General features: G+C 70.6%; 46 protein-coding genes (1 of these 46 only partly in view). 17 read left to right on the forward strand and 29 right to left on the reverse strand.

The genetic code is table 11. The features are described 5' to 3' along the window. The first annotated feature begins 288 nt into the window (after positions 1–288). Together ACIA5D_RS42425 and ACIA5D_RS42430 are read left to right on the forward strand one after the other, a co-directional pair. The gene (locus ACIA5D_RS42425; RefSeq protein ID WP_396036305.1) at positions 289–1,194 is read left to right on the forward strand and encodes a family 16 glycosylhydrolase; all 906 of its coding nucleotides are present in this window, start codon (positions 289–291) and stop codon (positions 1,192–1,194) included. 48 nt (positions 1,195–1,242) lie between these two features. Beyond that, complete coding sequence (locus ACIA5D_RS42430) at positions 1,243–2,061, forward strand: hypothetical protein (RefSeq protein ID WP_396036306.1); 819 nt, start codon at positions 1,243–1,245, stop codon at positions 2,059–2,061. A gap of 53 nt (positions 2,062–2,114) precedes the next feature. On the opposite strand, the gene ACIA5D_RS42435 is transcribed toward ACIA5D_RS42430, so the two are convergent. Beyond that, a complete protein-coding gene (locus ACIA5D_RS42435) occupies positions 2,115–2,768 on the reverse strand; it encodes a hypothetical protein (RefSeq protein WP_396036307.1) in 654 nt (217 codons plus the stop codon). Between the two features lie 111 nt (positions 2,769–2,879). On the opposite strand from ACIA5D_RS42435, the gene ACIA5D_RS42440 reads away from it, so the two are divergent. After that, on the forward strand, positions 2,880–3,041 hold the full coding sequence (locus ACIA5D_RS42440) for a hypothetical protein (RefSeq protein WP_396036308.1): 162 nt from the start codon (positions 2,880–2,882) through the stop codon (positions 3,039–3,041). Positions 3,042–3,052: 11 nt separating this feature from the next. Here ACIA5D_RS42440 and ACIA5D_RS42445 read toward each other — a convergent pair whose 3' ends face one another. From ACIA5D_RS42445 to ACIA5D_RS42455, 3 genes are all read right to left on the reverse strand, one after another. After that, on the reverse strand, positions 3,053–7,894 hold the full coding sequence (locus ACIA5D_RS42445) for a DUF4011 domain-containing protein (protein ID WP_396036309.1): 4,842 nt from the start codon (positions 7,892–7,894) through the stop codon (positions 3,053–3,055). A 94-nt stretch (positions 7,895–7,988) separates the two neighbouring features. Beyond that, the gene (locus tag ACIA5D_RS42450; RefSeq protein WP_396036310.1) at positions 7,989–10,145 is read right to left on the reverse strand and encodes an MMPL family transporter; all 2,157 of its coding nucleotides are present in this window, start codon (positions 10,143–10,145) and stop codon (positions 7,989–7,991) included. Between the two features lie 41 nt (positions 10,146–10,186). Beyond that, positions 10,187–10,747, reverse strand: coding sequence for a TetR/AcrR family transcriptional regulator (locus ACIA5D_RS42455; protein ID WP_396036311.1), 561 nt, complete (start codon positions 10,745–10,747; stop codon positions 10,187–10,189). A gap of 272 nt (positions 10,748–11,019) precedes the next feature. On the opposite strand from ACIA5D_RS42455, the gene ACIA5D_RS42460 reads away from it, so the two are divergent. After that, positions 11,020–13,230 carry an MMPL family transporter gene (locus ACIA5D_RS42460; protein ID WP_396036312.1) on the forward strand — a complete coding sequence of 737 codons (2,211 nt, stop codon included), beginning with the start codon at positions 11,020–11,022 and terminating at the stop codon, positions 13,228–13,230. A 49-nt stretch (positions 13,231–13,279) separates the two neighbouring features. Here the strand turns inward: ACIA5D_RS42460 and ACIA5D_RS42465 are convergent, their stop codons facing one another. After that, complete coding sequence (locus tag ACIA5D_RS42465; protein WP_396036313.1) at positions 13,280–14,503, reverse strand: YncE family protein; 1,224 nt, start codon at positions 14,501–14,503, stop codon at positions 13,280–13,282. A gap of 137 nt (positions 14,504–14,640) precedes the next feature. Here ACIA5D_RS42465 and ACIA5D_RS42470 point away from each other — a divergent pair, with 137 nt between their 5' ends. After that, positions 14,641–15,792: a PucR family transcriptional regulator gene (locus tag ACIA5D_RS42470; RefSeq protein ID WP_396036314.1), complete on the forward strand. Its 1,152-nt coding sequence runs from the start codon at positions 14,641–14,643 to the stop codon at positions 15,790–15,792. On the opposite strand, the gene ACIA5D_RS42475 is transcribed toward ACIA5D_RS42470, so the two are convergent. Next, positions 15,769–16,701 carry a LysR family transcriptional regulator gene (locus ACIA5D_RS42475; protein WP_396036315.1) on the reverse strand — a complete coding sequence of 311 codons (933 nt, stop codon included), beginning with the start codon at positions 16,699–16,701 and terminating at the stop codon, positions 15,769–15,771. The genes ACIA5D_RS42470 and ACIA5D_RS42475 overlap by 24 nt on opposite strands. Before the next feature lie 93 nt (positions 16,702–16,794). On the opposite strand from ACIA5D_RS42475, the gene ACIA5D_RS42480 reads away from it, so the two are divergent. Beyond that, positions 16,795–18,063 carry an MFS transporter gene (locus tag ACIA5D_RS42480; RefSeq protein WP_396036316.1) on the forward strand — a complete coding sequence of 423 codons (1,269 nt, stop codon included), beginning with the start codon at positions 16,795–16,797 and terminating at the stop codon, positions 18,061–18,063. A 33-nt stretch (positions 18,064–18,096) separates the two neighbouring features. On the opposite strand, the gene ACIA5D_RS42485 is transcribed toward ACIA5D_RS42480, so the two are convergent. From ACIA5D_RS42485 to ACIA5D_RS42505, 5 genes are all read right to left on the reverse strand, one after another. Continuing rightward, complete coding sequence (locus ACIA5D_RS42485; protein WP_396036317.1) at positions 18,097–19,290, reverse strand: alanine--tRNA ligase-related protein; 1,194 nt, start codon at positions 19,288–19,290, stop codon at positions 18,097–18,099. Between the two features lie 366 nt (positions 19,291–19,656). Next, a complete protein-coding gene (locus tag ACIA5D_RS42490) occupies positions 19,657–21,225 on the reverse strand; it encodes a polysaccharide lyase family 1 protein (protein ID WP_396036318.1) in 1,569 nt (522 codons plus the stop codon). Positions 21,226–21,935: 710 nt separating this feature from the next. Next, positions 21,936–22,754 (reverse strand): alpha/beta fold hydrolase, encoded by an 819-nt coding sequence (locus ACIA5D_RS42495; protein WP_396036319.1) that lies wholly within the window; start codon positions 22,752–22,754, stop codon positions 21,936–21,938. Then, entirely contained in the window at positions 22,751–23,335 is a 585-nt protein-coding gene (locus ACIA5D_RS42500; protein ID WP_396036320.1) for a TetR/AcrR family transcriptional regulator, read from the reverse strand. Before ACIA5D_RS42500 ends, ACIA5D_RS42495 begins: the two co-directional genes overlap by 4 nt. A gap of 37 nt (positions 23,336–23,372) precedes the next feature. Beyond that, positions 23,373–23,528, reverse strand: coding sequence for a hypothetical protein (locus tag ACIA5D_RS42505; protein ID WP_396036321.1), 156 nt, complete (start codon positions 23,526–23,528; stop codon positions 23,373–23,375). 72 nt (positions 23,529–23,600) lie between these two features. On the opposite strand from ACIA5D_RS42505, the gene ACIA5D_RS42510 reads away from it, so the two are divergent. Then, on the forward strand, positions 23,601–23,816 hold the full coding sequence (locus tag ACIA5D_RS42510; RefSeq protein WP_396036322.1) for a hypothetical protein: 216 nt from the start codon (positions 23,601–23,603) through the stop codon (positions 23,814–23,816). A 178-nt stretch (positions 23,817–23,994) separates the two neighbouring features. Here the strand turns inward: ACIA5D_RS42510 and ACIA5D_RS42515 are convergent, their stop codons facing one another. The 6 genes from ACIA5D_RS42515 to ACIA5D_RS42540 form a co-directional block, all read right to left on the reverse strand. After that, positions 23,995–25,371 carry an NAD(P)/FAD-dependent oxidoreductase gene (locus tag ACIA5D_RS42515; RefSeq protein WP_396036323.1) on the reverse strand — a complete coding sequence of 459 codons (1,377 nt, stop codon included), beginning with the start codon at positions 25,369–25,371 and terminating at the stop codon, positions 23,995–23,997. 163 nt (positions 25,372–25,534) lie between these two features. Continuing rightward, a complete protein-coding gene (locus tag ACIA5D_RS42520) occupies positions 25,535–26,638 on the reverse strand; it encodes an arabinogalactan endo-beta-1,4-galactanase (protein WP_396036324.1) in 1,104 nt (367 codons plus the stop codon). A gap of 186 nt (positions 26,639–26,824) precedes the next feature. Next, the gene (locus tag ACIA5D_RS42525; RefSeq protein ID WP_396036325.1) at positions 26,825–27,865 is read right to left on the reverse strand and encodes a LacI family DNA-binding transcriptional regulator; all 1,041 of its coding nucleotides are present in this window, start codon (positions 27,863–27,865) and stop codon (positions 26,825–26,827) included. A 20-nt stretch (positions 27,866–27,885) separates the two neighbouring features. Beyond that, positions 27,886–28,791, reverse strand: a complete 906-nt coding sequence (locus ACIA5D_RS42530) for a carbohydrate ABC transporter permease (protein ID WP_396036326.1) — start codon at positions 28,789–28,791, stop codon at positions 27,886–27,888. A 2-nt stretch (positions 28,792–28,793) separates the two neighbouring features. Further along, the gene (locus ACIA5D_RS42535) at positions 28,794–29,732 is read right to left on the reverse strand and encodes a carbohydrate ABC transporter permease (protein ID WP_396036327.1); all 939 of its coding nucleotides are present in this window, start codon (positions 29,730–29,732) and stop codon (positions 28,794–28,796) included. A 63-nt stretch (positions 29,733–29,795) separates the two neighbouring features. Continuing rightward, positions 29,796–31,115, reverse strand: a complete 1,320-nt coding sequence (locus ACIA5D_RS42540; RefSeq protein ID WP_396036328.1) for an ABC transporter substrate-binding protein — start codon at positions 31,113–31,115, stop codon at positions 29,796–29,798. Between the two features lie 215 nt (positions 31,116–31,330). Here ACIA5D_RS42540 and galT point away from each other — a divergent pair, with 215 nt between their 5' ends. Together galT and ACIA5D_RS42550 are read left to right on the forward strand one after the other, a co-directional pair. Then, entirely contained in the window at positions 31,331–34,690 is a 3,360-nt protein-coding gene (gene galT / locus ACIA5D_RS42545) for a galactose-1-phosphate uridylyltransferase (protein ID WP_396036329.1), read from the forward strand. 377 nt (positions 34,691–35,067) lie between these two features. Then, the gene (locus ACIA5D_RS42550) at positions 35,068–36,081 is read left to right on the forward strand and encodes a hypothetical protein (RefSeq protein ID WP_396036330.1); all 1,014 of its coding nucleotides are present in this window, start codon (positions 35,068–35,070) and stop codon (positions 36,079–36,081) included. Positions 36,082–36,431: 350 nt separating this feature from the next. Here the strand turns inward: ACIA5D_RS42550 and ACIA5D_RS42555 are convergent, their stop codons facing one another. Beyond that, positions 36,432–37,445: a LacI family DNA-binding transcriptional regulator gene (locus ACIA5D_RS42555; protein ID WP_396036331.1), complete on the reverse strand. Its 1,014-nt coding sequence runs from the start codon at positions 37,443–37,445 to the stop codon at positions 36,432–36,434. 72 nt (positions 37,446–37,517) lie between these two features. On the opposite strand from ACIA5D_RS42555, the gene ACIA5D_RS42560 reads away from it, so the two are divergent. Both ACIA5D_RS42560 and ACIA5D_RS42565 read left to right on the forward strand, forming a co-directional pair. Next, positions 37,518–38,618 carry a phytanoyl-CoA dioxygenase family protein gene (locus ACIA5D_RS42560; RefSeq protein ID WP_396036332.1) on the forward strand — a complete coding sequence of 367 codons (1,101 nt, stop codon included), beginning with the start codon at positions 37,518–37,520 and terminating at the stop codon, positions 38,616–38,618. Positions 38,619–38,653: 35 nt separating this feature from the next. Then, positions 38,654–39,247, forward strand: coding sequence for a gamma carbonic anhydrase family protein (locus ACIA5D_RS42565; RefSeq protein WP_396036333.1), 594 nt, complete (start codon positions 38,654–38,656; stop codon positions 39,245–39,247). Here the strand turns inward: ACIA5D_RS42565 and ACIA5D_RS42570 are convergent. From ACIA5D_RS42570 to ACIA5D_RS42585, 4 genes are all read right to left on the reverse strand, one after another. After that, on the reverse strand, positions 39,192–39,668 hold the full coding sequence (locus tag ACIA5D_RS42570) for a GGDEF domain-containing protein (RefSeq protein WP_396036334.1): 477 nt from the start codon (positions 39,666–39,668) through the stop codon (positions 39,192–39,194). The two genes, ACIA5D_RS42565 and ACIA5D_RS42570, sit on opposite strands and share 56 nt — an antisense overlap. 3 nt (positions 39,669–39,671) lie before the next feature. Next, positions 39,672–40,715 carry a hypothetical protein gene (locus tag ACIA5D_RS42575; protein ID WP_396036335.1) on the reverse strand — a complete coding sequence of 348 codons (1,044 nt, stop codon included), beginning with the start codon at positions 40,713–40,715 and terminating at the stop codon, positions 39,672–39,674. A gap of 68 nt (positions 40,716–40,783) precedes the next feature. After that, entirely contained in the window at positions 40,784–42,493 is a 1,710-nt protein-coding gene (locus ACIA5D_RS42580; protein ID WP_396036336.1) for a VWA domain-containing protein, read from the reverse strand. Positions 42,494–42,698: 205 nt separating this feature from the next. Continuing rightward, complete coding sequence (locus ACIA5D_RS42585; RefSeq protein ID WP_396036337.1) at positions 42,699–44,624, reverse strand: Xaa-Pro dipeptidyl-peptidase; 1,926 nt, start codon at positions 44,622–44,624, stop codon at positions 42,699–42,701. Between the two features lie 181 nt (positions 44,625–44,805). Between ACIA5D_RS42585 and ACIA5D_RS42590 the strand changes: the two genes are divergently transcribed. Beyond that, positions 44,806–46,413, forward strand: coding sequence for a GMC family oxidoreductase (locus ACIA5D_RS42590; RefSeq protein WP_396036338.1), 1,608 nt, complete (start codon positions 44,806–44,808; stop codon positions 46,411–46,413). Here ACIA5D_RS42590 and ACIA5D_RS42595 read toward each other — a convergent pair. Next, positions 46,379–47,353, reverse strand: coding sequence for a helix-turn-helix domain-containing protein (locus ACIA5D_RS42595; RefSeq protein ID WP_396036339.1), 975 nt, complete (start codon positions 47,351–47,353; stop codon positions 46,379–46,381). The two genes, ACIA5D_RS42590 and ACIA5D_RS42595, sit on opposite strands and share 35 nt — an antisense overlap. A 181-nt stretch (positions 47,354–47,534) precedes the next feature. On the opposite strand from ACIA5D_RS42595, the gene ACIA5D_RS42600 reads away from it, so the two are divergent. Then, the gene (locus tag ACIA5D_RS42600) at positions 47,535–47,969 is read left to right on the forward strand and encodes a cupin domain-containing protein (RefSeq protein WP_396036341.1); all 435 of its coding nucleotides are present in this window, start codon (positions 47,535–47,537) and stop codon (positions 47,967–47,969) included. A gap of 25 nt (positions 47,970–47,994) precedes the next feature. Then, positions 47,995–48,501, forward strand: coding sequence for a cupin domain-containing protein (locus tag ACIA5D_RS42605; RefSeq protein WP_396036342.1), 507 nt, complete (start codon positions 47,995–47,997; stop codon positions 48,499–48,501). A gap of 51 nt (positions 48,502–48,552) precedes the next feature. Here ACIA5D_RS42605 and ACIA5D_RS42610 read toward each other — a convergent pair whose 3' ends face one another. Beyond that, the gene (locus tag ACIA5D_RS42610) at positions 48,553–49,083 is read right to left on the reverse strand and encodes a helix-turn-helix transcriptional regulator (protein ID WP_396036343.1); all 531 of its coding nucleotides are present in this window, start codon (positions 49,081–49,083) and stop codon (positions 48,553–48,555) included. Between the two features lie 362 nt (positions 49,084–49,445). Here ACIA5D_RS42610 and ACIA5D_RS42615 point away from each other — a divergent pair, with 362 nt between their 5' ends. From ACIA5D_RS42615 to ACIA5D_RS42625, 3 genes are all read left to right on the forward strand, one after another. Further along, on the forward strand, positions 49,446–49,712 hold the full coding sequence (locus ACIA5D_RS42615; protein WP_396036344.1) for a hypothetical protein: 267 nt from the start codon (positions 49,446–49,448) through the stop codon (positions 49,710–49,712). A 100-nt stretch (positions 49,713–49,812) separates the two neighbouring features. Beyond that, a complete protein-coding gene (locus tag ACIA5D_RS42620) occupies positions 49,813–50,664 on the forward strand; it encodes an oxidoreductase (RefSeq protein ID WP_396036345.1) in 852 nt (283 codons plus the stop codon). A 224-nt stretch (positions 50,665–50,888) separates the two neighbouring features. Further along, positions 50,889–52,472: a DUF6345 domain-containing protein gene (locus ACIA5D_RS42625; protein ID WP_396036346.1), complete on the forward strand. Its 1,584-nt coding sequence runs from the start codon at positions 50,889–50,891 to the stop codon at positions 52,470–52,472. Between the two features lie 10 nt (positions 52,473–52,482). Here ACIA5D_RS42625 and ACIA5D_RS42630 read toward each other — a convergent pair whose 3' ends face one another. The 5 genes from ACIA5D_RS42630 to ACIA5D_RS42650 all read right to left on the reverse strand — a co-directional run. Next, a complete protein-coding gene (locus ACIA5D_RS42630) occupies positions 52,483–53,181 on the reverse strand; it encodes a BTAD domain-containing putative transcriptional regulator (protein WP_396036347.1) in 699 nt (232 codons plus the stop codon). Between the two features lie 96 nt (positions 53,182–53,277). Next, complete coding sequence (locus tag ACIA5D_RS42635) at positions 53,278–53,466, reverse strand: hypothetical protein (RefSeq protein WP_396036348.1); 189 nt, start codon at positions 53,464–53,466, stop codon at positions 53,278–53,280. Next, a complete protein-coding gene (locus ACIA5D_RS42640) occupies positions 53,456–56,011 on the reverse strand; it encodes a phage tail tip lysozyme (RefSeq protein ID WP_396036349.1) in 2,556 nt (851 codons plus the stop codon). The genes ACIA5D_RS42635 and ACIA5D_RS42640 overlap by 11 nt, the downstream gene beginning before the upstream one ends. A gap of 58 nt (positions 56,012–56,069) precedes the next feature. Continuing rightward, positions 56,070–57,251: a hypothetical protein gene (locus tag ACIA5D_RS42645; protein ID WP_396036350.1), complete on the reverse strand. Its 1,182-nt coding sequence runs from the start codon at positions 57,249–57,251 to the stop codon at positions 56,070–56,072. Next, positions 57,248–57,671, reverse strand: partial view of a hypothetical protein gene (locus ACIA5D_RS42650; RefSeq protein ID WP_396036351.1) — the 3' end only. It continues 1,106 nt past the right edge of the window; only the last 424 of its 1,530 coding nucleotides appear in the window; its start codon lies off the right edge, out of view; the stop codon is at positions 57,248–57,250. Before ACIA5D_RS42650 ends, ACIA5D_RS42645 begins: the two co-directional genes overlap by 4 nt.

Here is a 57,671-nt window from a genome sequence, read left to right on the forward strand (position 1 = left end):
CACCCCCGCGGTGCCGCCATTCCCCCACACCACACCGCCGGCGCCCCCCGCCTGACCCGTTCGCCGGCCCGAGGGGGCGCCGGCCCACTCTGAGTGGGCAGGCGCCCACTTCGCCCCCTCTGAGTGGGCGCTTGCCCACTTGAAGTGGGCAGGCGCCCACTCGGTCCCGTCCGCCTAGCGCGGACGGGAGACTTCTGTCACCCAACGTGACAGTCCTGGCCGGAGGGACGGAAGTTGCGGCCGTTCCACCGTCGCGGCCCGGGCCGGGAGTCGGCAGACTGGTCTCCCGTGAATCCCCTGCGTGTGTCGCTGCCCCGCCGTCTCGCCACGGCCGGGGTCGCGCTGACTCTCCTGGCGGCGTGCGGGACGGCGCGATCCGCCCCGGAAGCGGTCGTCACGCCGAGTGACGCCCCGCCGCCGGTGGCCTCGGGAGAGGGCGCGGGTGTGCCGGAGGCGAGCCCCTCCCCGTACGCGTCGGGCTTGTCGTTGTCGTCGCCCGCCGCGACGCGATCGCCGAGCAGTAAGCCCACGCGGACCTCGTTCTGGGGTGAGCCGGTGGTGGAGAACTTCGACGGGCCGCTCTCCGACGAATGGGGTGAATACGACACGCCCGACGGGACGCCGCCTCGCAGCGGCGATCAGGTCTCGGTGTCGGGCGGCATGCTGCACATCGCGGGCGGCGTGAACGAGCGGGTGGGCAAGGACGTCGGCGGGGGCGTGATGTTTTTGCGCGATCTCAAGTACGGCCGCTGGGAGGTGCGCTTCCGCGTGCAGGCCGGCGCCGGCTACTCCGCGGTGGTGTTGCTGTGGCCCAAGGAGAACGCCGACTGGCCGGCGGCCGGCGAGATCGACCTCGCCGAGATCACCAACCCGGCGCGGGCGTCGTTCGGCAGCTTTCTGCACCACGGGAAGGACAACCACAAGGTCGGCACCGACACCAAGGCCGACTTCACCAAGTTCCACACCATCGCCGTGGACTGGCTGCCGAACCGGGTCACCTATTACCTCGACGGCAAGAAGTTCTTCAACGTGACGCCCGGTCAGATCGAGACCGGGCTGCCCACCGAGTCGGTGATGCATCTGGCGCTGCAGCTCGACCAGGGCTGCGACGACTTCATCCCCTGCCGCACCGCCGAGACACCGAAGACCGTCATGATGGACGTCGACTGGGTGAAGGTGTATCGGGCGCCTTAGGTATGCATGCTCAGGCGTCGATGCTGCCCGCCGACAAGAGTGAGCCGCATGAGCATGCTTCGGTGGTGGGCGGTGGTCGTCGGGGGCGCCGCGGTCGCGTTGTTGCTGGCCTGGCTCGGACGGCTCGCCGGTGTGCCGCTCGCGGCGCTGCTGGCCGTGGGTGGCGGGGTCGCGGCTCTGATGTGGACGGTCGTGCTGGTCACGCTGCCCTGGAACCTGTACTTCGACGCGCGGCAGGTGTTGCGGCGCAACGCGATGTCGCGGGAGCGCGGTATCTCCGTCCCGGACGGCAGCGACCGGGAAGCCTGGCTGATCGCCCGGCGGACGCTGGTCATCGCCCTCGCCGGTCATGTCGGCACGGCCGTCGCGACCGTGGTGTTCGCCGTGGTCACCGGCAACCTCGCCGGGTACTGGCTGTCCGCGTTCTACCTGGTCTCCACGGCGGTGCGGCCGGCGCAGGCGTTCCTCGTGCACCTGCGGACGCGGCTCGTGGTGCTGCGCCGGGAAGGGCTGTTCCCGATCGACGACGTCGCCACGTTGAAGGGGAGAGTCGTCCAGCTCGCGGGCGATCTCGAGGCGCTGCGGACGGCCTTCGACCAATCCCGGGCGACGGCCGCCGAGGAGCTGCGGCGCACCGGGAAGGCGCTCGCGGACGACCACGCGCAGTTGCGGGTTCAGCTCGGGCGGCTGGAGAGCGCCCAGGCGACCGACCGGGCCGACTACCGCGCCCTCAACGACCGCACCCGCAACCGGATCGACGAGATGGCTCGGCGGATCGAGTCCACGTTGGACGGGATCGGCGATCATCAGGAGCTGTTGACCGGGATCCGGGCGCTGGTCCGCATGATCAGAACCGAGCCCGCCTGATCGCGCTTGCACGAATCAACGCCGCATCGCTTGCCCAGCTCGGCAGGCGGGTCTCAGTTGTCGCTATGGACGTTGAGGAAGCGCATCAATTCGCTGGGGGAGGCGGTGTATCTGACATTGTCGGCCCGCTCCAATTCCTCCCGGACAGAGGACAGGCCGCCCGGTGAGCTGTAGAAGACGATGGGAGTATCGCTTCCCGCGTTCCTTACTTGTTCGAGAAGATCAAGACCGGCGTAAATATTGAGCCGGCCGTTCTCCTCGCGACTCATATCGGAGACGATCACTCCGTACGGCCCGCCGTCGCGGAGACGTTCCATCGCCGATCTCGTGGAATCCGCCTGCACGATGCGGCGGCCCGCCTCTGCCAGGCGGGCACGCTCGTACAGATTGTTCTCCAGGTGATCGTCGACCCACAACACGGTGTTGGACGGAACCGAGGGATCAGGCACGACCGGTGGGTCCGCTGCGCCGATGTTCTGAGTCGCCTCGAGTTCGTTGACCCGATCCTGGAGATCGTTGATCTGCTTGCGCAACTCCTCCGAGGCTCTCTGCATCGAGATCCTTGCCCCGACGACCTCAACGTCGATCGAGTCACTCTGGCTGAGGAATCGCTTGAAGACGGGCAGCAGGAAAATAAGTACGACCACGACGACCAGTGGCCACAAAAGCGATGCGACGGCGGTCATTATCTCGGCCAACAGGCTCACCCCGCGGGTCTGACGGGAACGACGTGGCCCGCACCCTAGCAAGGGGCCGAGTCCACTATCGAGTTTCGAGAGCACATTTTCGTTTATCGCAGGCAGCCCGGCCACGGTGGCATGTTCATCGTCGGCCACCCGCGCGGGAACCGTGCGCTGATCGGCGCGCGCGTCGGCAGCAGCGTGACGTTGCTGCTCGTGCTGATCGGTTCGCTCACGCCCGAGGGCTCGCGGTCAGCGGCTGGCTGCTCGACTGAAGGCTCGCCGAGCCGGGGCGGCTGAGCCGACCGTGGCTACTCCTCGCCCTCGATGACGACGGTCGGCGGGGAACCGAAGATGCCCGTGGACGCGGCCGCCCCGAACGGCATGTCCGTGGTCAGCGACCGGCTGACCGGGCGGTAGGGCGGATTCCACCCGCGTGACGGCAGCCGGTCGAAGCCGGGCGCCGGGTCGGCCAGGGCCCGCTGGATCGCGGCGAGCAGGCGGCCCGCCTCCTCGGCCTGGTTGGTGTACCAGGACGACGACCAGACGCGGTGCAGGTGCCAGCCGAGCTCGCGCAGCTCCTGCTCGCGCAGCCGGTCGCGGTCGCGGGCCGACGGCACCGCGCGGTAGCCGGGGCCGTCCAGCTCGATGCCGAGCGCGTACACCTCGTCGGGGTGGTCGGGGTGCAGCACGCCGACGTCGATCCAGTGGCCGGCGGCGCCGATGCGGCGGCGGACGGCGAAGTTACAGCCGTGGATGGTCTCCAGCACCGATTCCTCGAATGCCGACATGTCTGAAGTGTCGGTGACGTCCGTGCCCAGCGTGGCCGCGTCCCGCTCGGCGTACTCGAGGAAGGCCTTCAGGTGCCGGATGCTCTCGTTGCCCATGTCCTGTACATCCGTGGCGTGGATCGACGAGACCACCTCGATGCGCCGGCGGGCGCGGGTGATGGCCACGTTGAGGCGGCGCCAGCCGCGGGCGCGGTTGAGCACGCCGAAGTTGGTGCTGATCTTGTCGTTCTCGTCGTAGCCGTAGCCGACCGACAGGATGATCACGTCGCGGACGTCGCCCTGGACGGCCTCGAGGCTCTTCACGAAGAAACCGTCCAGCCGGTCCGACTCGTCGAGCAAAGGCGCCAGTGAAGGGTGCTCGGCGACCATGTCCTCGACCGCCGACGAGATCGCGTCGGCCTGGGCCACCGACAGCGTCACCACGCCCAGCGTCTGGCCGGGCCGGTGGGTGAGGTGGTGCAGCACCCGCTCGGCCACCGCGGCCGCCTCGATCGGGTTGTCCGAGGTGGTCATGCGGTGGTAGACGCCGTCGACGTGGTAGAGCTGCACGCCGTGGTCGGGCTCCCGGGCGTAGGCGCGTGGCAGCGAAACCAGGCGGCCGTTGTAGTACGCAAGATTCGCGAAAGCGAAAAGCGCCTCGTGCCGGCTGCGGTGGTGCCAGCCCAGCTCCAGAACCGGGAAAGTTTCGTGCGCGAGGTCGTAGATCGACGGAAAGTCGACCACGTCGTCCTCGACCTTGTCGTAGAAAGTTGTCGGCGGCAGCTGGTTCGCGTCGCCGACGGTGATCAGCGCGTCGCCGCGGTAGACGCAGTTGATCGCATCGGCCGTGGTCACCTGGGACGCCTCGTCGATGATCACCACGTCGAACTCGATCTCCGGCGGGAGCAGGCGGCTCACCGCGAGCGGTGACATCAGCAGGCAGGGTTTCAGCGCCTGCACCGCGTGCCGGGCCTGGGCGATGAGATCGCGTACGGCGAGATGCCCCGTCCTCTTGCTGCCCTCCCGCCGGATGAGCGAGGGTTCGCCGGTGGTGGCCGCCGAGGGTCGCCGGGACTCGACCGCGTACACGATGTCGGCCAGCGCCGCCGCGTTGAGCTCGTTGTCGAGCAGCTTGAACACCTCGACGAGGTGCACCCGGTCCTCGGCGGCGATCGGCTGCAGGCCGTGGTCGGTGCGCAGGATCTGGTCGACCCAGCCCCGGTACAGCGCGCGCTCGAGCACGGGCCAGATCCGCTCGGCGGGGACCTCCTGATCGGCGCAGAACTCGAGGGCCTCGCCCAGGCCGTACGAAAGAATGGCGTCTTTTGCGTCTTGGTGGACGAACCATTCCTGCTGTCCCGTGGCGTCGTGCAACAGCTCGACCAGCAGGTCGCGGGCGGTGTCGTAGTCGCCGAGATGGGTGGTCAGCTCGATCCGCCGGGGCGGGGCGAACGCGCCCAGCACCTGCTCGCGGGCGTGCTCCCAACCGGCCACCGCGGCGGCCAGGTCGTCGCTGGACTCGGCCTCGCCGAGCGCGTGCGCCTGCTCCGCGGTGAGCTGCCGGTCGTGCCCGGTGTGCAGGCGGCGAGCCTCGGCGGTCCAGGCGACGATCTCGTTCATCAGGTCGTCGTTGGTCTTGGTGCCACGGTAGATCGAGCCGAGAACGGCGGCGTGCGGCCCGGCGGCGGCCCAGATCGCGGCCTCGGCGTCGACGGCGGCCTGCCGTTGCTGCGCGATCTCGACCGCCTCCGCGAGGGTGAGGTCACCGCGACCGGTCGGTCCGCCGTACGCGCGCAGCATCTCGGCCGCGGCCCGCAGCGGCGCGATGTGCGCGCGCAGCCAGTTGACGGCGTCCTGGATGGCGCCCTCGGCAAGCTCGGGCCGGGGCGCGCGGGCCGGGGCCTCGCGCAGCGTGGTACGGAACCGGTCGAACTCCTCGCGGGCCTCGCCGACGATGCGCAGCAGCGCGCTGTTGGGCCGGGGCGCGGTCACGTGCACGACGACCGCGGCGAGCGCCTCGGCGGGCGTCTCGCGGACGACCTCGTCGGCGGTGTGCAGCGCCTCCTGGACGGCGGCGAAGTCGGTGTCCATGCCGTCCCAGTGCCGGCCGAGGATGCCGGCGTGCTCGTCGGCCAGCTCCTCCAGCTCGTCGAGCGCCGCCTTCCAGGCCGCCGCGTCCTCGACATTGGCGACCGCTTCCTCGGGGGTGACCTCGGGCAGCGCCGACTCGATCGCGGTCTTCTTGGCCTTGCGGGTGGAGCGCAGCAACTTGCGGGGACCGCGCCGGTTGGTGAGCCGCTCGGCCATCTCCTCGATCGGCTCGGAGAGCACGCCCTCGTCGAAGTGGCGGCGGGCCTGCTCCTCGGCGGTGTTGACGGCCTCGACGGCCTTGCGCAGCGCGCGCACGGCGGCGTGCGCGGCGGCCATCCCGCCCTCGGCGAACCAGGCCGCCTCGGGCTTCGTGTCCCGGGCGATAAGGGCGGCGACGGTGATGACCCGGGCCGAGTCGGGGAAGCTGACCACGTGCGGCAGGCCGAGCCGGGCGGTGACCCGGTCGAGGCTCTCCTGCCGGGTCTCGAGCCGGTCGGCCTCCTCGGCGAACTTGTTGGCCAGGTGCTCGGCCTGCGCGGCGTTCAGCGGCTTCAGGTCGACGGGGTCGGGACGCAGGTGGGCCAGGTCGGGGACGCTGGTGAGATCGGCCGCGGACGGCAGTTCGGCCCACGGGATTCCGCCGTAGCGCAGCGCGGCCAGATGCCGGGTGAGATCGGCGGCGGCCTGCTGGATGGGCTGCAGGCTGGACGCGGTCAGCCACTCCTCGATGATCTTGCCAGGCTTCCGGCCGGCGTGCGCCGCGAGGGCCGCGAGCGCGCTCGCCCCGGCCGGCTCGTGCAGATCGAACGCGTCGGCCAGGGTCGAGTTGGCGATCACCATCTCGGCGAGCTTGCCGAGCGCCTTGAGGGCCTGCTTGAGCGGGATCTCCATGGGCTCGCGCTCGACCGCTTCCCGCCACAGGTAGCTCTCGCTGCGCAGCCGTCCGAGCCGTCCCACCGCGTCCCGGATCTGGTCGAGCCCTTCCGCGGTCAGTTCCGACGGGATCTCGCCGGGCACCGGCGCGGCCGGCACGTGCTGCAGCATCGCGCAGATGCCGATCACCTCGTGCAGGCTTCGCCCGAGCGGTTGCCGAATGCAATTCATGGCTTCCGCGTACGCCGAGAGCCGTTCCCGCCGTTCCCGGACCGCGCGCCGGTCGATGGGGTCCATGGTCGCGAGCGGCGCCGGATCGGTGTCCAGCGCCGCGGTCAGCGCGGTCGCCACCTCGCGCCGCCCGGTCAGGTCGCTGTGCAGCGGCAGCAGATAGTTGCCGAGCCCCGCTTCGGTGAGGCGCCGCTGCACCGTGTCGAGCGCGGCGGCCTTCTCCGAGACGACCAGCACCCGCTTGCCGGCGTGCAGCAGGCAGCCGACCATGTTCGCGATCGTCTGCGACTTGCCGCTGCCGGGCGGCCCGTCGAGCACGAAGCTGCGCCCGGCCACCGCGGCGGCGACCGCGGCGCGCTGGCCGGCGTCGGCGTCGAGCAGCAGCGGGATGTCCTCGGCGGGCGCGATCTCGTCGATCCGGGCCGGGTCGGGCGGGTCGAAGGCGAACGCGTGCGCCGCGTCCCGGGTGGCCAGGGCCCGCACGAGCGGGTGCTCGACGATGTGCGGCTCGCTCTCCATCAGGTCGGCGTGGATCGACTCGCGGTGCACGCCGAAGCTGGACAGCACCACGGTTTCGTCGGCGTACCAGCCGGGCCGCTCGCCGATCGCCACGTCGATGTGCGCCCAGAGCACGGTCACATCGAGGTCGGCTAGCGCGCTCACCTCGGGCAGCGCGATGTCGAGCGGACGCATGCGCAACGCCAGGGCCGGGTTCACGATCGGGTCGTCGTGCCGCGCGCGCAGCAGCGGCCCGGCCGGGTCGATCTCGACCGGAACAAGCAAGATCGGGCTCTCGTACGGGGTGTTGCGGTCGTCCGTCCAGTGCATCATCCCGATCGCGAGGTACAGCGAGCACACCCCGCGGTCGAGCATCTCCTGGCGCGACCGGCGGTAGAGGCGGTGCAGCAGCGCGCCCAGCTCCTCCTCGGGCAGTGGGGTGCGCAGCACCTGCTGCTCCGGGCCGCTGTCGCCGCCGGGGAAGCCGAAGACGCCGTCCTCCTGGAGGACCTTGAGCAGCGACTTCGGCGACGGCCCGGTGATCGGGACGGCGTCCGACGGGGTGCGGCCGAAGTTGAGCAGTCGGTTGGCGTCGGTGAGGTCGACGAGGCCTTCGCGCCACGTTTCGAGCGCAGCCCTGACCTCGCCGTCGGGTTGCTCGCTCTGTTCCGCTGCATGATCCGGCCGCATGCCTCAATTGCAGCAAGACGGACGGCCGTTATGTTGGGGATTCGCCCGCTTCCGTCGGTCTTTTATGAAGGAAGCGGGCGAATCGCTCGTATCATCAGGCGACGGGCACCGGCTCCGGCGCCTCACGCTCCAGGGCGGCGCCTTCGACGTCCAGCTCCGGCAGCCGGCGCAGCCAGCGCGGCAGCCACCAGGCGGCCTTGCCCATCAGCGCGATCGCGGCCGGGATGGCGATCATCCGGACCACCAGGGCGTCGAAGAGGATGCCGATGGCCAGTGCGAAGGCGATCGGCTTGATCGTGTCGTTGCCCTGCGGCACGAAGCCGGCGAACACCGAGAACATGATCGTAGCCGCGGCGACCACCACCGGGGCGGCCTGCCGGAAGCCGGTGACCACCGCGTCGCGCGGCGTCGCGCCGTGGGCGTGCGCCTCGTGCATCCGCGACACCAGGAACACCATGTAGTCCATGGCCAGGCCGAACAGGATGCCGACGATGATGATCGGCGACAGGCTCAGCAGCGGGCCGGTGACCTTGGCGTTCACCACCTCCTGCAGCCAGCCCCATTGGAAGACCGCGACCGTGGCGCCGAATGCCGCGCCGATCGTCAGCAGGAAGCCGAGCACGCCGGCGACCGGCACGAGGATCGAGCGGAAAACCAGGACCAGCAGCACGAACGCGAGGCCGACGACGAGCGCCAGGTAGATCGGCAGGGCGTCGCTGAGCTTCTGCGACACGTCGATGCTGATCGCGGTCTGGCCGGTGACGTAGACCTTGGCGTCCGGGCCGTCGGAGACCTTGTCGCGTACGGCGTGGACCAGGTCGACCGTGTCCTGGGAATCCGGTCCGCTGGCCGGGATGACCGTGATCAGCGCGGCGTCGCCGGCCTGGCCGGGACGCGGGGCGGTGGCCACGGCGACGCCGGGCAGGGCGCCGATCTGTTCCCGTACGGTCGCCGCGTAGGAAGCGGAACCGGCCCCGTCCACCAGGACCAGCAGTGGCCCGGCGAAGCCCGGGCCGAAACGCTCGGAGATGATCGCGTCGGCCTTGGCCTGGGTGCTGCCGGGCACCTCCTGCTGGATCAGCGAGGTCTGCATCTTCGTGACCGGGATGGCGATCACGCCGAGCGCGGCGACCGCGACGATCAGGCTGAACCAGCGGCGCCTCGTGACGATGTCGCCCCAGCCCTTGAAGAAGCCGCGGCCCTCATCGCTGCTCTCTTGTTGTGATCGCTTCTTACGCGGGAGTGCCTTCAGGCCGATGATGCCGAGCACGGCCGGCACGAGGGTGATCGCGACCAGCACGGCGATGACGACGGTGGCGGCCGCGGCCAGGCCCATCTCGGTGAGGAACGGTATGCCCGCCACGCTCAGGCCGGCCAGGGCGATCACGACGGTCAGGCCCGCGGTCACCACGGCGGAACCGGCCGTGCCGACCGCCATGGCCGCCGCCTCGGGCACGGGCAGGCCGCGCAGCAGCTCCTGCCGGAAGCGGGTGAAGATGAACAGCGCGTAGTCGATGCCGACCGCGAGGCCCAGCATCACCGCCAGGATCGAGGTGGTCGACTGCAGCTCGACGAAGCCGGTCAGCGTGACGATGCCGAGCGCGCCGATGCCGACGCCGACGATCGCGGTCAGCAGGTTCATCCCGGCGGCGACCAGCGACCGGTAGGTCAGCGCGAGCACCAGCAGCGCCACCACGACGCCGAGGCCCTCGGCCGGGCCGCCCACGTCGGCGCCCGACTCCTTGGACGCCTCGCCGCGCACCTCGACCGTGAGACCGCCGGCGCGGGCCTGGCCGACCGCGCTCTGCAGCGCCTCCCGCTCGTCGGCGGTGATCTCCGAGGCCTGCACGCCGTAGCTGACCGTGCTGTACGCGGCGGTCTGGTCGCGCGAGACCACCGGCGACTCGGGGTCGAGCGGGTTGGTGGCGGCGACCGCGCCGGGCAGCTTCGCGAGCTTGCCGACGATCTCGGTGACCTGGGCCGCGCCGGCCGGATCGGTGATCTTGCCGCCGCCCGGGGCGACCATGACCACCTGGGCGGTGGCGCCGCCCGAGGCATCGCCGAAGCGCTGCTTCAGCAGGTCGAGCGCGATCGTCGACTCCTGCCCGGGGATCGAGAAGGAGTTGACGGTCGGCCCGGACAGGGTGGCCGCGCCGACGCCGACCGCGATCAGCGCCACCAGCCAGGTGACGGTGACCATGATCTTGTGACGTACGGCTGCCAGTCCGAGGCGATGCAGCAGCGTTGCCATGTCGGGGGGTTCCTCTGCCTAGGTGATGAGGTGGCGCTTTGTTACCGGCGGTGGCCCAGGGCGTCGTAGCCGACTTCGACGATGCCGCCCAGGTCGGCGGCGGTGAGCTTGTCGTGCATGGCGACCGCCGTGACGGCGAGCGCGCCCAGGGCGCCGACGATGCGCAGCATCCGGGGCAGGTCGATCTCGGTGACGCAGGCCGGATCGGCGATGCCGAAGGCGGTGAACACGACCCCGCCGATCTGCTGGAGCACTTCGCTGTCGGGGGCGCTCATCAGGCCGCTGAGCAGCAGCGCCACGGCGCCGGGCCGGGCCATGGCGAGCCGGGCGACGCCGGTGAGCACCACCCGGTCACGGCCGGGCCCGAGCGGCAGGCCGTCGGCCTCGGCGGCGATCGCGCGCATCTCGGCGATCGCCCGGTCGACGACCGCTTCCTGCAGCGCCTCCTTGGTGGGGAAGCGGTGCAGCAGGCCGGTCTTGGAGTAGCCGACCGCGTCGGCGACCCGCTGGATCGACGTCTCCTTGAGCCCGTGCCGGGCGAAGAGGGTGGCTGCCGTTTCGAGGATCTCGTCCTCGATCTGCTGCTTGGTCGGGCGCGGCATGCGGACCAGCGTAGTCGGATATGGACCAGCCTGGTCGGGAACCGACCGTGGCGGTCCTCACACGTTTTTCGGGGAAAGCCCCTGAGTTGATCTCGGGGTGTCGGTGGTCTTCATGGCTGATTGCCCGTTTTGCAGGGCGCTTCTGTCGTCGCGGCGACAGCTACGCGAATCCGGGTGCGACCGGGGTCAGACCCGGATGTTCCCAGCTCCGGCCCTGCATAACTTCAGGTTCGACACAGAAATCTCTTTTCGACGGGCAGGGGGACCCCATCATGGGGAAGCGGCCGGTGACGGTACGCATGGCGCGGTGGAGCGCCGAGCATCCATGGCGCGCGATCGCGCTGTGGGTGATTTTCGTGGCGGTGTGCTTCGTGGGGGGCAACGCCGCCGGCACGGTCGAGGCGACCGCGCAGGACGACGCGATCGGCGAGGCCGGCGAGGCCTACGTGATGATCGAGAACGGCAAGTTCGCCGACGAGCCGGCCGTGGACAACGTCCTGATCACTTCGCTCTCCGGCAAGCTTGATCCTTCCGCCGCGGCCAAGGCGGCCTCCGATGCCGCCGCCAAGCTGGGCACGGTCACCGGCGTGGCTTCGGTGGGGGAGCCGATCCCCGCTCGCGATGGCTCGGCGCTGCTGGTGCCGATCACCATGGCCGGCGACCCCGACACGGCCTCCGACCGGGTCGAGCCGCTGCGCGCGGCCACCGCCTCGGTGCAGGCGGCGCATCCGGACCTGCGCATCGAGGAGGTCGGCGGACCGTCGATCAACAAGGCGCTCGACGACACGCTCGGCAAGGACTTCCAGAAGGCCGAGATCCTCAGCCTCCCGGTCACCCTGGCCATCCTGATCATCGCGTTCGGCGCGCTGATCGCGGCCGGCATCCCGGTGCTGCTCGCGCTCATGTCGGTGGCCGCCGCCATGGGGCTCTCCACCCTCGCCTCGCACCTGGTGCCGATGGGCGACGCGACCTCCAGCGTGATCCTGCTGATCGGCCTGGCGGTCGGCGTCGACTACTCGCTGTTCTACGTGCGCCGCGAACGCGAGGAACGGGCTAAGGGACGCGGCCACGTGGACGCCGTGGAGATCGCGGCCGAGACCTCGGGGCACGCGGTCGTCGTGTCCGGCACTGCCGTGATCATTGCGATGGCTGGGCTGTTCCTGGCCGGGGACTCGACCTTCTCGTCGCTCGCCACCGGCTCGATCCTGGTCGTCGCGGTCGCCGTGATCGGATCGCTGACCGTGCTGCCCGCCATCCTGGCCAAGCTCGGCCGCTGGGTGGACCGGCCGCGCGTGCCGTTGCTGTGGCGGCTGACCGCTCGCCGCTCCGGTGAGCCGGGACGCGCCTGGCGCAAGATCCTTTCGCCGGCGTTGAAGAAGCCTGCCGTCACCCTGCTGGTCAGCGTTCTGGCGCTGCTCGCGCTGGCCGCGCCGGCCATCGGCATGAAGCTGCGGTTCCCGGGGATCGAGGACCTGCCCCGCACCACGCCGGCGATGCAGGCCTACGACCGGCTGGCCGCCGCGTACCCGAGCAACGGGACCAACCACATCGTGGCCGTCACCGCGCCGGCGAGCGAGGCCGGCGCCGTCAAGGCGGCGCTCGCCTCACTGGCCCGCAGCACCGAGGGCAACCGGTTGTTCGCGCCGCTGGAGACGACCGGTCCGGACATCGACCAGTCCGCCTCGAAGACGGTGACCGTGCTCAACCTGGCCACCCCGTTCGCGACCCGCAGCGACGAGGCCACCGACTCGCTGCACGAACTGCGGCTCCGGCTGGCGCCCGCGGCCCTCGACGGCATCCCCGGCGTGAAATACGCGATCGCCGGCGGCGTCGCGGAGAACGAGGACTACGCCGCGCACATCTGGAAGACGCTGCCGATCGTGGCCGGTTTCGTGCTCATCCTCACCTTCCTGGTGATGGCCTGGACGTTCCGCTCGGTGGTGGTGGCGCTGACCTCGATCGGGCTCAACCTGCTCTCCGCGGCGGCCGCCTACGGCCTGCTGGTGCTGGTCTTCCAGAACACCTGGGCGGAAGGGCTGCTCGGCTTCACCTCGACCGGCGCGATCGTCAGCTGGCTGCCGCTGTTCCTGTTCGTGGTGCTGTTCGGCCTGTCGATGGACTACCACGTCTTCGTCGTCAGCCGGATCCGCGAGGCGGTCGGGCGCGGCGTGCCCACCCGCGAGGCGGTCGCCGACGGCATCGTGGGGTCGGCCGGCGTGGTCTCCAGCGCCGCCATCGTGATGGTCGCCGTCTTCTCGATCTTCGCGACGCTCAGCACGATCGACATGAAGCAGCTGGGCGTCGGCCTGGCCGCGGCGATCCTGCTGGACGCGACGATCATCCGGGCCGTCGTGCTGCCGTCGCTGATGACGCTGCTGGGCCCGGCCAACTGGTGGGCGCCGAGGTTCATGCGGCCGCGGGGGCGGCACGCTCTGAATTCACCTGAGCGCGAGCCTGAGCCCGAGCTCGTCGGAACTCACTGACCCTCCCTTTGTTGCCGGTGGGCCGCTCTTCGCGGCCCACCGGCCTTTCTCACGGCTGGGTCCAGCTCGTCGGGATGTGGCCGATCCGGACCCGCTGCGGGTGGTCGCCGACCGCCACCGTGGCAACTTTCTGCCCGGTCGCGAAACTGATCGCGGAAACCCGGTCGGCGCCCGACTCGGAGATGACGCAATCCAGGCCGTCGCCGCTCACCGTCGCCCAGTACGGCTTGCTCGCGGTGACCAGCGGGCCGGGGGTCAGCGTCGCCCGGTCGACCACAGTGGCGTAGTCGTCCATCGTCCCGGCCACGCAGAGTTTCCCGCCGTCCGGGCTGATCGACAGGCCGTGGTGCCGGGAGTCGTTCACCCAGGCGGTCCGGTCGGGACTGGTCGCCGGATTGAGCGGCAGCTCCGTCACGCGGGTGACCTTGTCGGTGGCGATGTCGTACTCGACCAGGCCCGCGAAGAACGAAACCTGGAAGTAGAGTTTCGACTCGTCCGGGGTGAGGACCGCCGGCCGGACCGCATCGGACAGATCGGACCGGCCGAACGCGTCCAGGCGGGTCCGCATGTCGATGGTCCGCACCACCCGGTACGTGCTCGTGTCGGCGATCGTGATGTGCCGGTCGCCCTTGGTCCAGTCCTGCGACGGGTCGTCGAGGGACGTGTTGACCTCGCCGATCGACATGTTCCACAGGTAGCGGCCGTCGCGCGTGAAGATGTTCTCGTGCGGCTTGTCGCCGGCCGTGAACGAGCCGAGCTGCCGGCCGGTGACGATGTCCAGCACGTGCACGGTGTTCGAGGTCGACGCCGACACCGCCACTTTCGTGCCGTCCGGCGAAACCGACATGTGGTCGGCGCGGTAGCCCGACACGGGGAATCGCCAGCGGACCGCGCCGGTGGCCAGGTCGATCGAGACGACGTCGGCGAAGCTGGGCCGCGAGGCGACCAGCGCATCGCCGGCCGGGGTGGTGTACATGTCGTCGACCAGTTGGTCGTGGCCCTCGCCCGGCCCCTGCTGGATGCCGAGGTAGTAGGCCAGTTTGATGGGGTTGAGGTAGATCTCCAGGAGTCGCTGGGTCTTGTCCGGCACGACATTGATCCGCCCGATCTTCGCGAAGTCGCCACGCGAGTGGATGACGTCGACCGTGCCTTCCCAGTTGTTGCCGACGAACATGACCTCTTGCAGGGCCGGCGCGGCGGCGCTCGCAGGCGTTCCGATCATGAGGGGAGCGGCGGCGAGCAGTGCGCAGAGAGTGCTCCGAATTCGTCGCATGTGTACGGTTCCCTTACCCGGGTCGAGGCTGTTACTTTTCGGTAACACCATGGGAACAAGCCAACGATCGACGTCGATAGAGGGCCACCCCCAATGCCGCTGCGCCTCGTTGTCCCCGGCCTACAACCGGACCGCTCGTGCTGACCGGCACAGTCGCCGCCCTCGTCCAGGACATGTCGCAGGACGAGCAGCTGGTCGACGACGTGGTCGCGTCGGCGCGCGCCCAGTTCCCCGAGGTGGCCCGGCTGCCGTGGGCGGAGAGCCGCCGGCACGTCGCGGCGCTGCTGGCGGCCGGGTTCTCGGCGTTCGCCCGGGCCGCGGCCGAGGGCGACTTCGAGTCGGATCTGGACTTCACCGAGGCCCGGCGCTTCGGGGCCGAGCGGGCCGCCCTCGGGGTGCCGGTGGCGGGGCTGATGGCGGGGGTGCACGGCGGGCGCTCGCGCCTGCTGGAGATCGCGATCAACCGTGGGCGCGAGTCCGGGATCCCGTACGACGAGCTGCTCCAGGCACTGCTCAAGCTCGACCGGTACGGCACCGAGCTGGAACGGCACGTCATCGACGGCTACCGGGCGGCCGAACGGCAGCTCCACCGGGACGACCGGACGGCGCGGATCCGGGTCCTGCGGCGTCTGCTGCTCGACGACGACGGGGCGCCCGCCGCCCCCGAGGAAGACCCGGCCCGGTTCGGGCTCCACCCCAGCGGCACGTACCACTGCGTGGTGTCCGACGTGGCCGACCCCGCCCGGGTGCGGGCCCTGGAAGAGGCGTTCAGCCGGTGCGGGGGAGTGCTGGCGCCGGTGGGCGGGCGGCTGAGCGGGCTGACGCCCCGGGTGCCGACCGGCCGGGCCCTGGATCCCGCCGTGCTGGTGGTGACCACGCCGCCGGTGACGCTCGATCAGGCCCAGGACGCGTATCGGCTGTGCCGGACGGCGCTGCATGCGGCCCGGGCCCGCGAGTCGACCGGCATCTGCGACGTGGTCGAGCTGGCAGGCGAGACGGCCCTCGGGGCGCAGCCGATGCTGGCGACGTTCCTGAGCGGCAACCTCCTCGGCGCGCTGTCCCCGGCCGACGATTTCCATCGCGAGCTGGTGGCCACGGCGGTGGCCTATCTCGACCACGGCCAGCGGCTCGACCTCACGGCCGGGGCACTGCACCTGCATCCCAACACCGTGCGGTACCGGCTGCGGCGCCTTCAGGATCTGACCGGGTTCGGCACGCCCGCGGAGGGCCTGCCCGTGCTCGAGACGGTTCGCTGGTGGTGGGCGCTACGGGCGTGGTCCCGCTCCTGACCAGGCCGGCAGCCACACGCCCTTGCGGGCTCGCTTTCGCTTGTTCAGGTATTCGCGGAGCTTGCCGAGCGCGGGATGCGCGTTGTCGGCCCGCCAGAGGATCGACATCGGGTAGACCGGCGCCGGGTCGCGCACCGGGATGAGCCGGAGGTCGTAGCTGTCCGGCCACAGGTAGCGCGAGTTCGCGCCCTTCAGGGTGGCCAGATCGGGGGAGTCGGCGATCTCGGCGAGCAGGGCCTCGTAGCCGAAGACCGGCCCGAGCACGTCGATGGTGAGGCCGAACGCCGCGGAAAGCTCGTCGTAGTAGGCGGCCCACTCGGTGCCGGCGGCCATGCCCGGCATCCAGATGCGGTGCCCGGCGAGCCGATGCGGCGTGATCTCGCGGGCGTCGGCGAGCGGGTGGCGCGGCCCGACGAGCAACTCGTGCGACTCGTCGATCACGTGGGCGCTCCTGATCGAGGCCGGGATGGGAACCGGGACGGCATGGAACGTGGCGTCGATCGTGCCGGCCTCGACCGCGGCGATGGCCCCGTGCACGTCGGCGCTGAGCGTGATGACGTCCAGCTCGATCTCGGGATGCGCGCGGTAGAAATCCTGGAGCAGCACGGCCGGCGCGATCCTCCGGCTGTGCACGTCGACCCGCAGCGGCCGCCGACCCGGACGCACCGACGCATCGGCCCGATCCGCCGCCCGCAACAACTCCCGGGCGTGCGGCAGGAAAGCCTGGCCGTCGATGGTGAGCCGAGCGCCGCGGGGCGTACGGGTGAACAGCCGCACCGCGAGATCTTTCTCCAGCGCCGCGATGCGCTTGGAAACGGCCTGCTGGGTGACGTGCAGCGTGGCGGCCGCCTCCTGGAACTGCCCCGCGTCCGTCACCGCCACGAAGGTGCGCACCGCCTCCAGATCCACGCCCGGCAGGCTACCGGTACAACGTGCGGTTGTGGCGCGCCGGCCGCTTCGTTGTTTGATCCTTTCCGCGTGCTCGCGCTTTGATGTCGCGCCATGGGGCGACAGTTTCGGTGGCTGTGGGCGTCGTATGCGGTCAGCGCCTACGGCTCGGGTTTCGGTTTCGGTGCGCTTCCGCTGATCGCCGTGCTCGTGCTGCAGGCCGGCCCCGCGCAAGTTTCCATCCTCTCCGCCGTCGGCCCCGCGGTCGGCGCGCTGATCGCCGTCCCCCTCGGCCCCTGGGTGGAGTTCCGCCGCAAGCGCCCGGTCATGATCGCGATGGACCTTGTGCGCTTCGCGGCCATGATTTCCATTCCCCTCGCGTACGCCCTGGGCGCGCTCACGTTCGCGCAGCTGCTCGTCGTCTCCGCCGTGACAGCAGCGGCGAAGATCGCCTTCAACGCCGCGAGCGGCTCGTTTCTCAAGGTGCTGATTCCCGCCGAGAAGCTGCTGATCGCCAACGCCCGGTTCGAGTCCACGCAGTGGAGCTCGATCGCGGTCGGCCCGCCGCTCGGCGGCGCCGCGATCGGCCTGTTCGGCCCGGTGATCACGGTGGTGGCCGACGCGCTCAGCTATCTGCTCTCGGCGCTGGGCATCACCGCGATCGGCGGGCGTGAGGATCGCCCGGCCTGCCCTTCGGACCCGCCGAGGCCGGGTTCTTGGGGAGCGCCGCGGTCGTATCCGCTGCTGGACGGCTGGCGGCACATCCTCGGCCATCCCGGCCTGCGGGCCCTGTTCGCCAACCAGCTCGTGGTCGGCGGCCTGATCATGGCCACCGAGCCGCTGCTGGCCGTGCTGCTGCTGCGCGACCTGGGATTCCCGCCGTGGCAATATGGCCTGGCCTTCGCCGCGCCCTGCCTGGGCGGGCTGATCGGCTCCCGGCTGGCCCGCCGCGTGGTGGCCCGCTACGGCCGGCACCGGATCATCCGCGTCGTCGGCACGCTGCGCGCGATCTGGCTGATCGGCCTGGCTTTCGTCCGCCCCGGCGTGATCGGCCTCCTGACGGTGATCGCCGTGGAGCTGGCGATCATCATCAGCATGAGCCTGTACAACCCGGTCATGGCGACCTACCGCCTCCAGCAGACCCCGCCCGACCGGGTCGCCCGCACTCTGACGGCGTGGTCGATCACCAGCGGCGCGTCGATCGCCCTTTTCACCGCGCTGGCCGGCCTGCTCGCCGACGTCACCAGCCCGCGGACCGCGATCGCCGTCGCCGGCCTGCTCATCCTCGCCAGCCCGCTGCTGCTGCCCCGTCGCTCGGCCTCGCGCGAGCCCGCCGAGCAGGTCGGCGAGCCCGCCGAGCAGGTCGGCGAGCTCGCGCGCTAGGAAGGCCGGCGCGTCGGCCCGTGGTGCGTCGGCCTACCCGACGGGCTGCGTCAGGGGTGGTTCGTCGAGCAAGTCCACGAGGTCGCGCGGCAGGCCGTGGGTGTCGTGCAGGTATCGGTAGTCGTCGTCGGTGAGCGAGCCGCTCCCGCGCGATCGGTGGCGGGAAACTATCGTGCGGCCTTTCGTCATCAGGCTGCGAAAGCGGTCCTCCTCGCTTTGCATGATTTCGCGAACGGTCGGGACTTTCGTGTCCTGCCGGAAATGCTCGACGGTGTGCTGGATCGGGTCGATGGGCAGGTCGCCGAGGGTGCGGGTGGGGTCGGTTCGCCACAGGGTGGTCAGGACTCGGCGGATCAGGCGGCGCAGCACGTAGCCGCGTTGGGTGTTCGAAGGGCGTACGCCGTCGCCGATCACCACCACGCTGGAGCGCAAGTGGTCGACGACGATGCGCACTGAGCGGTCGTCCAGGTCCCACAGATTCGGGACTGTTTTCGTCCAGGGCTGGAAAATGTCGCAGTCGAAGACCGAGCCCTGGTTCTGCAGGATCGTCAGCAGGCGTTCCAGGCCCATGCCGGTGTCCACCCGCTCGGGTACCAGCAACTCCAGGCTGCCGTCGTCGTGGCGCCGGTAGCGCATCATCACGTGGTTCCACATCTCGGTCCACCCCGGGTCGGTGGTGGGGGTGCCCTGCGGTGGGGTTTCGCCGGTCCAGACGAAAATTTCCGAGTCGGGGCCGCACGGGCCGGTCGGGCCGTTGGACCACCAGTTCTCGTCGCGGGTCAACTCGATCGGCACACCCAGGTTTTCCCAGGTGCGAACGGAAGTTTCGTCGGGCCCGATCTGGTCGTCGCCGCCGAAGACGGTGACGTGCAGGCGGTCGGTGCTGATGCCAAAACCGTCCCGGAGCAGCTCGTAGCCCCAGATCAGGCTCTGCATTCCGGGGTAGTCGCCCAGCGACCAGGAGCCGAGCATCTCGAAGACGGTCAGGTGGGTGTCGTCGCCTACCTCCTCCAGGTCGGTGGTGCGCAGGCAACGCTGCACGTCCACCAGGCGGCGGCCCTGCGGGTGCGGCCGGCCCTCCAGGTAGGGGGTCAGGGGATGCATGCCCGAGGTCGTGAAGAGCACCGGATCACCGGGCGGCGGGATGAGCGAGTGGCCGGGAATCAGGCTGTGGCCGCGTTCGCGGAAGAAATCGGTGAACGTGCGCGTGGTCCGTTCGACGTCCATGGCGGTGGTCCTTTCGGGTTGAAAACAACCGGAAGGGGTCGCCGACGGCACGTGACACGAAAATGCCGGCGAACCGTTTCCGGTCGCCGGCGGAGAAGGAAGTCAGGCAGCGGCAACCGACGAGCGGGTAGCTCGTGCGGTCGCGAAAACGGTGCTGCCGGTCATGGAATCCATGATACGAGCCTCAGCCACCGCTTTTCCTGTCGTGTTTCGTGCGCCGGGGCCGCCCTACGGGCAGCCCGGGGATCAGCAGCGTTGGCCGCGCTTCCGAACGTGTGAGCGCCAGGTTCGCCGCGTCCTCACCGATAGCGTTTGGCTGCGCCTTCGCGTGCCGGGGCCGCCACGTGGACGGCCCCGGGTCACTTGTTACGACGCGTACGTCTCGAACTCGCCGACGCGCGGGGTGCCGGACGCGCTCAGGATGTCGAAGGTGACTTTCTTGAGGGACGTCGAAGTGAACGTGATGACGCCCGAGCCGGAGCCGGTCTTGAGGACCGCGCCGGTGTCGCCGTTGAGCACCCGCCACGAGCCGATGGCGGCGCCGCCGCTCGCCTCGCGGATGTTGATGCGGGACACCGTGGTGGCCGAGCTCCACTTGATCGAGATGTAGCCGGTGCTGCCGTTCGGCGACCAGTAGGTGGTCATGCTGGCGTCGCGGACGTCGCCGTAGCTGGTGCCGCTCGCCTTGCTCGAGCCGTCCGAGCCCGCCCCGATGCTCAGGTTGGTGCCGCTGGGCTGGGTCGGGGTCGTGGTCGGCGTGGTCGGGTTGGGCGTGGTGGGCGTCGGGCTGGTCGGCGTGGGGGTCGTCGGGGAGGGGCCGCTGGTCGTCGAGCAGCTGCCGGTCGACGTCTTCATGCCGGTGTTGGCGCCCGCAGTCGAACGAACGATATTGGGTACGCAGGACGCGTTGTCCAGGCCGTAGGCGTACGGGACGGAGACGCTGGTGTTGGACGGCATGGACGGACCCGCGGGATTGGTTTCGCTGTCGGCGGCCGACCAGGTGACGTTGTCGAGAATGTTTCCGGAGGCCTGCCAGTAGCCGGCCGCGTCGGTGTAGAACGTGCCGAGGACGTTCATCGAGTCCTCGAAGTAGTTGTTCTCCACCTTGGCGCGGGCGCCGGCGCGCGAGTTGATGCCCGATTCGTTGAGGCTGTAGTAGTAGTTGTTGTAGATGTGGGCGATACCGCCACGCAGCAACGGCGTACGCGAATCGATGTTCTCGTAGCGGTTGTGGTGGAACGTGATGAAGCTGTTCGCGGTGTCACTTTCGCTCGAGCCGATCAGCCCGCCGCGGCCGGAGTTCTTCAGGTAGGCGTAGGACAGCGTCACGTACTGCACGTTGTCCTTCAGATCGAACAGGCCGTCGTAGCCCGCGTCCTCGCCGCCCGAGGCCTCGAGGTCGACGTGGTCGACCCAGACGTTTCGCACGGTACTTTCCATGCCGATCGCGTCGCCGCCGTTGGACGTGGGCGAGCCCGACTTCTTGACGTTCCGCACGGTCACGTTCTGGATGATGATGTTGCTCGAGTCCCGGATGTGGATGCCGAGCTGGTCGAAGACGGCGCCGCTGCCGACGCCGATGATCGTGACGTTGCTGATCTCCTTGAGCTCGATCTTGTCGGCGGCGGTGTTGCAGCTGTCGCCGGAAACTTTCGTGGTGTTGCCGTGGTTGATCGTGCCCTGGACCTCGATGGTGATCGGGGTGCTGCTGCTCGCCCTGCTGCACAGAGCCTGGTGGATCTGGGTGCCGGTGGTGGCGCGCACGGTCGTGCCGCCGTTGCCGCCGGTCGTCCCGCCGTTCTGGGACGCGTAGCCGATGGGGCTGCCGACCGCGGCGGCCGAAGCCTCCAGGGACGGCAGGCCGACGGCGACCACGGCGCCCACCGCGCCGGTGGCCAGTGCCGCGAACACCCGCAGCGCGACTGATCGTCTCATCCTTGCCTCGCTTCTTCGTCGAACCCGTCTGCCCGACCTGCCTACCGCCACGAGCCGACGGTCCCACGAGACAGGAAAGCGCTTTCCTGTGCGAGGATAGAGACACATCTATTACGTACGCAAGAACGAGTTACCCGGACGGCAACGCGGCCACCCGGGCCTCAGCCGCGCCCCTCGCCCGCCCGAACGCCACTCGCCCGAGCCTGGACCTGCCGCTCGGCCTTTCGCCCGCTCGCTCGCCGGCCGCCGGCCGCCGCTCGCCGGCCGCCGCTCGCTCGCGGTCGCCAACCGCTCGCCGGCCGCTGGCCACTCGGCTGCCGGCCACTCGCTCGCCGGCCGCCGCTCGCCGGCGGCCGCTCGCTCGCGGTCGCCAACCGCTCGCCGGCCGCTGGCCACTCGGCTGCCGGCCACTCGCTCGCTGGCCGCCGCTCGCCGGCCGCCGCTCGCCGGCCGCCGCTCGCCGGCCGCCGCTCGCTCGCGGTCGCCAACCGCTCGCCGGCCGCTGGCCACTCGGCTGCCGGCCGTTCGCTCGCCCGGCCGTTCACCATCCGGCGCCGGCCACGCGCCGGCTCGGCGTCGCATTGAGTCTTGATGGTCTGCCGCCCGCTGCGCGCGGAGATTCATCAAGGGGCGCACGCCGCGACTCATCAGCGCCCAGACTGTACGGCGGTTACATCGGCGGCTTGCCCGTGCGGGCCTGCGCCGATCGGTCAGGCGGAGGCCTCGGCGAAGAAGGCCTTCAAGGCGTCGGCCATCAAGCCGGGGGCGGTGCTCGGGGCGAAATGCGACTGGCCCGGCCACGTGATTCGGCGTGCGGTGGGAAGGGCCCCGGCCAGGGCGTCCATGGTGGTGGGCATGGGCTCCCAGGTGTCGCCGCCGTTCAGGAGCAGCGTGGGCACCGTCAGCCGCGACCAGCGCGACGGGTCGGGGTCGTCATCCGCGAGGGCCTCGAGGTCGTGCAGCCAGCCGATGGCCGAGCGGCGGGCCTCGGCCGGGTCGGGCTTGCGGTCGCCGGTGGCTGCCGCGAAAGCGGAAACGACCGACGGCGGGACGCGGGTCACCTCGTTGAGGACGGTGAACATCTCGGCGGCGTCGTTTCGCTCGAAGGCGGCACGATAGCGGTCCAGCAAAGGCACGACGGCGGGGCCGGAGGCGAACAGCGGAGGCTCGAAGACGGCCACGGAGAGCAGCGAATCGGGGGCACTCGCGGCGGTGTGCAGCGCCAGCGTGGCGCCGTAGGAGGCGCCCACCAGGTGGGCTGGGCGGCCGATCGTGTCGAGGATCGTGGTCAGGTCGCCTACCTCGTCCTTGAAAGACTTGCGGGACGGCGGGACGTCGCTGGGGCCGTAGCCTCGGCGGGCCGGCATCCACAGCTCGAACGACCCCGCGAGCAGGAACGCGAGCGGGGCCCAGCTGTGCAGGCCGCCGCCCGAGCCGTGCACCAGGACGACCGGGGTGCCCACGCCCTGGCGGCGCACCGTCAAGCGGATTCCGTCGGCCGCCCGTACGTCGAAGTCTTGCTCTGTCATGGGTTCTGTTCCTCTCCGGCGGGCCAGTGGGTCAACGCCGTGTGGATCGCGTCGACCACGTGGCGAAACGACGTGTCGAGGCCGCGCGGGTGGCCGAAACCCGCCGACGACTCGAGGGTCGCGAAACCGTGCAGCGTGCTGCGGACGAAACGGACCGTGTCGGTGAGACCGGGCTCCTCGATGCCGTAGCCGCGGAAAGTTGCGTAGCTCAGATCGATCAGGCGCAGGTGGCCGGCGGAGTTGTGGCCGATCTCGGGTGGCAGCTGGAGGTTGGTCGCGGCGTACTGGCCGGGGTGGGTCACCGCGAAATTTCGGTACGCGTCCGCGAAACCTGTCAGGGCCTCGTGGCCGGCGCGGCCGGCTACGGCGAGCGCGATCTGGTCGGAGAATGCGGCCGCGGCGCGGACAGCGACCTGGTGAAGCAGGGCCTCGCGGTTGCGGACGTGGCCGTAGAGGCTGGCGTCGGCCACACCGAAATGGCGCGCGACAGCGGCGACCGTCAGCCGGTCGAGGCCCAGCGAATCGGCCAGCTCGGCGGCGGCCGCGGAGACCCGCTCGGTGGTCAGACCCTGCCGGGGCATGGCAATCCTCAGGTGACTCGGGCTAAACCTAGGACCCCTAGGTTAGTACCACCGCGCGGCGGATGGTCTCCAGGTCCTCGCGCAGGGCGCGGGCCCGGTCGGCGCCCACGATCGCGCCGATCCACGACTCGATCTCGGGGACGAGAGCCTGCGCGACGCGTACGACCTCACGTCCGCGTTCGGTCGGCTGCACGAGCTTCGCGCGAGTTCACGTTCTATCTCGACGAGGACGATGCAGGGATACGGCGGGTGACTGCGGTCGCCGGTGACGTCGTCCCCCCTGGCGGGCGGGACACCGCACACGATCCGCAACGAATCGGCGGCGGACGCGGTCGCGTTTGTCGTGCACGCGCCGGGCGCCCCGATGGAAAGTTTCTCGCGGGCGGTGGCGGCGGCCGCGAGCCCGGACATGGACACGGTGCTCGCCATCGCCGCGGCCAACGGGATCGAGCTGCTCGGCCCGATCCCCGCGACTGCCTAGCGATCGTCCGGACCGGAGGTGCGGCGTCCGAGGGGCGGCGCTCCGGTTGCAGTCTCGCGGTGCAGGGAATCCGGCCCAGGAACGCCGCGCCGGACCCGGCGAAACCGGGTCCGGCGTTGTCGGTCTACGGCGCTGCGTTGCCCGGGCCAATGCCGTCCCGGCGAACGCCGGCCCGGCGCTAGTGGCCGGCCGCGTGCTCCTCGGTCGATTCGGCGATCTCCTCGCGGGCGCGCTCGAACGGGTCGCCGTACTCGTGGATGGCGCGCCGGGCGAAAGCCTGCTGCACCGTCGCCACGCGCTCGGAGCGGCCCCGCCCGAGGAAGCTGATCGCCCAGTGCATCACGGCGCTCACCCGGTTCTTGAAGCCGACCAGGTAGAACAGGTGGACCACGACCCAGATCACCCACGCGAAGAACCCGTCGAGGCGAAGCTTGCCGATGCTGGCGACCGCGGCGAAGCGGGAGATCGTGGCCAGGCTGCCCTTGTCGAAGTACTTGAACGGCTTTCCGGCCGGCTTTCCGGCCAGGCGGTTCTTGATGGTGGCCGCCGCGTACTTGCCGCCCTGGATCGCCACCTGGGCGACGCCGGGGAGTTGCTGGCCGTGCTCGTCGTCGAGGTTGATCATGTCGCCGACGACGAAAATTTCGGGGTGGCCCGGCACGGTCAGGTCGGGCTCCACGAAAATGCGCCCGGCGCGGTCGGCCTTGGCGCCGGTGGTCTCGGCCAGCTTGCGGGCCAGGGGCGGGGCGGAGACGCCGGCCGCCCAGACCTTTGTCATCGACGGGATGCGCTCGTGGCCGCGTTCGGTCTCGACCTCGATGCCGGTCGCGTCGACGCCGACCACCTTGGTGTTCAGCTCGACCTCGACGCCGAGCAGGTGCAGCTGGCGCAGCGCGCGCGTCGACAGGTGGTCGCCGAACGTGTTGAGCACGGCCGGGAGCGCGTCGACCAGGATGATGCGGGCCTTGCGCGGGTCGATGTGCTTGTACTGCCCGGGCAGGTTGCGGTGGGCGAGCTCGGCGATCTGGCCGGCCATCTCGGTGCCGGTCGGGCCCGCGCCGACCACCACGAAGGTGAGCCAGCGGTCGACGTCCTCCGGCGAGGTCTGCAGGTCGGCGATCTCGAACGCGCCGAAGATGCGGGCGCGCAGCTCGAGCGCGTCGTCGATGTTCTTCATGCCGGGCGCGTGGTCGGCGAAGCCGTCGTTGCCGAAATAGGACTGTGCCGCGCCGGCGGCCACGATCAGCGTGTCGTACTCGACCGAGTAGTCGATGCCGGGGCCCTCGACATGCACGATCTTGTTCTCGATGTCGATTTTCGAGGCCCAGCCCAGGCGTACGTCGACGTTGTCCTGTCGCTTGAGTACCTCGCGGATCGGGGGCGCGATTTCGCCCTGCGAAAGAATGCCGGTGGCGACCTGGTAGAGCAAGGGCTGGAACAGGTGGTAAGCCGTACCGTTGATCAAAGTGATGTCGACGGGGGCGTTCTTCAATGCCTTGATCGCGAAGAGTCCGCCGAACCCGGCGCCGATGACCACCACACGATGCCGCTGCATCATCACTCCCGTTGTACTCGGTTCTCCGCCATGTACAGCGCTCTGATCAGCGTGATTATGCCGTGAGTACCGACACGGTGACGGGCCCGGAGTGGAACATCACTGTGCTGGCCGGCTTCGCTCCGCCCCAGTGGAGCGAAGCGAAGCCGACGCCGTTACCGGCTCACGGGGTCCAGACGATGTTCGGGTTCACGTGGCCGGTCCAATCGAAGGTGGCCATGTTGTCCCAGCCGTCGCCGGTTCCGTTGATGTTGGCGGGATCCCAGCCGTTGCCCTTGACGGCGTACCAGGTGGGCTCCCAGTAGAAGACGCCGACCGCGCCGGCGTTTCGCGCCGTGTTCTGCACCCAGGTGAACTGCTGCGCCTGACCGGCCCAGCTTGCCGGGATGTTGTCGCAGAGCACGGTGCCGGGGATCGAGTTGGACGTGCTGTCCGCGTTCGCAGTGGTGAACTGGTACGCGGTCTCGGCGATCACGACCGGCTTTCCGTAGCGGGATTTCACGTCGGCGATGACGTTGTACAGGTTGGAAAGTGTGCCGTGCCACATGCAGTAGTACGACAGCGCCGTGACGTCCCAGGTCACGCCTTGCGCCTTGATGCCGTCGTAGAACCAGCGGGCGTTCGCGTCACTGTCCGCGTCGGCGGTGTGGATCCACACCTGGGTGGAGCTGTTGCAGGCTTTCGTCGCGTTGTAGCCCTGCTTGAGCAGCGACGCCAGCGGGGCGAAATTGCTGTTCGTAACTTGCCCCTTCGGCCACAGCATCCCGACGTTGATCTCGTTGCCGATCTGCACGCTGTCGGGGGTCGTGCCCTGCGCTTTCAGGGCGGTGCAAACGTCGTACGTGTAGTTGTAGACGTCGGTCTGCAGTTGCGTGAGTGAATGCGATGCCCACGCCGCAGGCGGATATTGCTTGCCCGGATCGGCCCACGTGTCGGAGTAGTGGAAGTCGACCAGGAGCTTGAGGCCTTTGGCCTTGACGGCCTTGGCCTGCTGGAGGACCTTGGCCTTGTTGTTGTAGCCGCTGGCCGGGTTGTTCCAGATGCGCAGCCGCATGTAGTTGGCGCCGGCCGACTTGAGGATGTCGTACGGGTCGGCGGCGGCGCCCGACTTGTTGTAGTACTTCGCGCCGAGATCGAGGCTGCGCTGCAGCGACGAGACGTCCGTGCCGAGCATGGTGAGGGTGTTCGCCGCGTGTGCGGGGGTGGCGATTGCCAGCGGGACCGCGAAAACTATCGCGGCCACGACGGCTCTCAGGGACGGTTTCATGGCGCTCCTTGAAGGATGAAAGAGCGGCCGGCGATGGGGGATCGCCGGATTGGTGCCATGGTGCATAACCGAAATATCAGAAATATCAGGCGCGGAGCGTCGGATATTTCGGCGGAGGGGGAGCTCCGGCGGGAGGGGGAGCCGCCTGGACTTCCGGCCACGGGCGGCGATGCCCGCGGGCCGGCGTCAGTCGAGCGCGGGCGAGGACTCCCGCAGGACCAGGGACGTGGGCACGGTGATCGAGAGCGGGGTACGCCCGGCGATCACGTCCGTGAGCAGGCGAACCATTTCCTCGCTGATGCGGTCGAGCGGATGCCGCACGGTGGACAGCGGCGGATCCAGCGTCGCGGCCAGCCCCGAGTCGTCGAAGCCGACCACCCGCACGTCGCCGGGCACCTGACGCCCCGCGTCGCGCAACACCGGCAACGCGCCCGCCGCCATCGCGTCCGACGCCGCGAAAACGCCGTCGAGATCGGGCGCCTGGTCGAGCAACCGGCGCATCGCCGCCGCGCCGCTCGCCCGGCCCCAGTCGCCGTGCACGATCAGCGCGGGATCGAGCTCGAGGCCGTGCGCGAGCAACGCGTCCGTGTAGCCCTGCAAGCGATCGACGCCGCCGACCATGTCCTGCGGCCCGGTGATCGTGGCGATCCGCCGGCAGCCGGCCGTCGCCAGGTGGTCGACGGCCGAGCGCCCGCCCGACCGGTCGTCCGCCATCACCGACGAGATCACCTGCTCGTAGCCGAGGACGCGGCCGCACGCGACGATCGGCAGCTCGGCCTGCACGAGGTGGCTGAGCAGCGGGTCGCCCGAGTGCGGCGAGATCAGCACCACGCCGTCGACGTGGCCGCCGGCGAGGTACGCGATGGTGCGGTTCCGCTCCTCGGGCGTCGACGCGATCATCAGGATCAGCGTGAGCTCCCGGTCGGAGAGCGCCTGGGCGACGCCGCGCAGCAGCACCGAGAAAGTCGGATCCTCGAACAGCAGGTGCTGCGGCTCGGTGAGCAGGAAAGCTATCGACCCGGACTTTCCGGTGGCCAGCGAACGGGCATGCGGGTTCGCCGTGTAGCCGGTCCGGGCGATCGCCTCGCGCACCGCTCGCACGGCCTCGGGGCTGACCCACTCCCGGCCGTTCAGGACGCGGGAGACGGTCGCGTAAGAGACCCCGGCCTCGCGCGCCACGTCGCGGATGGTGGGCCGCTTGCGCCCCGTACCGGGCGGTGTCGGCACGTGGGGGATCATAGTGCTCATCAGGCCTTCACCGCGCCCGCGCCCAGGTCGACGCGCCAGTAACGCTGCAGGCCGAGGAAGAGCGCGACCAGCGGAACGATCGACAGCAGCGCGCCGGTCACCACGACGATGTACATCGAAGGCTGGTTGGCGCCCTGGTTCAGCAGGCCGTTGAGCCCGACGGTGAGCGGATAGAGGCGATCGTCGCCCAGCATGATGTAGGGGAGCATGAAATTGTTCCAGATCGCCACGAACTGGAACAGGAAAACGGTGACCAGGCCCGACCGCATCATCGGCAGCGCCACCGTGCCGAACGTGCGCCAATCGCCGGCGCCGTCGATGTGGGCGGCCTCCAGGACCTCGGTGGGAATCGCCGCGGCCGCGAAAATACGGCAGAGATAGATTCCGTACGGCGTGATCATGCTGGGCAGCAGCACCGACCAGTACGTGTTGGTCATGCCCACCTTGGCCAGCAGCAGGTACTGCGGGATCGCCAGGATGACGCCGGGCACCAGCACTCCGGCCAGGATCAGGTTGAAGACGAACTGCTTTCCGGGAAACGCGTACTTGGCCAGCGCGAAACCTGCCATCGCCGAGACCAGCGTGGAGCCGGCCGCGCCCACCCCGGCGTACAGGGCGGTGTTGGCCATCCACCGCCAGTAGAGGCCGCCCCGGTACGTGCTGAGGTCGGCGATGTTGTCGAAAAGATGAGAGCTCGGCATGAGCGTGAAGGTCGAGAACAGCTCACCTGAGCTCTTCGACGACGCGATCAGCACCCACAGCACCGGAAACAGGCAGTACAACGCGCCGAGCAGCAGCAGGATCGTCGCGGCCGGGCTGAGCCGCCGGTTGCCGCGGCGCTCGCGGGGCGCGGTCGCGGGCTCCGCGGTGGCCGGCACCGGGGGCAGGACGGTGGAGACGCTCATGGTCAGTCCTCCTGGTTGAAGGCCCGGTTCCCGACGAGCTTGAGGAACCCGAAGGAGAGGACGAAAGTGGCGACCGCGATGACCACCGAGGTGGCCGCGGCGGAGTAGATGTCGTTGCGGGTGAAGGCGTCCCGGTACACCTTCATCAGTGGAGTCCACGTGGTGGAGATGGTGTTGCTCAGCGGCTTCAGCGTCATCGGCTCGGCGAAGACCTGAAGCGTGGCGATGAGCGAGAAGACGAACGTCATGATCAGCGACGGCATGATGATCGGGATCTTGACGCGCCAGGCGATCTGCACGTCCGTGGCGCCGTCGAGCCGGGCCGCCTCGAACAAGTCGGTCGGGATGGCCCGCAGCGCCGTGTAGATGACGATCATGTTGAAGCCGGTGCCGCCCCAGACCGCGATGTTCGCGACCGCGTACATCACCGAGGAGCCGGCGAGCACGTCGGGCGCGGCGATTCCGAAAACGGAGAGCAGATCGTTGAACGGGCTGACCCTCGGCAGGTAGAGAAAACCCCAGAGCAACGACGCCACGACCGCCGGCACCGCATACGGCAAGAAGATTGACGTACGGGCGAAAGTGCCGACTTTCGTGCGGCCGGCATCCAGGAGCAGGGCCATGAGCAGCGCGAGCCCGAGCATGGTGGGCACCACGATCATCCCGTAGGCGAAGACGCGGTAGACGCTCGGCAGGAAATCGGGGTCGCTCAGCGAGCGCGCGTAGTTGGTCAGGCCGGCCCACACCTCGGTACGGGCGCCGGCGCCGAGCCCGAGGCCGCTCACCTTCACCCGGCGCAGGCTCAGGTACGCCGCGTACGCGATCGGCGCGGCCAGGAAGAGCACGAAAAGGATCAGCGCCGGAGCGAGGAACTGATAGGGCGCCCCGGCCTTCCGGCGACCGCGCGCGGGCGTACGTGTGCTGGTGGAGAACGCCGTCAAAGCCGCCACCTTCTTTCCGAAAGCCAGGTGCGGCGGGCGCGTCGGCGCCCGCCGCACGAAATGTCAGCCGGCGACCTTGAAGCCGGTGTTCTTCATGTCGTCGACCGTGGTCTGCTGCATGGTGGTCAGCGCCGCGGCAAAGTCGGCGGCCTTCTTCGAGCCGGCGGCCTTGCCGAAGGCGTCGTTGTAGCTGGAGTACGCCACGTTGACGTTCGGGCCGTAGGTGAACGGGTTGGTGATTTTCGCGGCCTCGGCGGCGATCGAGTAGAAATCGGTCTGGTCGGCGAGGAAAGCCGGCGGCGAGGTCAGCGCGGCGGACGAGTCGACGCTGGCCGGGTAGACGTTGGCCTGGGTGGCGAGGGCCTTGATGCCGGCCGGGTCGGTGTTCATCCAGGCGATGAACTGGGCGGCTTGCGCCTTGTGCTTGCTCTGGGTGGTGACGCTGGTGGCCGAGCCGCCCCAGTTTCCGTTCTTGGGGCTGGCGGCGTCCCACTGCGGCAGCAGCGCTGCCTTCCACTTGCCCTTGGTGCTCGCCGCGTTGCCCTCGAGCACGCCGGGGCCCCAGACCGAGCTGAGCCAGCCGACCTGCGTGCCGTCGTTGAGAGCCGCGTTCCATTCGGGGGTGTACATCGGCTTGTTGTCGACGACGCCCTCGGCCACGAGGCCGCCCCAGTAGGTCGCGACTTTCTGGGTGTTGGCGTCGTTGATGGCGACCGACCAGGTGTCGCCGTTGACGCCCCACCAGGAGGCGCCGGCCTGCTGGGAGAGCCCGGCGAACCAGCCCGGGTCGTTGGCCGAGAAGGTGCCGAGGTACTGCTTCTTGTTCGCTGTGTGGATCTTGCGGGCCGCGGCGGCGTAGTCGTCCCAGGTCTTCGGGGCCTGCAGGCCGAGTTTCTCGAAGACGTCGGTGCGGTAGTAGAACATCATCGGGCCGGAGTCCTGCGGGACGCCGTAGAGAGCCTCGGAGCCGAGGGTGACCGCATTCCAGGCCGAATCGGGAAACTTCGCCTTGAGGGTGCCCGCCTCCTTGGAAATGTCGGCGAGCGCGTCGGCGGAAACCAGGGTGGGAACTTTCTGGTATTCGGCCTGCATGATGTCGGGCGCACCGCTGCCGGCCTTGATCGCGGTGAGCAGTTTCGTGACGGCCGGGTCGCCGCCGTCCTGCTTGTTGACGGTGACGTGGATGTCGGGGTGCGCCGAGTTCCAGCCCTCGACGACCTTGTCCATGTTCGGCGCCCAGGTCCAGTAGGTCAGCTCGACCTTCTCGCCGGGCTTGGCGGCGGTCTCTCCGCCGCTGCTGTCGTCGTCGCTGGAGCAGGCGGCCGTGGTCATCATGAGCGCAGCGGCCAGAACCCCGGCGAGCGGCAGGAATGTCTTTTTCATCGATCCTCCTCGATCGGCCGGCCGCGGGAGGGATGCGGCCGCGGTCGCTGCCGGAGGAGACGTGCGTCACCGAACAGGACCTGTGACCGGTTACAGTGCTGCTCGGCATGGCAATTGTCAAGCCCTTGCGTCGCGGCGGTTAACAGGCTGTATCGTGCGGGGCCAGGCGGCTGTGACCGGTTACAGCTGGCCCCTCTGTGCAAAAGGAGTCACCCGTGCTGAACGTCGCCCACCATCCATGGTCAGAGCCGCCGCGCCGGCCACGGATGAGCAACGACGAGGACACGCGGGCCGGTGTTTCGCTCACCAGCCGCTACCTGATCCGTGACGGCAGTCCCGTCGTCCCGGTCTCCGGCGAGATCCACTACAGCCGCCTTCCACGCGCCCGGTGGCGGCAGCGGCTGCGCCAGATGCGCGCGGGCGGGGTCACCGTCGCGTCCAGCTACGTGATCTGGCTGCACCACGTCCACCGGCGCGGCGAGCCGCGTTTCGACGGAAACCTCGACGTGGCGGCTTTCGTCGACCTCGCCGTGGCCGAGGGTCTCGACGTGATCCTGCGGATCGGGCCGTGGGTGCACGGCGAAACTCGCAACGGCGGCTTTCCCGATTGGGTTCAGGCGGCGCCGGTACGTCATCGCACCGACGACCCGGCCTACCTCAGCCTGGTCCGGGAGTGGTTCGGGCAGATCGCCGCCGCGCTCGACGGGCGCTGCGAGCAAGTGCTCGGCATCCAGCTCGAGAACGAGCTGTACGACCAGCCCGGCCACCTCGTCACGCTCAAGCGGCTGGCCCGGGAGGCCGGTATGTCGGCGCCGCTCTGGACGGCGACCGCGTGGGGCAGCGCGGACCTGCCGGCCGAGGAGGTGCTGCCGCTCTACGGCGGCTACGGCGACGGCTTCTGGGTCGATGCGGACGCGCCCTGGGATCCGACTTTCCGCGACCACTACTTCTTCTCGCACGTGTGGGACGACCCGGGGATCGGGGCGGACGTCCGCAGGATGCGGCTGCAGGGAATGCGGGCGGACCGGTCGCACCCGCGCACGCCGTCGGAGCTCTTCCCGCCGGCCACCTGCGAGCTGGGCGGCGGCATGGCCACCGCCTATCACCGCCGGCCGCGGCCGGCGGCTCTCGACGTCGCGGCCATCGCCCACTGCAAGATCGGCAACGGGTCGGCGTGGCAGGGCTATTACATGTACGCCGGGGGCACGAACCCTCCTCGCGACGGCGGAGTGCAGGAGTCGCACGCGAGCGGATATCCGAACGATATGCCGCCCCTCGGCTACGACTTCCACGCGCCGATCGGCGAGGCGGGGACGCTGGCCGAGAGCCACGCCGCTCTACGGCTGCAGCACGCTTTCCTCAAGGCTTTCGGCGCCTCGCTCGCCGAGATGCCATCCAGCCTGCCGGTCGAGCGTCCCTCGGGTGTCGAGGACTCGGAAACCTTGCGCTGGGCGTTGCGCAGCGACGGCCGCAGCGGGTTCCTCTTCATCGCGTGGCACCAGCCGCACGTGCCGCTGCCGGTCTACCGGGGCGCTCAGTTCCAGGTCGCGCTCGACTGCGAAACCTTCGTGCTGCCGTCGTCGCCGGTGGACGTGTCGCCGGGGACGCTCGCCCGCTGGCCTCTCGCTCTTTCCCTGGGCGGCGTGCGGCTCGACTGGGCCACGGCGTCGGCGCTCACCGTGCTGCCGGGCGCGGTGCCCACCCTGGTGCTGGTCGCGGAGGCCGGCATCGAGGTCTCGTACTCGGTCGGCGGCTCCGTCGCCACCGTTGAGCCGGGCTTGTCGCCGGTCCGGCTCCGGCAGGGCGGCGGCGAGCTGGACCTGCTGGTCCTGCCCGCCGCCGTCGCCGCCGACGTGTGGGTGTGCGAGGACGGCCCGGCGCGTCGCCTGCTCCTCTCGGAGCACATGCTCACCTGGGGTCCGGACGGGCGCATCGAGTCCACCGGGCCGGACGTGCGGGTCTACGACACGGCGGCGCGCTGTTTCGCGGCGCTTTCGCTCGAAGGCGGCCCGGGCGGCCCGGGTGCGCCGGGTGGGCCGGGTGGATCGACGGCGGCGGTGAACGCCTCTCTCGTGCAGCCCGCCAGTGGCGCGATTCCGGTCGCGTACGGAAAGTTTGAGGGCCGCCAGTCTGCGCCCACGCCGGAAACTTTCTCGGAACTGGCCGCGGTCCACCGCCTTGCGCTGCCCGCGCTCGGCCTGGATTCCTACCTGCGGATCCAATGGGCCGGGGACGTCGGGCAGCTGCGGGTCGACGGACGGGCCGTCACCGACCGGTTCTGGGACGGGTCGGAATGGATCGTCAGCCTCCGCGACGCCGGGGTGCGCGAGAACTCCGAGGTCACCCTGCATCTGCTGCCGCTGGCGACCGGATCGACGATTTCGCTCCCGGAGGACGCCCGCGACCGCCTGGCGGCGGCAGACGGGCAGCTTCTGGCGATCGACTCGCTCGCGGTCGAGGGGTGGCCGGTCTTTCGGGAGCCCCATCTCGTACGCCGCAGCGCACGGCGCATGGCGGACGGGCGGGAGATCATCTACTTCGACGACACGCCGCCCTTCGCCGACCGCGATGCCGTGGACACGCGGGCATTGCCACCGGCGTCGGGCGATCCGGAGATGCGGTACGACCCGCTGACCGGCGAGTGGATCGCGATCGCGGCCCACCGCAACGACCGCACGTTCCTGCCCGCGCCCGACGAGGACCCGCTCGCCCCCACCGTCCCGGGTGGCGCCCCGACCGAGATCGCTTCGTCGTCCTACGACGTGGTGGTCTTCGAGAACCGGTTCCCGTCGTTCTCATCGCGGGCGCCGGGGTCGCTCGAGCTCGTCGACAACGATCCGCTCTGGCCGGTGCGGCCCGCGCGTGGTCGTACGGAAGTGGTTGTTTTCTCATCGGCGCCGAAAGGTTCGTTCGGAAGCCTGACGCCGCACCGCGCCCGGACCGTGATCGAGGCGTGGGCCGACCGGACCGCGGTGCTAGGCGCGTCGCCCGACGTGGAGTACGTGTTTCCGTTCGAGAATCGTGGTCGCGAGATCGGGGTGACGCTGCCGCATCCGCACGGGCAGATCTACGCGTTTCCGTTCGTGCCGCCCAAGGCCGCCCGCATGATCGCCATGGCCGGCGCCTATCGGGGCGGGAATCTTTTCCGCGACATTCTGGATGCCGAGCGGCGAGCCGGGACACGTGTGGTGGCGACCTCGGAGCATTGGACCGCGTACGTGCCGGCGGCGGCCCGGTGGCCGGTCGAGGTCCACCTGGCGCCGCACCGGGACGTCCCGGACCTGCCGGCGCTGACCCCGGCCGAGCGCGACGACCTCGCCGTGATCTACCTGGACCTGCTCGGGAGGCTCGACCGTTACTTCCCGGGTGTGGACGCGCTCCCGTACATCTCGGGGGTCTTCCAGGCGCCGGCTCGTACCCAGCGTGACCTTTTCCGTCTGCATCTCCAGGTTTTCTCGATCCTGCGCGCTCCCGGAAAGCTCAAGTTTCTCGCCGGCGTGGAATCGGCGATGGGCTCGTGGGTCAACGACACCCGGCCGGAGGCGGTGGCCGCTCGGTTGCGCTCGCTCGCCTGAAACTTTCCGCGGTGGCCGCTCGGTCGCCTGAAACCTTCCGCAGTGGCGTGCGGTGTAGCGTGCCTGCGGTGAAGCCGTGGAAGGGCGTGGCGGCCGGTTTGGTCGCTGTGGCGGGGCTCGGGGCCGGCTGCGTCCCGGGGTTGCGGGGAACCGAATCGGACTGTCCGGGCGGGAAGGTCGCTCCCGTCGCGGGCGGCGTGGATCCGGCTTCGCGGTCCGGCACGGCATCTGCCCCATCTTCGGGGCCGCCTTCCTCGTCTTCCGGCCCTCCTGGCTCGTCTCCTTCCCTGCGGGAGTCGTTGTGGGTGGCCGACGGGAGCGGCACGGTTCGGGCCATCGGCGGGCGTTCGATAGGCGTGGGCGGTGTGGATGCGCGGGTGCCGCCGTCGCTGGCGGCCGGTGCGGGGAAGATCTGGTCCTACCGGCTCGACAGCGGTGACGTGTCGGTGATCGATCCGGGCGCTGCCAAGGTGGTCGGGAGGGGCAGTGTGCCGGTGGCATCACCGCTCGTGAACAACCGCCTGATCGTCGCGCACGGTGCTCTGTGGATCGGGCAGCCGGAAAAGCTGTGGCGGGTCGGGCCGTCCGGCCAAGTCGCGTCGCTTGCGCTGCCAGCGGGGTTCATGCCGGTAGCGGCGGCCGCCAATTCGCGGTGGCTGTGGCTGGCTTCGGGCAGGCGGTTGCTGCGGGTCGATCCGGCCGCCGTGGCCCAGCCAGGCCGGTGGGGTGAGTCGGGCCGGCCGGGTGAGCCGGGCCGGCCGGGTGAGCCGGGCCGGCCGGGTAAGCCAGGGCAGCCGGGTAAGCCAGGGCAGCCGGGTGAGTCGGGCCGGCCAGGGCAGTCGGGTCAGCCGTCGCAGTCCTCTCAGCCCTCGCCCTCTCAACCGGCCATCACCGAGACCCTGTTGCCGGAGAGCGTGGGCGAGCTGTCCGGCGGATATGCGACGGGGATCAACTCGCCGGTCGTGCGCCGGCTCGACCCCGAGACCGGGCGTGTCGTTGGCGAGGTGCGGATGCCGCACGACGAGCTGGTGCTGTCGCTGGCCGGCGGGTGGGCGATCGGCAACTGTGGCAGCGTGATGAGGCTGGCCGACCGCCTCACGGTCCGCGTCGCCGACATCTCGCAGGATCTGCCGGCGGTGGCGGCGCTCGGGTCGCTCTGGGTGGGCGACGAGGTGAGATCCGAGATCGTACGGGTGGAGGCCGCGACCGGGCGGGTCATCGCCCGGATGCCGGTCGCCGCCTCCGATCCGGACGACCCGTCGTTCTTCCTCGTGGCGGGGGCGTCGACCGTGTGGGTGCTCGACCGGGGTGTATCGAAAGTGGACACCGACGCCAATCGGGTCACCCGCGTCATGCAGGTGCCGGGGATAGCGTCAGCGGTGGCGTACTGAGGAGGCCGGAGTCACGCCGGCGGTGGCCTGCTGTGAGGGGCCGGCCCGGACCGGCGCCTGTCAGGGCCGAATCTTGATAGGTCCCGGTTCGACGGGAGCAGCAGTTCATCAACTCTGCGGTGGTCGGCGCTCGTCCGGGCACGGGCTTGACCTTTCCTCTCCGAGGCGGGCTGGGAGTGATCAACGTCGTCGCGGACAGCAGCCGATTGCGAGCGCGACGATCAACCGGTCCGGCCGTGCCGGCCCGAGCGTGTCGGTCCGAGCGTGTCGGCCCGAGCGCGCCGGCCCGAGCGCGCCGGCCCGAGCGCGCCGGCCCGAGCGTGTCGGTCCGGGCGTGCCGGCCTCGGTGATCAGAACTCGACCGGCGGCGCGTTGTGCGGAGTGATGACCTGGACGGCCGACGGGTTGACGCGGATCGGGCCGGGCAGCACGCCGTTCGCCTGCATGATGGCGTGGCAGGCCCGGCGCAGGTCGGTGCGCAGGTCGTGGTGCAGCACGGCGGAAAGCTTTCGCTGGCGCAGCAGCGCGGTGTTCTCCTCGTCCAGGTCGTGGGCCACGAAAACGTCGTAGGGATGGTCGCGGAACGCCGACACCACGGTCCGGTTTCCGCCCGCGCCCGCGTACATCGAGTAGATCGCGCGGATCGACGGCGCCCCGGCGAGGACTTCGCGGATGCCGGCGGCGACAGTTTCGGGGCTGTCCTCCGGGTCGACCACCGAGAACAGGCGGCGAAAGGACGGCATCTCGGCGCGGAAACCGGCGGCCCTCTCGTCCTCGCCGCGGTAGGAGCTGCGGCCGCGCACCACCAGCACGTCCCCGTCCCCCGCGCCGAGCCACCGGTGGATCAGGTAGGCGGCGGTGGCGCCGGCCGCGCGGTTGTCGAGCCCGACGTAGGTGATGCGCCGGCTGGCCGGCAGATCGGTCACGAGGGTGACCAGGGGAGTGGGCACGCGGCGGGCCGCGGCCACGATTTCGGGTACGTCGGGAGCCTTCAGAATCACGCCCTCGGAACGACTACGTGCCACCCGATCGAGCACGGTCACCACGTCGGCCACCGACGGCCCGTCCAGCAGATGAAATCGGGCGCGGAAAGTTGCGGGCCGCAGGCCGGGCAGCTCCGCCTCGAGCGCGGCCCGGATCGACGCCGAGAAGCGTGGCGGCGCTTGTACCACCACGTCGATCATGAAGGTGCGGCCGGCCAGCCGAACTTGGGTCCGCTGCCGGTCGAGATCCGCGATCGCCTGGCGGACCTCGCGGATCGTGCTCTCCCGCACCCCCGGGCGGTCGTTCAGCACCCGGTCCACGGTCGCCTCGCTCAGGCCGGCCTGGGCGGCGATCTCGCGAATGCGGTACGGGTGCTTCACCCGTACACCATGATGGCCTTTTGAGGGGTTTTCAAGGTTCTTCCCTGCCTCGCGGTGACCTAGCGTGACGGCATGACAACCTGGTTCACCGCCGCCGACTGCGACCTGGACGAATTCCGGGCGGTCTGCGAGCAGAAGACAGAGCCGAGCGACTATCCGCACGCGATCGACGTCGTCGACGACGTGCTGATTTTCCCGGCCGATCTGGAAAACACGAAAACGGTGCAGGCCGAGCTGGTCCGGGCCCTGACGGACGGACCCGGGATCGTTGTCTTCGCCGGCGCCTTCGACCCGGCCGTTGTCGACCGCGCCAGCGCCGTCTTCGACGATCTGATCGCCGTCCAGAGGGCAGCCGGGGTGACCGGCGGCGACCATTTCGCGAAACCCGGCGCCAACGACCGGGTCTGGGGCGCCCTCGACAAGTTCGCGCTCCGCGACCCGGCGGCTTTCGCGGCCTACTACGACAACGAGACGCTGGCCTTGATCTGCGAGGCCTGGCTGGGCACCGGCTACCAGGTGACCTCGCAGGTCAACGTGGTCAATCCCGGCGGCGTCGCGCAGGTCGCGCACCGCGACTACCACCTGGGCTTCATGTCCCGGGAGCAGGCGCTGCGCTACCCCGCGCACATCCACGCCCTGTCGCCGATGCTGACCCTCCAGGGCGCGGTCGCGCACGTGGACATGCCCCTCGACACCGGCCCGACGCTCTACCTGCCCCACTCGCAGAAGTACCCGCCCGGCTACATCGCCTTCCACCAGCCCGAGTTCACCGCCTACTTCAACGAGCGCCGCGTGCAGCTTCCGCTGGCCAAGGGCGACGCCGCCTTCTTCAACCCGGCCGTCTTCCACGGCGCCGGCACGAACCATTCCGCCGACGTGCGGCGGATGGCGAACCTCCTCCAGATCTCCTCCGCTTTCGGCCGCGCCATGGAAACTGTCGACCGCGCGGCGATGCTCCGGGCTCTCTACCCCGTCCTGCGACACTTTCCGGGCAACGTGGAAAACGTGATTGCCGCGTCGGCCGAGGGTTATGCGTTCCCCACCAACCTCGACCGTCACCAGCCGATCGGCGGCATGGCGCCGCCGACGCAGGCAGCGGTCGTCCGCCAGGCTCTCGCCGAGAAATGGGACGCCGCACGGTTCGAGCGGGCGCTGGAGGAGCAGGGCGCCTGACGTTTGCGGCGGCGCAGGCGGGCAATCCGGTGGGGATGAGCCTGATCGAGCATCGCGGGGATCGACCGGTCGTGCCGTCGTCGGCCTACGTGGCGCCGAGCGCCGTGCTGTGCGGGCGCGTGATTCTCGGTGAGCGCGCCCGCATCCTGCACCAGGCCGTGCTGACCGCGGAGGACGGCGAGATCCGGATCGGCGCGGACGTCGTCGTGATGGAGCACGCGCTGGTCCGCGGCCGGCGCGACCATCCCGCACTGATCGGGGACGCCGTGCTGATCGGGCCGCACGCCCATGTGAACGGCGCGACGCTGCACGACGAGGTGTTCGTGGCGACCGGCGCCTCCCTGTTTCCCGGGTCGGTCGCCGGCGCGGGCGCGGAACTGCGCATCAACAGCGTGCTGCATGTCCGGTCGACGCTGCCGCCGGGCACGGTGGTGCCGATCGGCTGGATCGCGGCCGGCGACCCCGCCGAGCTCTTCTCCCCGGACCGCCACGACGAGCTGTGGGCGGTCCAGGAGGGTCTCGACTTCCCCGGCACGGTCTACGGCGTCCCGCGTGGCACCGCCATGCGCGAGATCATGTCCCGTCAGGCGCGCCATTTCGGCGCCCACGCGCAGGACCGGATTCTCTGACGACCCCCGCTTCGGCCGGCGCGAGCCTGTCGCGGTGGACGCGGTTGCGGCCGCCCGCCTTGGCGGCGTACATCGCCGCGTCCGCGCGCCGCAGCTCGCCGTCCGGGTGTGCTCCGGACGTCGCCCGGATCGCCCCGATGCTCGCGCCGATGTACACCTGGCGGGAGGGCGTGTCGAACGGCAGCGCCAGCGCTTCGAGGATGCGTTCCGCGACCGTGTCGGCGGTGGCGTCGTCGGTCCAGGGCAGGATCACCGCGAACTCGTCGCCGCCCAGGCGGGCCACGACGTCTCCCGTACGGGTGATGGCGCTGATGCGTTCGGCCACCGCCACCAGCACGGCGTCGCCGGCCTCGTGGCCGAAGGCGTCGTTCACCGGCTTGAAGCCGTCCAGGTCGATGTAGAGCAGCGCGGTCGGGCCCACCGACTAGCCGAGCGCGGACGCCCAGCGGTCGTGGAAACGGCGGCGGTTGGCCAGGCCGGTCAGCTGGTCGGTGGTGGCCTGTTCCTCCACCGCGCGCAGGGCCTTCGAGGTCAGCCGCACGAGGCCGTCGAGGCGGGCGATGACCAGCAGGAACAGGACGGCGCAGCCGAGCACGATGACCGGGACGTCGATGGGCATGCCGCGCAGCCACTCGATCGCCAGGACCGCGGGGGCCATCAGGCCGGCCACGGCCAGGGCGGCCGCCCGGCCCCGGGGCGCCTCGCCCTCGGCCGTCGGAGGGCTCTTGCGGGACAGCGTGGTGACCGAGGGGTGCAGGGCCGCCGCGCCGCCGAGTGCCAGCATGGCCAGCCAGCCAAGGTCGACGATGTTGCCGGCGTGGTAGCCGATGGTCAGCTCCAGCAGGGCGTAGCCGATGTCGGCGACGAGCATGGCCAGCACGCTGGCGACGTTCAGGTGGAACGCCGGTGGCTTGTCGCCGCGACCGGTGACCAGGCGGGCCAGGACGGCCAGCACCAGCAGGTCGGACACGGGGTAGGCCAGGGAAACCGCGCGGGCCAGCGGGGTCAGGGTGTCGTCGCGGACGTAGGGAACGATCAGGAAGACCCACGACAGCATCGCGGCGCCGGTGGACAGGACCAGGGCGTGCAGCAGACCGGGCAGGTCCTTGCCGGGGCGGCGGGCGCGGACCAGCCCGACGACGGCGATCGCCATCATGACGGCAAAGCCGATGTAGAGGACATCGGCGTAGCTGGGGAAGACGTCGCCGCCCGCGGCGAACGTCTGAATCCAATAGACGATTTCGGCCAGCGCGAAACACACACGCGCGGCGGCCATGAGATACCAGGGCCATCGTACGAGGAGACGGTTGCGCCGCACGCCCACGACGATCGCGACGGCCGCCGACATGCCGATCGTGCCGACCAGGACCGTCTTGACCTGGTCGACGGGGACCGCGTAGTAGATCACGACGATCACCGCGCAGAAGGCCAGGTACACCTGCCAGGCTGGCCACCGCCATCTGCCCACGCGTTACCCCCCGCCGATCGTCACCGCATCCGGCTGATCGGCGGGGGACACGCCGGCTTGAGGGGAACTCAGGCGCCCTTGCGGCTGGCGATCGCCTCCAGGAAAATTTCGCCGATCTTGGCGGGGTCGGTGGCGATGAAGACGCCGCCCGAGCCGGCGGCCTTGGTGATGGCCTCGAGCTCGTTGCGGTCGGTGGCGGTGCCCATGCCGATGATGATCATGCGAACCGGACGCTTGGGGTCGCGGATCTTGGTCAGCTTGTCGACCACCTGGTCGATGGTGAGGCCGCCAGGGTTGTCGTTCTCGCCGTCGGTGTAGATCACGACCGAGTTCGACACACCGGCCTGCCAGCCCTTCTGTACCCGCTCGTACGCGGCGAGCGCCGTGTCGTAGAGCCCGGTGTCGCCGCCCTCCTTCGGCACGATCTTGTCGATCGCGGCGAGCAGCTCGGGCCGGTGCCCGGCGCAGGACAGGATCGGCAGGTTCTCCACCCACGGGCGCTTGCCGGCCATGTTCGTGGAGAACGTCCAGTTCCCTACCGACCAGCGGTCGTCGAGCAGCGCCAGGCCCTGCCGCGCGACGCCCTGGGTGACCTGGGCCCGGCTCAGGCCGCCGGCGGTCGGCACCTTCGCCTTCATCGACGCGGACACGTCGAAGACGGCGAGCATCCGGCCCGGCTGGGTGATCGCGGTCCAGCTGCCGAGGAGCTGGCTGATCGCGCCGGCGACCGCGGCCGGTTTCTGTGCGGCGGGCGGCGGGACGGTCGCGGGCGCTCCCTTGGGGGTGGCGAACCCCGCTGCGGCGGCGCCGTCGGGACCGCGTACGCCGGCCTTGGCTAGATCTTGAAGGAAAGTTTTCGAGCCGAGGGCCTGGCGCAGCGCGGTCGCCGCGGTCGCCTTCTGCGGGTCGACGCCGGGCATGATCGCGAACGGGTAGTCGAGGACCACGGAGAACGGCTTCGGATAGATGGCGGCCAGCGCCGTCGCCGGCCTTTCGCCGTTGTACGCGATGACGTCGGCCTCGGACAGCGGCGCGAGGCCTACGCCGGCGCCGGTTTCGCTCGCGGACTGCGGAAGTTTCTGGAGCAGATCGCTGCGGATGCTGGAGCTGTTCGCCGACAGTGCGCGCATCACACCGACCTTCAGTGTGGCCGCGGAGGAGTCGGTGCCCGCCGCGGCGGCGAAGGCGAGCAGCCCGGCCAGCCCGGTGGCGTCCCGCAGGGGGTCGACGGTCCCGGGCCGCAGCGCCTTGTCGGTCGCGACCTTTTTCGCGAAATCCTTCCAACCGGGCGCACGGGCGGGCCAGCCGAGCCCGGCGGCCGCGCTTTCCGGCGCCGCGAGCACGATCGGGCTCTGCGCGATCGAGCCGAGCGTGGTCGGCTGGAAACCCGGCGCCTCTGACCCGATGCGCAGCAGCCACGTGCTGGAGTCGGGGATCCAGGCGTCGACGCCCGGGTCGGCGTTCTGCGCGGCGCCGACGCCGCCCAGGTTGACGCCGTGCCGCCCGCCGACCGCCGCGGCCATGCCGGTCGGGTCGGACGCGGTCACGGCGACCGTGGCGCAGGCATCCTCGCCTTTGGCCCAGGCGTCCGCCGCTGCCCGCACGGCGGGCGCCACCTCGGGGGCGGCGGCGACCTTGAGGCTCACGGTCTCGCTGCATTTCTTGCCGGAGAACTCGTGGTATCCGGCCCACGCGCCACCGGCGATGACGACGACGGCGAGGGCGGAGGCGGTTACCACGAGTCCGGTGCGCTGAAGTTGACGATGTCGGCCGGGCACCGAGACATCTTGATCGCCGGAGCCCGGAAAAACCTTCACTGCCGCTGCATATAGTTTTCAGTTGACGCCAAAAGCCACATCCCGGCCACCTTTCCGACACCGTCCGGAAACATGGCGGCCTCGGCCCAGCCTGGTTTCTTGGGACACCGCTGAGCGTGGCGGAAGTCGCTCCCCGGGGCCGGGGGATGCCCCGGGGAACCACCGGTCAGGGCAGGAGCGGGTGGAAGCGGTGCGGGGCGAGCGTGACGGCGGCCGCGGCCGTCGTCACGGTCGGTGCGGTGGCGCCCGCGGCCGGCAGGCGACCCACCAAGGGCAGCGTGAGTGAGCTGCCGCGCAGATCGAGCCGGATCGTCGCGCCCGTCGACTGCGGGGTCGAGTACTCGTTGTCGCTCGCCTGGACGATCAGGCCGAGGACGTGGCCCTTGGCGATGCGCTGGTCGGTGGCCTGCATCGGGACGGTGACCGAGTACCAGCGGCCCGGTCGCAGCGGGGTGACGAAGCGCAGGGAGACGTGGTGGGCGGCGTCCTGCCAGCCTCGGGTGAGGATGGCGTGGTCGGCGGTCACGACGTTCTCGGCGGTGTCCAGGTAGCAGGCATCGTCGGCGGCCGTCGCTGCGCCCCAGCACGACTCGGTGTCCAGGGTGGTGATGCCCTCGCCGGGGGCCTGGTAGTTCACCCGGGTGGCGGCGCCGTAGTCGACCAGGCGGGCGGTCAGCTCGGTGGTCGGCTTGTCGACCTGAACGCGCAGGGTGACTTGCGGGGTGCCGGAGATGCGTACGGCCTGGGCGAGCGGCGCGGAGAGGAAAGCCTGCCGGCCGGGGACCGCGGTGTTCGGGCCGGCGACGGCGGTGGCCTCGTCCAGGTCGGGAACGTCGGTCCACGTGCGCTCGCCGGTGCCGGGCCGGCCGCCCAGCGTGCCGGTCGTCCCATCGCCGTTGCCGAGCTCGACCTTGGTCTGGCGCGCGTCCCCGGCCGGCCAGGATCGCTCGGAGACCCACGTGCCGGGTGCGGTCTCGATGGTTGCCTGGGGCTCGCGGTCGATGCCGTTGTGCAGGCCCTGCAGCCACCGGTCGAACCAGCGGTGCAGGGTGTCCACCCAATCGCCCCGCCTGATGTCGAAGGGGTCGACATGGCCCTGCTGCGAAAGCCAGATCTTCTTGGGTACGCGCAGACGGCTCCACCACTGCGCGAACTGGGTGGTCGTCACGTTGGTGTCGTTGATGCCGTGCGCGACGAAAACGCTGGCGTGCACCTTTCGGGCGTCCGGGCGAAAGTCGCGCTCGGCCCAGTAGGCGTTGTAGTTGCCGGTGGCGTCGTCGCTGCCCTCGTCGAGCCTGTCCACGGTGGCCGCGCACGTCTCCTCGGGCCGGCCGCTGACGACCTGGGCGAGGAACTCGGGGTAGTCCTCGGCGCGCAGGACGCCGTTGTAGCGCTGGTAGTCGTACCAGCTGGAGATCGCCGAGATCGGCACGATGGTCTCGAGGCCCTCGACGCCGGTGGCGGCCACGCCGTTGGCCACCGACCCGTCCCAGGACTTGCCGATCATCCCGGTTCTGCCGTTGGTCCAGCGGGTGGCGACGGCGGGGGTGCCGTCCGCGTAAGTGGCCTTGGCGCGGCCGTTGAGCCAGTCGACGACGGCCTTGGCGCCGAGCACCTCCTCGCGGCCTCCGACGTCCATGCAGCCGGTGGAGCGGTTCGTGCCGGCCAGGTCGGCGGCGACGAAAGCGTAGCCGCGGGGCACGAAATAGTTGTCGTAGAAGAGGGGCTGCCTCGTGATCGTGCCGTTCGCGTCGTACTCCTTGAGCTCGCTTTCGTTGCCGCGGCCGCAGCAGGAGTAGTACGGCGAGCCCTCGAGGATGACCGGCACCTTGAGGTGGCGCGCGGCCGCCTCGCGCGGCCGGACGATGTCGACGGCGATCCGGTCGGGCACGCCGTCCTCGTCGTTGTCGAGCGGGGTCTGCACCCAGACGCTCTCCCGGACGGCGTTCTCGTAGGAGTAGACGGGCACTGTCTCCCCGCCCCGGATGTGCGGAATCCCGGCGGCCGAGGCCGGCGCGACGAGGACGGTCAGTGCGAGACCAACCCCCGCGGCGACGGCTGTGGCGAGCCTTCGCATTCGTGGCCCTGACATCGACGCATCGTAAAACATGAATGCCTTGGCCGGGTGCCCTGACCGGCCTGTCCCTGCCCGCTGAGGGCCGGCCGCGGGGAGCTGGCGCGCCCGGCCAAGGTGCTGGCACGGGCTGCGTAGATCGGACCGGTGTTGCGGGCGAAGGCTGGGCTGGTACGTGGTTTCGCGAAAGGAGGCTCCGGTGTTCGACTATGTGATCGTCGGTGCGGGCAGCGCAGGTTGTGTGCTGGCCGCCAGGTTGACCGAGGATCCCGGTGTTCGGGTGCTGCTGCTGGAGGCGGGTCCTCGCGGTGACACGCCGGAGATCGGTATGCCGGCCGCGGCCATGACGTTGTGGCGTGGCGCGTACGCGTGGGATGACACCACGGTGCCGCAGCCGCAGGTGGCCGGGCGGCGGATCTTCCTGGCCAACGGCCGGGTGCTGGGCGGCGGTTCGTCGATCAACGGCATGGTGTACGTACGCGGAAATCCGGCCGACTACGACGGCTGGCGGGACGTCCACGGCTGTACCGGATGGGGCTATGCCGACCTGCTGCCGTACTTCCGCCGGGCAGAGGACAACGAGCGCGGCGAGTCGGCCTTCCACGGCGTGGACGGACCGGTGCGGGTCGAGGACGTGCGGTACGAGCATCCGCTCTCACGTGCCTGGCTGGACGCCGCGGCGGCCGCCGGCCTGCCCGTCAACCCGGACTTCAACGGCCCTGTGCAGGACGGCGTGGGCCGCTACCAGGCGACTCAGCGGTCGGGCCGGCGGTGGTCCACCGCCGACGCCTATCTGGCTCCGGCGAGCTCACGGCCCAACCTCACCGTGCTCACCGGCGCGACCACAACGAAGATCCTCATCGAAGGCGACCGGGCGGCCGGGGTCCGCTACCGGATCGGCGGAGCCGAGCAGGACACCCGAGTCGCCCGGGAAGTGCTCGTGTGCGCAGGCACGATCGCCAGCCCTCAGCTGCTGATGCTCTCCGGTATCGGCCCGGCCGATCACCTGCGCGCGTACGGCATCCCGGTGGTGGCCGATGCGCCATCGGTGGGGCAGGGGCTGCACGATCACCCGCGGTGCACACCGGCATGGCGCACCCCGAACACCCGCAACCTCTGGGAGGAAGCAACCCCGGAGAACCTGCAACGGTGGCAGGCCGACGGAACCGGGCCGATGGCCTCCGTCGGCGCCGAGGCCGGCGGCTTCGTGCGCACCCGCGCCGACACGCTTGCCCCGGACCTGCAGCTGGGCCTGCTGCCCGGGCCGGCGCCCACGCCGGACCTGGCACCGCCGGACCATCGCGGCGTGGCGGTGCTGGTCGCCGCGGTCGCCGCCGGCAGCCGCGGGCAGGTGACGCTGCGGTCAGCCGACCCGGCGGCGCGGCCCCTGGTCGACCCGAACTACCTGTCGGACCCATCGGACCTGGACACCCTGGTCGCCGGAGTCCGGCTGGCCCGCCGGATCGCGGCGTGCCGGCCGCTGGCCGAGTTGATCGCCGGCGAGGACGGGCCCGGTGACCGCGCCGACAACGACGAGCGACTGCACGACTGGATCCGCTCCAGCCTCGGCACGATGTTCCACCCCACCGGCACCTGCGCCATGGGCGATTCCGCCGACGCGGTGTGCGACCCGCAACTGCGCGTCCGCCGCGTCGACGGGCTGCGCGTGATCGACGCGTCGGTGATGCCCGCCACGCCCCGGGGCAACACCAATGCACCGACGATCGCCATCGCGGAACGCGCCGCCGACCTGGTCCGCGGCGCCACCCCCCTCACGCCGGCCCGGGCGGCGGCCCCGGCGGGCTGACCTGCGAGCGGTACGCAGTCGGCGACGTTCCGTACTCGGCGCGGAAAGCCCGGCTGAGGTGGCTCGGGTCGGGCAGCCCCCAGCGGGCGCCGATTGCGCTGACCGGCCTGGCACGCAACGCCGGGTCGAGCAGGTCCCGGCGGACGCGTTCGAGGCGGCGTTGCCGGATCCACGCCGCGACCGTGGTGTCGTGGCGCTCGAACAGCCGGTGCAAGGCGCGCACCGACAGGTGATTGGCGCTCGCGACCACCGCCGGCGACAGGCCCGGGTCGGGCAGGTGTTCCTCGATGTACCCGTAGACCTGCAACGTCACGGCCCGCTCGTGGGCTTCGGGCGTCACCGCCGTGTCCAGGTGGCCGGCCAGGGCAGCGCCGACCAGATCGAGCATCGCCCCACCGAGCCGGGCCGCCTCGGCCGGACCGTACTCGCCCAGATGGCCGGCCATCCGCGCCGCGAGCGCGGGCACCAGCGCCCCCGACCCGCGGTCGCCGGGTATCGCCGTCGCGGTCAACCGGCGGACCTGGTCGGCGCGAATGGGCAGCAACCGGACCGGGAACAGCACCGCGACCACCCGTCGCGGCGCCATCTGCCAGCGTGCCGGGCGGGACAGGTCCACGAACGCGAAGTCACCAGCACGCAACACGGCTTGGCGGCCGTCCTGGTCCACGATGCCGCCGCCGTCGAGCGGGATGTCAATCTTGAACAGTTCGCTGTCCGTGCGCCGGACGTGCCGCGCGGTCCGCACGGCCCCACCCGGGTAGCGGGCGGTCAGCTGACCGAGACGGATCGCACCGACGTGGCCGGCGACGATCCGATCGGCCCCGTCGATCTCACCGGTGACACGCAGGTCCAGCGCCCCCAGCGCCTGGCCGGCCAGGTGCTGCCAGTACTCGCGTCGCGCGGAGACCGGCTCGTCGCCGGCCCGAAACTCAGCCTTCATCGCCGTCGATCCTGTCGTCCCTTGGTGCCGGCTACCCGGGGACGGCGGCCACCAAACCCGCAGTCAGGCACACATGAACCGCGCCTGGCGCCGTACGTCAACTGGTGTGCATCGGAAGCAAAGGACCTCGCCCGCACCTGACGGCAGGATGGAGACGTGGCCCAACGGCAGGGAGGGAAAGGTGCCGATCCGATTCTTCAAGCAGACGATCCGGATTCTCGCGTCTGCGAGCGACACCCATGGCGTGCTCGGCGCCGTCGACGTGGCGGGTCCGCGCGGGGCCGTGCCGCCGCTGCACGTGCACCACCGCGAGGACGAAGCGTTCTATGTCATCGAGGGTGAGTACCGCATTTTCATCGGCGACGATGTGATCACGGCATCCCCGGGCACCTGGGTCTGGGGACCGAGAGACGTGCCGCACGGCTACCAGGTCCATTCGGAGCGCGGCCGGCATCTGAGCCTCATCACGCCGGCGGGCTTCGAGGCGTTCTTCGAACAGGTCGCGGCGATCGCGACGCCGGAGACCGATCCCCGCAGCGAGATGTCGACGCTTGCGGCAGTCGCTGCCCGGTACGGCGTCACGTTCCTCGGGCCCGCTCCAGCGTCAGAGCAATAGCCCGTGAAGTGAAAGGAGCGCACCAATGAATCCGACCGGCCACGCGATGCCTGGCAACGGCGATCGCGAGTTCGTCCTCGGGACGCACCTGCGTACCACGGTTCTCACCTTCGGCGCCGACACCGACGGGCGGCACGACCTCACCGACAACATCACCCCACCCGGTAGCCGGACCCCGCTGCACCTGCACACCTGGTACGACGAGCGGTTCTGGGTGGTGTCCGGGGAGCTCACCGTCTGGGCCGGGCCGGAGACGGTTACCCTGCGGTCCGGCGACTTCTACGCCATCCCGATGAATACGCCGCACGCGATCGCCAGCGGGCCGGCCGGCGCCCGGGCCCTGCAGATCTCCTCTCCGGCCGGGTTCGCCGAGCTGATCGCCCGCTCCGGTACGCCGGCCCGGCTGGCAGCCCCGGAGGCGGAGTTCGACGCCGACCAGTTCATGGCGGTCACCACCGAGCTGGGCGACATCGTGCTCGGCCCGCCCGGTACGACACCGGCCGATCTTCCCGCCGGCCGGCCCCCGCAGTAATCGCTCCCGGCCGGCCCGCGCGGTAACTGCGCCCGGCCGGCCCGCAGAAGGTCAGCCTTCGCGGCCGCCGGCACGATAGGCCGCCGGCGGCGTCCCGTACGCGGCGCGGAACACACGGTTGAATTGGGCCGCGTTCGGCATTCCCCAACGACGGGCGACGGCGGCGACCGGCCTGCTCTGCTGCGCGGGGTCGAGCAGGTCCTGGCGGCATCGTTCCAGCCGGCGCCACCGAATCCAGGCGCCCACGGTGGTGCTCTGCGTTTCGAACAGCTTGTGCAGCTGACGCAACGAGATGTGATGGGCGGCCGCCACCTCGTTCGGCGACAGGTCCGGATCGGCGAGGTGCGCGTCGATGTACGCGTACACGTGCTGGACGATCATCCGCTGCCGGGCCTGCGGCGAAACAGCGCCGTCGCGGTCGAGCCGAGCGGCGAGTGCGGCGCCGAGCAGATCAACCACGGCGCCACCCAGGCGCACAGCCTCGGACGGGTCGCATTCGTCGAGGTGGTGCGGCAACTCGCGAGCGAGCGCGGACACCAGAGCGGCGGTTCCTCGGTCGCTACCGATACGCACCGCGGTCATCGCCGCTGCGTCCTGCCCGCGGATCGGCAGCAGGACTCGGGGAAACAGCACACTGACGCAAGGGCAGCAATACCTCGGCGATGAGCTGTTCCCACCGATCTACGCGCACATCCGCCGGCTCGTCACGGGTTCGGAAGATCACGCTCACGTTGTCGACCGCCAAGGGTTGCGTCGAATACGTCATGTTCCCGGCATTGCCGACCCTGAACCGGGCCGCCGGATCGGGGCGAGGGCGATGGGGCGTACGGCGGGCGCGGGCGGCCCCTTCGGGTAAATCTTGCCATACGTGCGTGCAAATGCACGTGCATGCGCGCTTGCGCGGGCGGATGGGGATGGATGCTTGCTGCACAAGAGGGGGAGCGATGGTGACGGGGTCGCGGTTGAACGGGGACGGTGGGCCTGAACGGCAGGCATGGACCTTCGAGGAGACCGACTATCTGTTCGGCTCCGGGCCGCTGCATCTGATCATCGACAACATCGACTGGTCCCGGCCACGCGTCTACAACGGTCAGAACTGGTACGACGTCCGGGGCACCGAGGTCAGCGCGGACGGCCGGGTCATCGGCCCACGCCAGAGCACGGTGCGGGCCAGCCGGCTGAGAACCTCTGAACGACAGTCGCATTCCTGATCACCGACTACCTCTGAATGCTGGGCCGGATGCGGTCCGTTGTGGACGCCGCTACCCTGAGCATTTCGTCGGTCCCGTCCGGCCAACGGAGGGTGGGCATATGGGCAGGGTCGCGATCGTGACCGGCGCGTCCGCGGGGATCGGCGCGGCCACCAGCCGACTGTTGCACGAGCTGGGTTTCGATGTCTACGCGGTCGCCCGCCGGTTGGACCGGATGGCTGCGCTCGCCGCGCTCGGTATCCACACTGTCAAGGCTGATGTCACCAGCGAGGCCGACTTGGTGGCGCTGGTCGACCGGGTTGTCGCGGAGTCGGGCCGCATCGATGTCCTGGTGAACAATGCCGGGTACGGGTCCTTCGGCGCGCTCGAGGATGTGTCGATGGACGAGGCGAGGCGGCAGTTCGAGGTCAATGTCTTCGGGGCGGCGCGGCTGTGCCAGCTCGTGCTGCCCCACATGCGGGCGCAGGGCCGCGGGCGGATCATCAATGTCTCGTCGGTCGGTGCGAGGATGTACCAGCCGCTGGGCGCGTGGTACCACTCGACGAAGTACGCGCTGGAGGGTCTCAGCGACTGTCTGCGGGTCGAGCTCAAACCGCTGGGGATCGATGTGGTCCTGATCCGGCCCGGTGGTATCGACACCGAGTTCCCGCGGGTCGCCGGCGAGCGGCTGCTCGTCGTCTCCGGCAATGGCGCCTATGCCGGGTACGCCCGGCGGTACGCGGCGACGCTGACCTCGGAAGCCCGGGGTATCTCGTCGCCGTCCGTCGTCGCCCGGGTGATCGGCCGGGCCGCCACGGTGCGGCGGCCGCGTGCTCGTTACGCGGTCGGGCGTGGCGCGAGAGCGGCATTGCTCGCACGCTGGCTTCTGCCCGACCGCGCCTACGATCGTGTGCTGGTGGGACTGTTCACCGCCATAGCCAGGGCCGGCGCCCGGGGCGCCGAACGCGCCTGAGGCGTGGTGGCGCGCCGCAGCCGACCTCATCGTCTGCCCGCGGGGGATGGTCGGCCACGCAGGTACAGGGGCACTTTGCTGGGCTTCATGCCGGCGGTCGACCTGACGATGCGTCGCACGTGAACCGACCGCTGTCCATGACTTGACGGACAATCGGCCGCGACCGGACGAGCATCGACGGATCCGCCGAACCACGGCGGCCTCGCCGTTTGGGGGCGAAGGAGATGGCGACACTTCCCATCTATCGCGTACGCAACGCGGAGGCCGGCTTCGGCCGGGCCGTCGATCTGGCCACGGGGTTGCACGGCCAGGGGAACTTCACGATCAGGAAATTCACCGACCGTACCGTCGTACGGTCGGGGGATCGCGTCCTCGAAGCCGCCGGCTCCGGCAGCTGGGCGGCCGACACCTCCCGGCTGTGGCGTCTCGGCGCCACGCCGCCGCAACTGCCCGACCCGGTCGAGGCCGGCAAGACCGCCGACGAATACCTGCTCAAGTACGGCCTGGCGCCGCGCCTGGGCGACGGCTTCGGCTTCGGTCGCAGCGGCACGGGCGGCTCCTTCGCGTCGGTGCGGACCGACGGGAAGCGGGACGACCAGCAGCTCGACGTCAAGGTGAACTACGCCGTGACGGTACGGCTCGACGAGCCTTTCGAGGGCGCCCGGGAGGTGCCGATCATCGGTGGCGGCGGCAAGACGATCGTCACGGTCGGCGACAAGGGCGACGTGCTCTCGCACCTCGCGGCGTGGCGGGAGATCGAGTCCTCGTTCGCCGCCGAGGTCGTGCCGCGGGAGAAGGCCGACGCGCAGTTCAAGGCGATGACCAGGGCGTTCAAGGTTCTCGATCTCGAGGTGGGGCTGGCGTACTTCTCGGCCCCGGTCTTCGCCGGCCAGGAGTTCCTCTACCCGGTGTACACGTACCGCGCGACGCTGGGCCGCGGGGAGCGCTCCTTCCCGGCCCGGGTGATCATGCTGCCCGCGACGACGTTCGGGCCGGAGCCGCCCAAGGCCGAGCCGCAGCCGCCGCGCAAGCGGGGCGGGCCGGCGTTCGAGCGTGGCGAGCGCCGCGGCTACGCCTCCGCGGTCGCGAATCCGTTCGAGGCGGGCACCTCGTGGATCGGCCCGCTCGGCGGGCTCAACGGCAGCCCGGCCAACGCCCAGGGCTTCGTCGACGAGCTGGCCGCCGACGGCTGGCTGATCAACTTCAACTGGGGCGACCAGAACGCGTGGGAGTCGGACTGGCGGCGCAACGACGACGACTGGGTCGACGCCGCCGACTTCGTCTTCTACACCGGCCATGCCGACGGCAACGGCTGGGTGCTGTCCAGCCCGGACGACGGCTCGCTGGACTTCACCGAGGTCGGCACGTCGCCCGGGAACCCGGGCGACCTGTGGGGCCAGAACGACCTCGAATGGGTCGTCGTGGCGGCGTGCGGGCCGCTCGAGGACGAGATCCTCGCCAAGGGCGGCGGCGACGTCTTCGACCGCTGGGACGGCGCGTTCGACGGCCTGCACTCGCTGATGGGCTACGGCGCCGTCACGTTCGACACCACCGACGAGGGCGGACGGCTGGTCCGGTACGCCAAGGACGGCATGCCGCTGATCGACGCGTGGCTGCGGACCGGCCAGGAGATCCAGCCCAGCACCAACGGCTGGGGCGCGCCGTTCGGCCCGACCGTCTGGGTGGGCGCCATGTACGTGGCCACCGCCGGCGCGGACCCGCGCTTCGACCACCTGTGGGGGCACGGTTCGGTCTCGGCCGACCCGCGCAACCCGACCTCGTACGTCGCCATGTGGACCACCTGCTGAGGTTGCCGACTCAAGAAGCGGCGATCAGTGCGGCGAACCCCGGGCTCGGATCCACCCCCAGCTCCCGCCGGAGACGGGCCCGGTATTCGTCGTAGGCGCGGCGGGCGTCCGCCACGTTGCCGGCCGCGAGATGCGCCGAGGCCAGGGCGCGCTGGGCGCTCTCGCGCAGCGGGTCGATGCCGGCCACCAGCAGCGCCGCATCGACCGCCTCGGCGGTCCGCCGCTGGTCGAGCAGCCGCGCCACGAGGGCCTCGACCCCGTGCAGCAGCCGCTGCCGGATCCGCTCGCGGGCCAGGATCACCCAGGTGTCGGCCCACCCGGGCAGCAGCTCGAACTCGTCGTCGGCCGGCGGGGCGCGCAGGTCGGCCTCGGTCGCGGTGCCGCCGACCAGCCGGCCCGCCCAGTCGTAGCGGTCGCGCATGTCGACCCCGACCTCGGGCCGCAGCGTGAGAGTGCACTTCGTGGCGGCGATCAGCCGGGGCAGGGCGCCGCGCATCCGCCACAACTCGGTGCGGAGTCGCCCGCCGGCGGCGGGCGCGTTCAGGTCGGGCCAGAGCGTGCGGGCGGCGACCCCGCGGTCGACCAGGCTCTCGCGCAGCGCCACGAACGCCAGCACCCGCTTCGCGCCGTCGGCGAGGGCGACCGGCTCGCCGTCCAGTACGAGGTACGGCCCGTTGAACAGGCACAGTCTCGGCGGGTCGGCACTCATCGTGTGCCCCATTCGTCAGCGGCGTTGCCGGTCTACGAGCCTAAACCCGCGGGCCGGGTCACCACGACGATCGTGTCGTTGATTCGCCTCCACCGCTCACTCGGAAACGCCTGCTTCCGCCAGAAATCGGCGCACCTGGTCGAGGATCGGGCCGGCCCGCAGCAGCCGGTGTTCCCGGGCGACCCCCGAGCCGATGTCGCTCGTCTCGGTCATGGTCACCCGGATCCCGTAGGGCGCGGCCTCGCACCGCAGCACGCAGACCGCGACCCGCGGCTCACTGTCCATCGGTGTACGCCCGGAGTGCCTCCTGCGCGTAGGTCCGCCGCTTGGCGAATTCCGCCTGCACCGCCGGGTTGTCGCGGGGCTTGGCGTTCATGTCGCCCGGATTCTCGACGCTGTACATGAACTCGTCGGAGGCGTCGTCCACGGTGATCATGGACATCATCAGCATGCGCTCGGCATCCTTGAAGTCCGTCGCCGTGCGCAGTTCGTGCACGAGGTAGTCGATCTGGGCGTCCATGTCGAACAGGATCCGCGGCCCGGCCGGGGCGGCGCCGTAGGCGTACGCGAAAAGACCCGCCCGCCGCGACGGCCACGTCCATTGCGCAAGTCCGATCCCGGCCTTCTCCGGACCGCCGGTGCGGTCCATGATCTCCCGGGGCGACCAGTCCCGCAGCTTGCCCTTGTAGTCCTTGGCGCGCAGCGGCGTCGCCTCGGCACTGCCCTCGATCCGGGAGGGCAGCACGCCGGACTCCTTGGTCAGGTTGCCCACGATGCCGGCGGCGCCGCCCAGCGGATAGCCGTAGACCCGGATGAGCCGGTCGATGGCATAGCGCTGGCGCTCGGCCATCGTGCGGGCCGGCCAGTGGACGATCGGCCCGCGGGCCGCCACCTCGCCGGCCAGCCGCTGCACGTCAGGGTCCCACTCGGTGATGGTCGGGTCGGGGCACGTGGCCGGGTCGGCGAACGACTGCTGCAGCCGCCGCTGGCAGAACAGGACGACGGCGATCCGCAGCGCGTTGGCGTCGGCGTCGCCGGTCAGCGGGGTCTGGCCCACCGCCCCGGCCGTCAGCCAGCTGTGCACGAGCTCCCATTCGCCGTCGTCCAGCGGCTCGAAGCCGGTGGCCAGCGTGGTCACCGACGTCGTCGGTGGCTTCTCGTCACCGGCCGCGGCCCGGAACGCCCAGTCCAGGTCGCCGGCCGCCATGATCCGCTGGAGGCCGGAGACCGGCTCCGGCGTCCGCCGTGCCTCGGCGATCAGCGTGTAGACGTCGATGTAGTCGGCCACCTGCCGCGAGGCCATCACCTGGTCGATCGTCCTGCCGTCCTGCAGCATGGCGCGCACGCTGGGGATCGGGTAGGGGTGGTGCGGGGAGTCGGGCCGGATCACCCAGCGTCCCCAGTGCACGTGCATGTCGGGCGGTCGCAGCGCGAGCACCTGCGCGTCGAGCGCGGCCTCCCGCTCGCTCAGCAACCCGCCCACCCAGCGGCGGCCGCGGGCGAACGCGTCGTCGAGCACACCGAGCAGCGTGGGGCCGGTGACCGTGCCGGAGCGCAGCGCCTGCGCGAGGGTCCAGCCGGCGTCCTCGGCGATGAGGTCGTTGATCGGGTCGCGGCCGAAGACGTCCCACTGCTCCAGGTGCCACATCTCGTAGGCGACGAAGAAGTCCCGGATGCGCTCGTGGCCGGTGTCGCCGTACTTGACGCCGGTGGCCCAGTGCATCAGCTGGCTTTCGTTGCGGTCGGCGCCGGCCAGCAGGTCCGGGTCGAGGACGGCCGCCTCGATCTGGTTGCAGGCGAGCAGGTCGATGCCGCCGTGCGCGCCGACCAGGTAGGGGCCGTCGATGTGGTCGAGGTCGTACCGGTTGGCGACCGAGATGATGTCGGTGGCCGCGCCGAACTTGTCCAGCAGCCCGCTCAGCCCCGGCACGCTGGACAGCAAGGGGACCTTCATGTCGTTGAGCTGCTTGAACATGGCCTCCCAGTAGTCGTCGCGTCCGCAGACCTGGGTGACCACGCCGGTGGTGTTCTGCGCGGCGATCCGGGCGATGGCGGCCTCGGCGGTCGCCGGGCCCGGGGCGGCCAGGTAATCGGCGAGGTAGCGCGAGGCGAGCACGGTGACGAACCGCTCCGACCCGGTGAAGGCTCGCCGCGTCCCCGCCGCAGCGTGCGCCGCAGCCTTGATCCGGTTCAGCACCTCGGAGGCATCAAGATCAATATCCATCGCGCGTACGGCCAGAGTGGCGCCCGCACGTTCGGCCTGGCACCGGGTCAGGATGGCGGTGGCGACCGCCTGGGCCAGGCGCTCCAGGCTGGCGGGGTCGCGCAGCTCGCCGGCGCGGCGCGGGTTGCTCAGGTCGCACGCCTCCAGCAGCGCCACCCGGGTGCGGTCCAGGTGCCGGCTGCGGGCGACCACGCCGAGATCGGCCGCGAGCACGCCGCCGCTGGTCGTGCCCAGCGCGCCGCGGACCGACTCGTGCAGGGCCGTGGCCAGCTCGCGGTCGCCCTCGCTGGAGTTGCGGGCGACGTATGCCTCGGTCGTGTCGAGCGCCGGGTCGGTGGCGGCGTTGAAGTGCAGCGACACGAAGTAGTCGGCGCCGGCCAGCCGGGCGAACGCGGCCCGGCCGTCGAGGGAGACGTTCGCGTCGCTGTCCCGGGTGAGCATCACCGTGCAGGTGGGCGCCAGCAGCGCGCGGACCCGGCGGGCCAGGCCCAGGGTCAGGCCCCGCTCAGAGAGTCCCGCCACCGTCCGGTCCGGGGTGGAGGCGCCGGCGGGCACGGTGCCGCCGTGCCCCGGGTCGAGCACGACGATCGGTTGACTGGTGGGCATCGCTGCCTCCTCCTGCGACGGGCTCCTGGAACGTCTGGCTATGTCTTGCGTCGGGTTCTCATTGCGTCGGGGCGGGCGCCATCGGGGCGGCGACCGGGTTGCCGGACGGGTTCGGGGTGCCGCCCTGGATCTGCGAGATCAGGCCGGTGTCGGCGAACCGCTCGAGCGGGAAGGTCTGGCTGGCGAACCGCAGGTCCAGCTCGCCGGAGAGGTCCACGTTGACGTTGATCTCGTCGCTGGCGACCTGCTTGGCCGTCTGGACGTACGCCACGCTGGTGCGCGCGCCGGCATGGAAGCCGATCAGCCCGCCGCTGGCGCTGCTCTCGTGCTTGGCGTCGAACTGACTGGCGGTCTCGGCCCGCCCGGAGTCGGACGCGTCGATGTGGAAGTCGAGCTTGGCCCGCACCCGGCCGCTGGTGACGACGATCCGGTTGATCCCCATCAGCACCATCGTGGAGAGCAGCTGGTGGCGGCTGCTCGCGAGCTGCCGCCGCGCCGCCGGGACGAGAACCTCCTCGACGGAGCTGTCGTCGATCGCGACGTCCGGGCCGACGCCGAGGTCGCCCTGAAGGTTGGGCTGGGGCAGGTCGGCGGCGCCATCGCGGGCCCGGGCCACCGGGCTTTCGCCGCCGGTGTCGACGGCGATGTGGCCGGGGTAGCGCGCGGCGAGGTAGTCGCGGGCCTGGTTGTCGGTGATGTTGTCGGCCATGAACTGGTCGACCGTCTTGGCGACGTTGGCGATCAGCTCGCCGAACGCCTCCATCTGCTGGATCGACGCGTCCACGATGGCGTTGAACGTGCCCTTGATCAGGTCGGCGACGAACCGCGGGAAGTCGATCGCGCCGAGCACGTCGCCGGTGACGTCGGCGACCCGGTCGACTGCGCTGCTCTCGAACGGGGAGTCGGCGGCCGAGCGGGCCCAGGGTGAGCGGCGGCGGGCCCGGGTCCGTGCCGGCGCCGGCGGTTCGGTGCGCAGCACCGGGGTCTGCCCGAGCCGCTCGGCCTGGCCGAACCCGTCGTGCAGCAGGGCCGCGCTGTAGGCGGCGATCTTGGTGAGGTCGCGCTCCATGTCCCGGCGGGCGGCGTCGTCGATCCGGTAGTAGGCCGGGCTCGACCGCAGCAGCGCCTGCACCTGCGGGACGACGAGATCCTCGACGGCCTGGGTGACCCGGACGCCCGCCGGGTGGGGCGGGGTGGCGAACGGTCCCGGCAACACCGGCCGGGCGGCTGTCTGGGTCATGCCGCTACCCCCTCGGTGACGGCGGTGGTTGTGCCCGGCGCGGCCGGTGGCTTGGTCTCCGGTGGCTTGGCTTCTGGTGGCTTGGTTTCCGGAGGCTTGGTTTCCGGAGGCTTTGTCGCGGCCGGCGGGGGCGCTGCCTTCGCCGGCGGCTTCGAGCCGTCCGGGGTCCAGTTCGGGTCGGGGATCTTCGGGACGGGCGGGGCCTCCGTCTCCTTGCGCAGCGGGGCGATCGCGGGCGCCGCCGTCGGCGCCGTCACCGGCGCCCGGACCGGCGGGCTGTCGCCCCACGGCGGGTCGTTGTACTCCGGCACGGCGGTGTTGCCCCGGATCACGTCGGCCTTGCCGGGCTCGATGAAGCGTTCCATCGGCACCGCGTCCGTGCGGAAGTGGATCTCCACCTCGCCGGTGAGGTCGGCCGAC

Source organism: Actinoplanes sp. NPDC051513, from assembly GCF_044454685.1.
GTDB lineage: Bacteria > Actinomycetota > Actinomycetes > Mycobacteriales > Micromonosporaceae > Actinoplanes.

Excerpts from the sequence above, each read along its gene's own strand:
- ACIA5D_RS42430 (WP_396036306.1), top strand. The coding sequence starts at position 1,243 with ATGAGCATGCTTCGGTGGTGGGCGGTGGTCGTCGGGGGCGCCGCGGTC.
- ACIA5D_RS42440 (WP_396036308.1), top strand. The coding sequence starts at position 2,880 with ATGTTCATCGTCGGCCACCCGCGCGGGAACCGTGCGCTGATCGGCGCG.
- ACIA5D_RS42445 (WP_396036309.1), bottom strand. The coding sequence starts at position 7,894 with ATGCGGCCGGATCATGCAGCGGAACAGAGCGAGCAACCCGACGGCGAG.
- ACIA5D_RS42450 (WP_396036310.1), bottom strand. The coding sequence starts at position 10,145 with ATGGCAACGCTGCTGCATCGCCTCGGACTGGCAGCCGTACGTCACAAG.
- ACIA5D_RS42455 (WP_396036311.1), bottom strand. The coding sequence starts at position 10,747 with ATGCCGCGCCCGACCAAGCAGCAGATCGAGGACGAGATCCTCGAAACG.
- ACIA5D_RS42460 (WP_396036312.1), top strand. The coding sequence starts at position 11,020 with ATGGGGAAGCGGCCGGTGACGGTACGCATGGCGCGGTGGAGCGCCGAG.
- ACIA5D_RS42465 (WP_396036313.1), bottom strand. The coding sequence starts at position 14,503 with ATGCGACGAATTCGGAGCACTCTCTGCGCACTGCTCGCCGCCGCTCCC.
- ACIA5D_RS42480 (WP_396036316.1), top strand. The coding sequence starts at position 16,795 with ATGGGGCGACAGTTTCGGTGGCTGTGGGCGTCGTATGCGGTCAGCGCC.
- ACIA5D_RS42485 (WP_396036317.1), bottom strand. The coding sequence starts at position 19,290 with ATGGACGTCGAACGGACCACGCGCACGTTCACCGATTTCTTCCGCGAA.
- ACIA5D_RS42490 (WP_396036318.1), bottom strand. The coding sequence starts at position 21,225 with ATGAGACGATCAGTCGCGCTGCGGGTGTTCGCGGCACTGGCCACCGGC.
- ACIA5D_RS42495 (WP_396036319.1), bottom strand. The coding sequence starts at position 22,754 with ATGACAGAGCAAGACTTCGACGTACGGGCGGCCGACGGAATCCGCTTG.
- ACIA5D_RS42500 (WP_396036320.1), bottom strand. The coding sequence starts at position 23,335 with ATGCCCCGGCAGGGTCTGACCACCGAGCGGGTCTCCGCGGCCGCCGCC.
- ACIA5D_RS42515 (WP_396036323.1), bottom strand. The coding sequence starts at position 25,371 with ATGCAGCGGCATCGTGTGGTGGTCATCGGCGCCGGGTTCGGCGGACTC.
- ACIA5D_RS42520 (WP_396036324.1), bottom strand. The coding sequence starts at position 26,638 with ATGAAACCGTCCCTGAGAGCCGTCGTGGCCGCGATAGTTTTCGCGGTC.
- ACIA5D_RS42530 (WP_396036326.1), bottom strand. The coding sequence starts at position 28,791 with ATGAGCGTCTCCACCGTCCTGCCCCCGGTGCCGGCCACCGCGGAGCCC.
- ACIA5D_RS42540 (WP_396036328.1), bottom strand. The coding sequence starts at position 31,115 with ATGAAAAAGACATTCCTGCCGCTCGCCGGGGTTCTGGCCGCTGCGCTC.
- ACIA5D_RS42560 (WP_396036332.1), top strand. The coding sequence starts at position 37,518 with ATGACAACCTGGTTCACCGCCGCCGACTGCGACCTGGACGAATTCCGG.
- ACIA5D_RS42565 (WP_396036333.1), top strand. The coding sequence starts at position 38,654 with ATGAGCCTGATCGAGCATCGCGGGGATCGACCGGTCGTGCCGTCGTCG.
- ACIA5D_RS42585 (WP_396036337.1), bottom strand. The coding sequence starts at position 44,624 with ATGTCAGGGCCACGAATGCGAAGGCTCGCCACAGCCGTCGCCGCGGGG.
- ACIA5D_RS42595 (WP_396036339.1), bottom strand. The coding sequence starts at position 47,353 with ATGAAGGCTGAGTTTCGGGCCGGCGACGAGCCGGTCTCCGCGCGACGC.
- ACIA5D_RS42605 (WP_396036342.1), top strand. The coding sequence starts at position 47,995 with ATGAATCCGACCGGCCACGCGATGCCTGGCAACGGCGATCGCGAGTTC.
- ACIA5D_RS42610 (WP_396036343.1), bottom strand. The coding sequence starts at position 49,083 with ATGACCGCGGTGCGTATCGGTAGCGACCGAGGAACCGCCGCTCTGGTG.
- ACIA5D_RS42615 (WP_396036344.1), top strand. The coding sequence starts at position 49,446 with ATGGTGACGGGGTCGCGGTTGAACGGGGACGGTGGGCCTGAACGGCAG.
- ACIA5D_RS42620 (WP_396036345.1), top strand. The coding sequence starts at position 49,813 with ATGGGCAGGGTCGCGATCGTGACCGGCGCGTCCGCGGGGATCGGCGCG.
- ACIA5D_RS42625 (WP_396036346.1), top strand. The coding sequence starts at position 50,889 with ATGGCGACACTTCCCATCTATCGCGTACGCAACGCGGAGGCCGGCTTC.
- ACIA5D_RS42630 (WP_396036347.1), bottom strand. The coding sequence starts at position 53,181 with ATGAGTGCCGACCCGCCGAGACTGTGCCTGTTCAACGGGCCGTACCTC.
- ACIA5D_RS42635 (WP_396036348.1), bottom strand. The coding sequence starts at position 53,466 with ATGGACAGTGAGCCGCGGGTCGCGGTCTGCGTGCTGCGGTGCGAGGCC.
- ACIA5D_RS42640 (WP_396036349.1), bottom strand. The coding sequence starts at position 56,011 with ATGCCCACCAGTCAACCGATCGTCGTGCTCGACCCGGGGCACGGCGGC.
- ACIA5D_RS42645 (WP_396036350.1), bottom strand. The coding sequence starts at position 57,251 with ATGACCCAGACAGCCGCCCGGCCGGTGTTGCCGGGACCGTTCGCCACC.